The 57,671-nt window shown below is 51.4% G+C and carries 49 protein-coding genes (1 of these 49 only partly in view); 30 read left to right on the top strand and 19 right to left on the bottom strand.

Annotation, left to right across the window (positions count from 1 at the left end; translation table 11 throughout):
- Nucleotides 1-554, bottom strand: the beginning of a protein-coding gene (gene xseA / locus A1SC_RS12715; protein ID WP_016249069.1) for an exodeoxyribonuclease VII large subunit. 823 nt of this gene lie to the left of the window's left edge; only the first 554 of its 1,377 coding nucleotides appear in the window; it begins with the start codon at nucleotides 552-554; its stop codon lies off the left edge, out of view.
- Nucleotides 555-715: 161 nt separating this feature from the next.
- Here xseA and guaB point away from each other — a divergent pair, with 161 nt between their 5' ends.
- A complete protein-coding gene (gene guaB, locus A1SC_RS12720) occupies nucleotides 716-2,182 on the top strand; it encodes an IMP dehydrogenase (RefSeq protein ID WP_001516870.1) in 1,467 nt (488 codons plus the stop codon).
- A 68-nt stretch (nucleotides 2,183-2,250) separates the two neighbouring features.
- The gene (gene guaA / locus A1SC_RS12725) at nucleotides 2,251-3,828 is read left to right on the top strand and encodes a glutamine-hydrolyzing GMP synthase (RefSeq protein WP_000138266.1); all 1,578 of its coding nucleotides are present in this window, start codon (nucleotides 2,251-2,253) and stop codon (nucleotides 3,826-3,828) included.
- A gap of 149 nt (nucleotides 3,829-3,977) precedes the next feature.
- On the opposite strand, the gene A1SC_RS12730 is transcribed toward guaA, so the two are convergent.
- From A1SC_RS12730 to A1SC_RS0121625, 3 genes are all read right to left on the bottom strand, one after another.
- Nucleotides 3,978-4,520, bottom strand: a complete 543-nt coding sequence (locus A1SC_RS12730) for a DUF5384 family protein (RefSeq protein WP_000755156.1) — start codon at nucleotides 4,518-4,520, stop codon at nucleotides 3,978-3,980.
- 15 nt (nucleotides 4,521-4,535) lie between these two features.
- Nucleotides 4,536-5,054, bottom strand: coding sequence for an outer membrane lipoprotein (locus A1SC_RS12735; RefSeq protein WP_010378956.1), 519 nt, complete (start codon nucleotides 5,052-5,054; stop codon nucleotides 4,536-4,538).
- A 310-nt stretch (nucleotides 5,055-5,364) separates the two neighbouring features.
- Complete coding sequence (locus tag A1SC_RS0121625) at nucleotides 5,365-5,556, bottom strand: YfgG family protein (protein ID WP_000076002.1); 192 nt, start codon at nucleotides 5,554-5,556, stop codon at nucleotides 5,365-5,367.
- 17 nt (nucleotides 5,557-5,573) lie between these two features.
- Between A1SC_RS0121625 and A1SC_RS25440 the strand changes: the two genes are divergently transcribed.
- Together A1SC_RS25440 and A1SC_RS12740 are read left to right on the top strand one after the other, a co-directional pair.
- Nucleotides 5,574-5,726 (top strand): hypothetical protein, encoded by a 153-nt coding sequence (locus tag A1SC_RS25440; protein ID WP_000019728.1) that lies wholly within the window; start codon nucleotides 5,574-5,576, stop codon nucleotides 5,724-5,726.
- Between the two features lie 180 nt (nucleotides 5,727-5,906).
- Complete coding sequence (locus A1SC_RS12740) at nucleotides 5,907-8,150, top strand: bifunctional diguanylate cyclase/phosphodiesterase (RefSeq protein WP_016262253.1); 2,244 nt, start codon at nucleotides 5,907-5,909, stop codon at nucleotides 8,148-8,150.
- Nucleotides 8,151-8,194: 44 nt separating this feature from the next.
- Here the strand turns inward: A1SC_RS12740 and ppx are convergent, their stop codons facing one another.
- From ppx to purM, 4 genes are all read right to left on the bottom strand, one after another.
- The gene (gene ppx / locus A1SC_RS12745; RefSeq protein ID WP_016249066.1) at nucleotides 8,195-9,736 is read right to left on the bottom strand and encodes an exopolyphosphatase; all 1,542 of its coding nucleotides are present in this window, start codon (nucleotides 9,734-9,736) and stop codon (nucleotides 8,195-8,197) included.
- A gap of 4 nt (nucleotides 9,737-9,740) precedes the next feature.
- Nucleotides 9,741-11,807 carry a polyphosphate kinase 1 gene (ppk1, locus tag A1SC_RS12750; protein ID WP_001516868.1) on the bottom strand — a complete coding sequence of 689 codons (2,067 nt, stop codon included), beginning with the start codon at nucleotides 11,805-11,807 and terminating at the stop codon, nucleotides 9,741-9,743.
- A 171-nt stretch (nucleotides 11,808-11,978) separates the two neighbouring features.
- Complete coding sequence (gene purN / locus A1SC_RS12755) at nucleotides 11,979-12,617, bottom strand: phosphoribosylglycinamide formyltransferase (RefSeq protein WP_016262252.1); 639 nt, start codon at nucleotides 12,615-12,617, stop codon at nucleotides 11,979-11,981.
- Nucleotides 12,617-13,654: a phosphoribosylformylglycinamidine cyclo-ligase gene (gene purM, locus A1SC_RS12760; RefSeq protein ID WP_001516867.1), complete on the bottom strand. Its 1,038-nt coding sequence runs from the start codon at nucleotides 13,652-13,654 to the stop codon at nucleotides 12,617-12,619. Before purM ends, purN begins: the two co-directional genes overlap by 1 nt.
- Nucleotides 13,655-13,979: 325 nt before the next feature.
- Between purM and upp the strand changes: the two genes are divergently transcribed.
- The 3 genes from upp to A1SC_RS12775 all read left to right on the top strand — a co-directional run bounded on the left by upp (nucleotide 13,980) and on the right by A1SC_RS12775 (nucleotide 16,778).
- The gene (upp, locus tag A1SC_RS12765) at nucleotides 13,980-14,606 is read left to right on the top strand and encodes a uracil phosphoribosyltransferase (RefSeq protein WP_001295473.1); all 627 of its coding nucleotides are present in this window, start codon (nucleotides 13,980-13,982) and stop codon (nucleotides 14,604-14,606) included.
- An 85-nt stretch (nucleotides 14,607-14,691) separates the two neighbouring features.
- Nucleotides 14,692-15,981 carry a uracil permease gene (gene uraA / locus A1SC_RS12770; protein WP_010378964.1) on the top strand — a complete coding sequence of 430 codons (1,290 nt, stop codon included), beginning with the start codon at nucleotides 14,692-14,694 and terminating at the stop codon, nucleotides 15,979-15,981.
- 95 nt (nucleotides 15,982-16,076) lie between these two features.
- Nucleotides 16,077-16,778, top strand: coding sequence for a DnaA inactivator Hda (locus tag A1SC_RS12775; protein WP_001307333.1), 702 nt, complete (start codon nucleotides 16,077-16,079; stop codon nucleotides 16,776-16,778).
- A 137-nt stretch (nucleotides 16,779-16,915) separates the two neighbouring features.
- Here the strand turns inward: A1SC_RS12775 and arsC are convergent, their stop codons facing one another.
- Nucleotides 16,916-17,275, bottom strand: coding sequence for an arsenate reductase (glutaredoxin) (gene arsC / locus A1SC_RS12780; RefSeq protein ID WP_000166463.1), 360 nt, complete (start codon nucleotides 17,273-17,275; stop codon nucleotides 16,916-16,918).
- A 20-nt stretch (nucleotides 17,276-17,295) separates the two neighbouring features.
- Entirely contained in the window at nucleotides 17,296-18,759 is a 1,464-nt protein-coding gene (gene bepA / locus A1SC_RS12785) for a beta-barrel assembly-enhancing protease (RefSeq protein ID WP_000489687.1), read from the bottom strand.
- A gap of 213 nt (nucleotides 18,760-18,972) precedes the next feature.
- On the opposite strand from bepA, the gene A1SC_RS12790 reads away from it, so the two are divergent.
- Nucleotides 18,973-20,034: an AI-2E family transporter gene (locus A1SC_RS12790; protein ID WP_016262251.1), complete on the top strand. Its 1,062-nt coding sequence runs from the start codon at nucleotides 18,973-18,975 to the stop codon at nucleotides 20,032-20,034.
- 65 nt (nucleotides 20,035-20,099) lie between these two features.
- Here the strand turns inward: A1SC_RS12790 and bcp are convergent, their stop codons facing one another.
- Both bcp and A1SC_RS12800 read right to left on the bottom strand, forming a co-directional pair.
- Nucleotides 20,100-20,570, bottom strand: coding sequence for a thioredoxin-dependent thiol peroxidase (bcp, locus tag A1SC_RS12795; RefSeq protein ID WP_001068673.1), 471 nt, complete (start codon nucleotides 20,568-20,570; stop codon nucleotides 20,100-20,102).
- Complete coding sequence (locus A1SC_RS12800) at nucleotides 20,570-21,142, bottom strand: glycine cleavage system transcriptional repressor (protein WP_024214600.1); 573 nt, start codon at nucleotides 21,140-21,142, stop codon at nucleotides 20,570-20,572. Before A1SC_RS12800 ends, bcp begins: the two co-directional genes overlap by 1 nt.
- Before the next feature lie 146 nt (nucleotides 21,143-21,288).
- Between A1SC_RS12800 and dapA the strand changes: the two genes are divergently transcribed.
- The 6 genes from dapA (at nucleotide 21,289) to ypfH (ending at nucleotide 27,977) form a co-directional block, all read left to right on the top strand.
- A complete protein-coding gene (gene dapA, locus A1SC_RS12805) occupies nucleotides 21,289-22,167 on the top strand; it encodes a 4-hydroxy-tetrahydrodipicolinate synthase (protein WP_001516863.1) in 879 nt (292 codons plus the stop codon).
- 16 nt (nucleotides 22,168-22,183) lie between these two features.
- On the top strand, nucleotides 22,184-23,218 hold the full coding sequence (gene bamC, locus A1SC_RS12810) for an outer membrane protein assembly factor BamC (RefSeq protein ID WP_001516862.1): 1,035 nt from the start codon (nucleotides 22,184-22,186) through the stop codon (nucleotides 23,216-23,218).
- A gap of 212 nt (nucleotides 23,219-23,430) precedes the next feature.
- Nucleotides 23,431-24,144, top strand: coding sequence for a phosphoribosylaminoimidazolesuccinocarboxamide synthase (gene purC, locus A1SC_RS12815; protein ID WP_001516861.1), 714 nt, complete (start codon nucleotides 23,431-23,433; stop codon nucleotides 24,142-24,144).
- A gap of 167 nt (nucleotides 24,145-24,311) precedes the next feature.
- Nucleotides 24,312-25,175 (top strand): KPN_02809 family neutral zinc metallopeptidase, encoded by an 864-nt coding sequence (locus tag A1SC_RS12820; RefSeq protein ID WP_001267513.1) that lies wholly within the window; start codon nucleotides 24,312-24,314, stop codon nucleotides 25,173-25,175.
- 14 nt (nucleotides 25,176-25,189) lie between these two features.
- Nucleotides 25,190-27,205, top strand: a complete 2,016-nt coding sequence (gene tmcA / locus A1SC_RS12825; protein WP_016262249.1) for a tRNA cytosine(34) acetyltransferase TmcA — start codon at nucleotides 25,190-25,192, stop codon at nucleotides 27,203-27,205.
- A 73-nt stretch (nucleotides 27,206-27,278) separates the two neighbouring features.
- Entirely contained in the window at nucleotides 27,279-27,977 is a 699-nt protein-coding gene (gene ypfH, locus A1SC_RS12830; protein WP_000679835.1) for an esterase, read from the top strand.
- A gap of 128 nt (nucleotides 27,978-28,105) precedes the next feature.
- On the opposite strand, the gene A1SC_RS12835 is transcribed toward ypfH, so the two are convergent.
- Genes A1SC_RS12835 through A1SC_RS12845 form a run of 3 tightly spaced genes read right to left on the bottom strand, consistent with a single transcriptional unit; the run spans nucleotide 28,106 to nucleotide 29,821 of the window.
- Nucleotides 28,106-28,306 carry a YpfN family protein gene (locus A1SC_RS12835; protein ID WP_000383836.1) on the bottom strand — a complete coding sequence of 67 codons (201 nt, stop codon included), beginning with the start codon at nucleotides 28,304-28,306 and terminating at the stop codon, nucleotides 28,106-28,108.
- 27 nt (nucleotides 28,307-28,333) lie between these two features.
- Entirely contained in the window at nucleotides 28,334-29,461 is a 1,128-nt protein-coding gene (gene dapE / locus A1SC_RS12840) for a succinyl-diaminopimelate desuccinylase (protein WP_016262248.1), read from the bottom strand.
- A gap of 3 nt (nucleotides 29,462-29,464) precedes the next feature.
- Nucleotides 29,465-29,821: an ArsC family reductase gene (locus A1SC_RS12845; protein WP_000258263.1), complete on the bottom strand. Its 357-nt coding sequence runs from the start codon at nucleotides 29,819-29,821 to the stop codon at nucleotides 29,465-29,467.
- A gap of 378 nt (nucleotides 29,822-30,199) precedes the next feature.
- Between A1SC_RS12845 and ypfM the strand changes: the two genes are divergently transcribed.
- A complete protein-coding gene (gene ypfM / locus A1SC_RS24540; RefSeq protein WP_001386977.1) occupies nucleotides 30,200-30,259 on the top strand; it encodes a protein YpfM in 60 nt (19 codons plus the stop codon).
- A 98-nt stretch (nucleotides 30,260-30,357) separates the two neighbouring features.
- Here the strand turns inward: ypfM and acrD are convergent, their stop codons facing one another.
- Nucleotides 30,358-33,471 (bottom strand): multidrug efflux RND transporter permease AcrD, encoded by a 3,114-nt coding sequence (gene acrD / locus A1SC_RS12850; RefSeq protein ID WP_016262247.1) that lies wholly within the window; start codon nucleotides 33,469-33,471, stop codon nucleotides 30,358-30,360.
- 1,408 nt (nucleotides 33,472-34,879) lie between these two features.
- On the opposite strand from acrD, the gene A1SC_RS12855 reads away from it, so the two are divergent.
- Nucleotides 34,880-38,353: an autotransporter outer membrane beta-barrel domain-containing protein gene (locus A1SC_RS12855; RefSeq protein ID WP_016262246.1), complete on the top strand. Its 3,474-nt coding sequence runs from the start codon at nucleotides 34,880-34,882 to the stop codon at nucleotides 38,351-38,353.
- Between the two features lie 108 nt (nucleotides 38,354-38,461).
- Here the strand turns inward: A1SC_RS12855 and narQ are convergent, their stop codons facing one another.
- The gene (gene narQ, locus A1SC_RS12860) at nucleotides 38,462-40,162 is read right to left on the bottom strand and encodes a nitrate/nitrite two-component system sensor histidine kinase NarQ (RefSeq protein WP_016262245.1); all 1,701 of its coding nucleotides are present in this window, start codon (nucleotides 40,160-40,162) and stop codon (nucleotides 38,462-38,464) included.
- Between the two features lie 205 nt (nucleotides 40,163-40,367).
- Here narQ and aegA point away from each other — a divergent pair, with 205 nt between their 5' ends.
- From aegA to A1SC_RS12875, 3 genes are all read left to right on the top strand, one after another.
- Entirely contained in the window at nucleotides 40,368-42,347 is a 1,980-nt protein-coding gene (aegA, locus tag A1SC_RS12865; RefSeq protein ID WP_016262244.1) for a formate-dependent uric acid utilization protein AegA, read from the top strand.
- A 67-nt stretch (nucleotides 42,348-42,414) separates the two neighbouring features.
- Nucleotides 42,415-42,990 (top strand): GDP-mannose pyrophosphatase NudK, encoded by a 576-nt coding sequence (gene nudK, locus A1SC_RS12870; RefSeq protein WP_016262243.1) that lies wholly within the window; start codon nucleotides 42,415-42,417, stop codon nucleotides 42,988-42,990.
- Nucleotides 42,991-43,115: 125 nt separating this feature from the next.
- Nucleotides 43,116-44,159, top strand: a complete 1,044-nt coding sequence (locus A1SC_RS12875) for a DUF1176 domain-containing protein (protein WP_016262242.1) — start codon at nucleotides 43,116-43,118, stop codon at nucleotides 44,157-44,159.
- Nucleotides 44,160-44,301: 142 nt separating this feature from the next.
- On the opposite strand, the gene tkt is transcribed toward A1SC_RS12875, so the two are convergent.
- Together tkt and tal are read right to left on the bottom strand one after the other, a co-directional pair.
- A complete protein-coding gene (tkt, locus tag A1SC_RS12880) occupies nucleotides 44,302-46,305 on the bottom strand; it encodes a transketolase (RefSeq protein WP_000087315.1) in 2,004 nt (667 codons plus the stop codon).
- A gap of 19 nt (nucleotides 46,306-46,324) precedes the next feature.
- Complete coding sequence (tal, locus tag A1SC_RS12885; protein WP_001003730.1) at nucleotides 46,325-47,275, bottom strand: transaldolase; 951 nt, start codon at nucleotides 47,273-47,275, stop codon at nucleotides 46,325-46,327.
- A gap of 285 nt (nucleotides 47,276-47,560) precedes the next feature.
- Here tal and maeB point away from each other — a divergent pair, with 285 nt between their 5' ends.
- From maeB to eutG, 11 genes are all read left to right on the top strand, one after another.
- The gene (gene maeB / locus A1SC_RS12890; protein WP_000342663.1) at nucleotides 47,561-49,840 is read left to right on the top strand and encodes an NADP-dependent oxaloacetate-decarboxylating malate dehydrogenase; all 2,280 of its coding nucleotides are present in this window, start codon (nucleotides 47,561-47,563) and stop codon (nucleotides 49,838-49,840) included.
- A 292-nt stretch (nucleotides 49,841-50,132) separates the two neighbouring features.
- On the top strand, nucleotides 50,133-50,468 hold the full coding sequence (gene eutS, locus A1SC_RS12895) for an ethanolamine utilization microcompartment protein EutS (RefSeq protein ID WP_000356954.1): 336 nt from the start codon (nucleotides 50,133-50,135) through the stop codon (nucleotides 50,466-50,468).
- A 12-nt stretch (nucleotides 50,469-50,480) separates the two neighbouring features.
- Nucleotides 50,481-50,960, top strand: coding sequence for an ethanolamine utilization acetate kinase EutP (eutP, locus tag A1SC_RS12900; protein ID WP_016262241.1), 480 nt, complete (start codon nucleotides 50,481-50,483; stop codon nucleotides 50,958-50,960).
- Nucleotides 50,935-51,636, top strand: coding sequence for an ethanolamine utilization acetate kinase EutQ (gene eutQ / locus A1SC_RS12905; RefSeq protein WP_000733938.1), 702 nt, complete (start codon nucleotides 50,935-50,937; stop codon nucleotides 51,634-51,636). The genes eutP and eutQ overlap by 26 nt, the downstream gene beginning before the upstream one ends.
- On the top strand, nucleotides 51,633-52,436 hold the full coding sequence (eutT, locus tag A1SC_RS12910) for an ethanolamine utilization cob(I)yrinic acid a,c-diamide adenosyltransferase EutT (RefSeq protein WP_016262240.1): 804 nt from the start codon (nucleotides 51,633-51,635) through the stop codon (nucleotides 52,434-52,436). The genes eutQ and eutT overlap by 4 nt, the downstream gene beginning before the upstream one ends.
- Complete coding sequence (gene pta / locus A1SC_RS12915) at nucleotides 52,433-53,449, top strand: phosphate acetyltransferase (RefSeq protein WP_016262239.1); 1,017 nt, start codon at nucleotides 52,433-52,435, stop codon at nucleotides 53,447-53,449. The genes eutT and pta overlap by 4 nt, the downstream gene beginning before the upstream one ends.
- Before the next feature lie 38 nt (nucleotides 53,450-53,487).
- A complete protein-coding gene (gene eutM, locus A1SC_RS12920; protein ID WP_000387719.1) occupies nucleotides 53,488-53,781 on the top strand; it encodes an ethanolamine utilization microcompartment protein EutM in 294 nt (97 codons plus the stop codon).
- A 106-nt stretch (nucleotides 53,782-53,887) separates the two neighbouring features.
- Nucleotides 53,888-54,175, top strand: coding sequence for an ethanolamine utilization microcompartment protein EutN (eutN, locus tag A1SC_RS12925; RefSeq protein WP_000762196.1), 288 nt, complete (start codon nucleotides 53,888-53,890; stop codon nucleotides 54,173-54,175).
- 11 nt (nucleotides 54,176-54,186) lie between these two features.
- Nucleotides 54,187-55,590: an aldehyde dehydrogenase family protein gene (locus A1SC_RS12930; RefSeq protein WP_016262238.1), complete on the top strand. Its 1,404-nt coding sequence runs from the start codon at nucleotides 54,187-54,189 to the stop codon at nucleotides 55,588-55,590.
- 10 nt (nucleotides 55,591-55,600) lie between these two features.
- Nucleotides 55,601-56,437 (top strand): ethanolamine utilization protein EutJ, encoded by an 837-nt coding sequence (eutJ, locus tag A1SC_RS12935; protein WP_016262237.1) that lies wholly within the window; start codon nucleotides 55,601-55,603, stop codon nucleotides 56,435-56,437.
- The gene (eutG, locus tag A1SC_RS12940; protein WP_001516845.1) at nucleotides 56,427-57,614 is read left to right on the top strand and encodes an ethanolamine utilization ethanol dehydrogenase EutG; all 1,188 of its coding nucleotides are present in this window, start codon (nucleotides 56,427-56,429) and stop codon (nucleotides 57,612-57,614) included. Before eutJ ends, eutG begins: the two co-directional genes overlap by 11 nt.
- Nucleotides 57,615-57,671 lie beyond the last annotated feature (57 nt).

Here is a 57,671-nt window from a genome sequence, read left to right as displayed (position 1 = left end):
ATTTGCCCAGGCGCATCATCACCCTGTACGGCGGTAGGATAGATGATCACGGGTAGAGACGGATCGCGGCGTTTAAGCACATGCAAAATATCGTGCAACGCGGCACCGGTTTTTGAGGTGATGACACCTACACAGTGCGCGGGGGAGGGGAGTGGCTTCTTAAACTGTTGATCGAACAAACCTTCAGCCTGCAATTTCGCTTTTAGCTGTTCATACTTCTGTTGCAACAAGCCTTCACCGGCGGGCTGCATACTTTCAACGATTATCTGATAGTCACCACGCGGCTCATACAGCGTAATATTGGCGCGAACCAGCACCTGTTGCCCGTGCTGTGGGCGAAAGGCTACCCGGCGGTTGCTGTTACGGAACATTGCGCAGCGCACCTGGGCGGTATCGTCTTTGAGCGTAAAATACCAGTGACCGGAAGCCGGTTGCGTGAAGTTAGATATTTCACCGCTGATCCATACCTGTCCCATCTCATGCTCAAGCAGCAGACGAACCGTTTGATTCAGGCGACTAACGGTAAAAATTGCAGGGGATTGAGAAGGTAACATGTGAGCGAGATCAAATTCTAAATCAGCAAGTTATTCAGTCGATAGTAACCCGCCAGCAGGGGATAGCAAGCATTTTTTGCAAAAAGGGGTAGATGCAATCGGTTACGCTCTGTATAATGCCGCGGCAATATTTATTAACCACTCTGGTCGAGATATTGCCCATGCTACGTATCGCTAAAGAAGCTCTGACGTTTGACGACGTTCTCCTCGTTCCTGCTCATTCTACCGTCCTGCCGAATACCGCTGACCTCAGCACTCAACTGACGAAAACTATTCGTCTGAACATCCCTATGCTTTCCGCAGCAATGGATACCGTAACGGAAGCGCGCCTGGCTATTGCCCTGGCTCAGGAAGGCGGTATTGGCTTTATCCACAAAAACATGTCCATTGAACGCCAGGCGGAAGAAGTTCGCCGCGTGAAAAAACACGAGTCTGGCGTGGTGACTGACCCGCAGACTGTTCTGCCAACCACGACCCTGCGCGAGGTGAAAGAACTGACCGAGCGTAACGGTTTTGCTGGCTACCCGGTAGTAACCGAAGAAAACGAACTGGTTGGTATCATCACCGGTCGTGACGTGCGTTTTGTGACCGACCTGAATCAGCCGGTTAGCGTTTACATGACGCCGAAAGAGCGTTTGGTGACCGTGCGTGAAGGCGAAGCCCGTGAAGTTGTGCTGACCAAAATGCACGAAAAACGCGTTGAGAAAGCGCTGGTGGTTGATGATGAATTCCACCTGATTGGCATGATCACCGTGAAAGATTTCCAGAAAGCGGAGCGTAAACCGAACGCCTGTAAAGACGAGCAAGGCCGTCTGCGTGTTGGTGCGGCGGTTGGTGCTGGCGCAGGTAACGAAGAGCGTGTTGATGCGCTGGTGGCCGCTGGTGTTGACGTTCTGCTGATCGACTCCTCTCACGGTCACTCTGAAGGTGTTCTGCAACGTATTCGCGAAACCCGAGCCAAATACCCGGATCTGCAAATCATCGGCGGTAACGTCGCCACTGCTGCAGGCGCTCGTGCGCTGGCGGAAGCCGGTTGTAGCGCGGTTAAAGTTGGTATCGGCCCTGGTTCTATTTGTACCACCCGTATCGTCACTGGCGTAGGTGTTCCGCAGATCACCGCCGTTGCTGACGCAGTAGAAGCCCTGGAAGGCACCGGTATTCCAGTTATCGCTGACGGTGGTATTCGCTTCTCCGGCGATATCGCTAAAGCTATCGCTGCTGGCGCAAGCGCGGTGATGGTAGGCTCCATGCTGGCAGGTACGGAAGAATCTCCGGGTGAAATCGAACTCTACCAGGGCCGTTCTTATAAATCTTACCGTGGTATGGGCTCTCTGGGCGCGATGTCCAAAGGTTCTTCTGACCGTTACTTCCAGAGCGACAACGCCGCTGACAAACTGGTGCCAGAAGGCATCGAAGGCCGTGTGGCTTACAAAGGTCGCCTGAAAGAGATCATCCACCAGCAGATGGGCGGTCTGCGCTCCTGTATGGGCCTGACCGGCTGTGGTACTATCGACGAACTGCGTACTAAAGCGGAGTTTGTACGTATCAGCGGTGCTGGCATTCAGGAAAGCCACGTTCATGACGTGACCATCACCAAAGAGTCCCCGAACTACCGTATGGGCTCCTGATTCTCTTCGCCCGACTTCATGTCGGGCGATTTATATTATCTGTTTCACTTGCCTCGGAATAAGCGTCAATGACGGAAAACATTCATAAGCATCGCATCCTCATTCTGGACTTCGGTTCACAGTACACCCAACTGGTTGCGCGCCGCGTGCGTGAGCTGGGCGTTTACTGTGAACTGTGGGCATGGGATGTGACAGAAGCACAAATTCGTGACTTCAACCCAAGCGGCATTATTCTTTCCGGCGGCCCGGAAAGCACCACCGAAGAAAACAGCCCGCGAGCGCCGCAGTATGTCTTTGAAGCAGGCGTACCGGTATTCGGCGTTTGCTATGGTATGCAGACCATGGCGATGCAGTTAGGTGGTCATGTTGAAGCCTCTAACGAGCGTGAGTTTGGTTATGCACAGGTTGAAGTACAAACTGATAGCGCGCTCATTCGTGGTATCGAAGATGCGTTAAGTGCAGACGGCAAACCGCTGCTTGACGTGTGGATGAGCCACGGCGATAAGGTAACTGCAATTCCTGAGGGTTTCGTTACCGTAGCCAGCACCGAAAGTTGCCCGTTTGCCATAATGGCTAACGAAGAAAAACGTTTCTATGGCGTACAGTTCCACCCGGAAGTGACTCACACCCGTCAGGGGATGCGTATGCTGGAGCGTTTTGTGCGCGATATCTGCCAGTGTGAAGCACTGTGGACACCAGCAAAAATTATCGATGACGCCGTAGCCCGCATTCGCGAGCAGGTGGGCGATGATAAAGTGATCCTTGGCCTCTCTGGTGGCGTGGACTCTTCTGTTACTGCGATGCTTCTGCACCGTGCTATCGGTAAAAACCTGACCTGCGTATTCGTCGACAACGGCCTGCTGCGTCTGAATGAAGCTGAACAGGTAATGGATATGTTTGGTGATCGCTTCGGCCTGAACATCATTCACGTTCCGGCAGAAGAGCGTTTCCTGGCTGCGCTGGCGGGTGAAAACGATCCGGAAGCTAAACGTAAAATCATCGGTCGCGTCTTCGTTGAAGTATTCGATGAAGAAGCGCTGAAACTGGAAGATGTAAAGTGGCTGGCGCAGGGGACTATCTACCCTGACGTTATTGAATCCGCCGCTTCTGCGACGGGTAAAGCGCACGTTATCAAATCTCACCACAACGTAGGCGGCCTGCCGAAAGAGATGAAGATGGGCCTGGTTGAACCGCTGAAAGAGCTGTTCAAAGACGAAGTGCGTAAGATTGGTCTGGAGCTGGGTCTGCCGTACGACATGCTGTACCGCCACCCGTTCCCGGGGCCTGGCCTTGGCGTTCGCGTGCTGGGTGAAGTGAAGAAAGAGTACTGCGACCTGCTGCGCCGTGCGGATGCCATCTTCATTGAAGAACTGCGTAAAGCTGATCTGTACGACAAAGTCAGCCAGGCATTCACTGTCTTCCTGCCAGTACGCTCCGTAGGCGTAATGGGCGATGGTCGTAAATATGACTGGGTTGTCTCTCTGCGTGCTGTCGAAACCATCGACTTTATGACCGCACACTGGGCGCACCTGCCGTATGATTTCTTAGGGCGCGTTTCCAACCGTATTATCAATGAAGTGAATGGTATTTCCCGCGTGGTGTATGACATCAGCGGTAAGCCGCCAGCTACTATTGAGTGGGAATAAACCCGAACACTAAATGCTGAGGTTTTCTATTCGTACGAGGCTTCAGCATATTTTGGTAACAAAACCCTCTGTTCATCCACTGGAGGGTTTTTTATGCAATTAAAAGCCCATAATCCTCACGAATTACAGGCCTGGTAGTGGAAAGACGATTAATTAAACCAACTGTCTGATTTATTCTCTTCTGCTTTACCCACGCTTTTCATCAAATCACGACCACCTTCAGTCATATTCCTGTTAGCGTCAGCTTCAGATTGTACAACATCGGTTTGCGCTGCTTTGTGTTTCAGTTCCTGATCGATAAATTCGTTCTCACGCTTAACGCGCGCTTCTTCTTTTGCCAGCGCCAGTTTTTGCTTCTGAATCTCTAAGTTGCGCAGCTCATCTTCATAACTTTGATCGCGCTTTTTATCCGCAGTGAATTCGGCGTCCCGTTTATCCTGGCGAGCTTTTTTATCCGCTGCTGCTGCTGCCGCTCTTTTATTCGCTGCGGCCTGAGCGTTTGCGCGCCGTTGCTTCTCTTGCTGGATTTCCCTGTTGCGCTCCGCAACCCATTCGTCATGCTGCCTTTGTTCTTCATTTTTGCCTTGCTGTTCAGCTTCTGCGACCGCAGAGAGTTGATCCTGTAATGAAGAGGCGAAAGCCGGGCTACTAACAGCAGCTAATATGGCGGCGCAAAGAAAAACTTTCTTCATGAGTCCTCCTGATAGTTAGCTCTTTTCAGGACATTTTGTATTTGGCTGAATACGCGTTTCGTTATAAGTGGTGGTAATAACAACGGCTAAACCCGTTGTGAACTGGCATTCTTTACCCACTTGGGTGGAGGTGTACACTTTGGTGCCTTCCTTATAAGTTAAAGAGACACCTTCCACTAAGGTTTTATCATTCACCATAGTACCCGCTGCCGCGCCTACAGCTCCGCCACCAACTGCACCAGCAGTTGTTCCGGAGTTACTACCAGATCCAACGTTATGGCCGATAACGCCGCCTGCGACAGCGCCAATAAGTGCGCCAAAGGCTTGCGCATTCCGTTTATTTTGTGAGTTATCTACGGCAACTTTTGCGGGAAGAATGGAGATAATATTAACGGTTTTAGTTTCTTGCTTTGTATTCAGTTGATCGGTTTGATAGACATCGGCGGCATGGTCGTCAGCATTTGACTGGCATCCTGCCAGGGTGAATGACGCTAAAATTGCCACAGGCAGAAAACATTTTTTAAATTTCATCACTATTCCTTGTTGTACACATTACGAAAAATAAGACATTTAAGATCATCAAAAGAAGAAAGTAAATGTATTGCGGATAAAGGAATAGATTTAATTTATTAAAATTCACCAGGATAATAAATTAATAAAAAATATAATTGAAATATATATATTAATTTAATGTTTATTCCGTCCTTAGGCAAGATGATCGTCAGTCAGGGCAAAGAGGCGAGATTTAAGGTGAAAGAATGCTTGCCGCTTTGATAACAACAAAGAGCAACAGCATCTGACAACATTGAGCCGTCTTGTTCAGGAAGGATGACGAAGGTAACCGCTAACGTTGTACCGATGATTCGATAGAGAGTGTGGATTGTTGAGCTTCTTTTTTGCTCTGATGATGCTGCCAGGCACTGACGGACGAGTAGATAAAGCGGCCAAAGAAGAAGATAAAGCTAATGAGTAGTACGATACGGGTCATACGACTGTTAAATCGGTGTCGTTTTCGCATACTGGTTGCCTGACTCACAAAAGGTTCCTTGAAGTATGTCCCACTCAGGAGACGGTACTTACATTAAGGCACATCAGGAAAAAATGGTCAATTCTTCGTTATGTAAAAAAGCGTCAGTGGATACATATTTTAATGTTATGGAAATTAATTTAATTATTTACAGTGCTGATGTAATAATGATGAATTAACATAATAAACGTAATAATTCATTAATCAGGGTTATTTTGTTTGATATATATCAATTGGAACTTTCATATGACACTTAGAATCAATGTCCTCTATAGCGATGAGTAATCATCTTTCGAAGTCAGGTGGGATGCCTGTCTGAATACACCCCTTCAGGATGTGGGGGATTCTGCTGAGCATCTATGAAACTGAATGCAACTTATATAAAAATACGTGATAAATGGTGGGGGCTTCCGCTGATCCTGCCTTCTTTAATTTTACCTGTTTTCGCACAAATAAATACTTTCGCGCATATTTCCTCTGGTGAAGTATTTCTCTTTTATCTGCCCCTGGCTCTGATGATCAGCATGATGATGTTTTTTGGCTGGGCAGCATTACCGGGTATAGCATTAGGCATTTTTGTTCGTAAGTATGCGGAGCTTGGCCTTTACGAAACGCTTTCGTTAACGGCTAATTTTATTATCATTATTATTATTTGTTGGGGCGGTTACAGGGTCTTTACTCCCCGGCGTAACAACGTTTCACATGGCGATACCCGCTTAATTTCCCAGCGAATTTTTTGGCAGATTTTTTTTCCTGCAACGTTGTTCCTGGTGCTTTTCCAGTTTGCGGCGTTTGTAGGATTACTGGCGAGCAAAGAAAATCTGGTAGGCGTCATGCCTTTTAACCTTGGAACCTTAATCAATTATCAGGCCCTGCTGGTCGGTAATCTTATCGGTGTCCCGCTGTGCTATTTCATCATTCGGGTGGTGCGAAATCCACTTTATTTACGTAGCTATTATTCGCAGTTAAAACAGCAGGTTGACAGAAAAGTGACCAAAAAAGAATTTGCGATCTGGTTACTGGCTTTAGGTACGTTGCTGTTGCTGTTATGTATGCCGTTAAATGAAAAAAGCACAATTTTTAGCACCAACTATACGTTATCGTTATTGTTGCCGCTGATGATGTGGGGAGCAATGCGCTACGGCTATAAGTTTATATCGCTGCTCTGGGCGGTAGTGCTGATGATCAGTATTCACAGCTATCAGAATTACATTCCCCTTTATCCAGGATATACCACGCAACTGACCATAACTTCCTCCAGTTATTTAGTTTTTTCTTTTATTGTCAATTATATGGCTGTACTGGCAACCCGTCAGCGAGCGGTGGTCAGACGCATTCAACGGCTTGCCTATGTGGACCCGGTTGTTCATCTGCCAAATATTCGCGCCCTGAACCGCGCGCTGCGCGATGCACCCTGGTCCGTGCTATGTTATTTACGCATCCCAGGCATGGAAATGCTGGTAAAGAACTATGGCATCATGCTACGCATTCAATATAAACAAAAAATTTCACACTGGCTGACATCATTGTTGGAGCCGGGCGAATCTGTTTATCAGCTTTCCGGCAACGACCTTGCGTTACGACTGAATACAGAATCACACCAGGAGCGCATTACCGCGCTGGATAACCATCTGAAGCAGTTTCGTTTCTTTTGGGATGGAATACCGTTACAACCTCAGATTGGCGTTAGTTATTGCTATGTCCGCTCACCGGTTAATCATATATACCTGCTGCTCGGGGAGTTAAATACGGTTGCCGAACTTTCCATCGTGACCAATACCCCGGAAAATATGCAACGTCGTGGGGCAATGTATTTACAACGGGAATTAAAAGACAAAGTGGCGATGATGAATCGGCTACAGCAGGCGCTTGAGCATAACCAGTTTTGCCTGATGGCCCAGCCGATTACTGGGGTGCGTGGTGATGTCTATCATGAAATTCTGCTGCGCATGAAAGGAGAGAACGATGAACTCATCAATCCTGACAATTTCTTACCGGTTGCGCATGAATTTGGCTTATCGTCCAGCATCGACATGTGGGTCATCGAACATACACTGCAATTTATGGCGGAAAATAGAGAAAAAATGCCTGCCTGCCGATTTGCTATTAACCTGTCGCCAACTTCCGTTTGTCAGGCGCATTTTCCTTTGAACGTCAGTCATTTTTTAGCTAAATATCAAATAGAAGCGTGGCAGCTTATTTTTGAGGTAACAGAAAGTAATATCCTGACCAATGTTAAACAGGCACAGAATACGTTGCAGCATCTTCAGGAGTTAGGATGCCAAATTGCAATTGATGATTTTGGCACCGGCTATGCCAGTTATGCGCGGCTAAAAAATGTGAATGCCAATTTATTAAAAATTGATGGCAGCTTCATACGCAATATTGTCTCGAATAGTCTGGATTACCAGATAGTGGCGTCAATTTGTCATCTGGCGCGAATGAAGAAAATGCAAGTGGTTGCGGAATATGTTGAAAATGAAGAGATTCGCCAGGCGGTTCATTCTTTGGGTATTGATTACCTGCAAGGCTTTTTGATTGGTGAACCGCAACTGTTAGTGGATATGCTGGATGAAAGAGAACCTGTCCGGGAAAGCGCGTAATTTATTGGGGCCGACATAACATGTTGGCCCGTTTTCATTTCATCTTAAGCCGCGATTTCAGGCGTGCTTTCTTCTTCAATTTTTAACCGCCAGCCAGCCACGCCTTCCCAGTATTCTTGCTCTTTTTCCAGATCAAGCAGAACCAGCGCGTTCTGGCTAAACCAGTCATGCGGAAAACGCAGAGTCCAGTGGCTGTCATCGGTAATCAGCGTTAATGTCGGTGGGGTAGTGGTTGCCTGACGTTGGTTGTTTAGCAATACGCCAAGGCGCAATAGCTGGATTAAGGGCAGAAACTGCTTCTTCTTAAACAGCGTAAAGCGCGGCAGATCGTCGAGCTTAATCGCTTTACGGTGATAGCGTACCAGCGTCGCCATCATCAATTGTTGTTCCTGATTAAAACCCGGTAAGTCGCTGTTTTGCAGGATATAGGCCGAATGGCGATGCAATCCGCTATGGTTGATATTTAACCCGACCTCATGCAGCATGGCGGCCCAGCGTAGCAAGGCTTCCAGTTGCGGATGCGCCAGCTTCGGTTGTTGTTTCCGCCACTGTTCGTACATCTGCATGGTGGTTTCCAGCACCCGCCGTGCCTGTTCACTGTCAATGTGATACTGGTTGGCGAGGCTGCTGGCGGTACGACTACGTACATCCTGATGGCGAAAACGGCCTTCCATTTCATAAAGTACGCCTTCGCGTAGCGCACCGTCAGAAAGCCGCAGTTCACGGATAGCTAAGGCATCAAACACACCGCATAAAATTGCCAGTCCAGGGACAAATACGGTTTTCCGTTCTTCGGAAAGGCCCGGTAAACTAAGCGATGCAAAATTACGATGGCGTAAAACTTCTTTCACCAGTTTTTCGAGACGTTCCGGGGTAATAATCCCGTCTTTCTCGCCCATTTCCATCAACACTTCATGGGCGGCTTTAATGGTGCCGGAAGCGCCCATTGCCACGTTCCAGCCCTGAATCCGGAATTGCCAGGTTAAGGTTTCCAGTTTTTGCGCCGCTGCCATGCGTGCGCGCTGAAAATTCTCTTTATTGATGACGCCACCCTGGAAATAAAGCTGGGCAAAGCTGACGCAACCCATTCGGCGGCTTTCCACGAGAATGGGTTCAAAATTTTCGCCAATCACCAGTTCCGTTGAGCCGCCGCCAATATCAATAACCAGCTTGCGGCCTTTTTCCGGTTGGGTATGCTCCACGCCCATAAAAATCAGACGTGCTTCTTCATTACCGGAGATAATTTCAATCGGGTAGGGGATAACCTTTTCTGCTCGCTTCAGAAAGTCAGTGGCATTCAGCGCCTGACGTAGCGTATGGGTCCCAACAATACAGACGCTGGAAGGAGAAAATCCTTGCAGGCGTTCGGCAAACAGCGACAGGCAGTTTAAGCCGCGCGTCATTGCTTCTTCACTCAACATATTATCTGGCCCCAGACCGTCCGCCAGATGCACACGCTGTTTCAGGCGACCAATAATCTGCATTGCGCCATCCACCACACGGGCAATGACCATGTGGAAACTGTTTGAACCAAGGTCGACCGCAGCAAACTCCTGTGGACGAGGGGATTTGTCGTGTATTGGCATAGGGTTATTCAGATTGTTCGAGTGATTTGATGTAGTCGTAAATCGCCAACTGCGCCCGTACTTTGCGGCGGTTACCGCGGGGAACGTAGCGATTACTGAGTTCTTTATCGATATAACGCGCTTTGACTGTATCGCTGAACAGAATTTCGATGATGTCCAGTACCCGCTGCTTCAGCCGTGGGTCGAGCAGTGGCGTTGCCACTTCAATACGATAATCAATATTGCGTGTCATCCAGTCGGCGGAGGACAGGTAAACCTTTTTATCGCCGCCATTTTCAAAAATATAAACCCGGTCATGTTCCAGGTAACGATCGACAATGCTGATAGCACGGATGTTATCGCTAATGCCTTCCAGATTAGGGATCAGTGAACACATCCCACGCACCAGCAGATTCACCGGCACGCCGGAGCTGGAGGCCGCATACAGACGATCAACCAGACCTTTATCGACCAGGTTATTCAATTTCAGGGTAATACCGCTGGGTAGCCCTTGTTGAGCATTGGCGATCTCGCGGTCTACCATTTCATACAGCAGGCGACGAGAGTTTTGCGGTGACACCATTAAATAATCGAATGTTACGGGACGGTATGGATTTTCAATAAAATTGAACACTCGCCGTACTTCGTTGGTGATACGCGCATCGGCAGTCAGCAGCGAGTAGTCGGTATAAAGGCGCGCCGTTTTTTCGTTAAAGTTCCCGGTTCCGATATGCGCATAACGCACAACTTCGCCGTTTTCTTTACGCGAAATCAGGAATAATTTGGCGTGAATCTTCAGCCCCGGGGCAGAGAAGATCACATGTACTCCCGCTTCGGTAAGCCGCTTCGCCCAATGAATGTTAGCTTCTTCGTCGAAACGTGCCTGTAACTCAACCACCACGGTGACTTTCTTACCGTTGTGCGCGGCGTGGATCATCGAGTCGATGATGCGCGAATCTTTCGCCACGCGGTAAATGTTAATTTTAATCGCCAGTACGCTTGGGTCGAACGAGGCCTGGCGTAGCAGTTCCAGCACGTGCTCAAAAGTGTGATAAGGATAATAGAGCAGCACATCGTGTTCGCGAATGGCGTCAAAACCGTTGCGGAACTGGGCTTTATCAAACCATATATGACGTAAACGCGGCAGTGGTTTGTTCACCAGATTGGCTTTGCCGACATTGGGGAAATTAATAAAGTCTTTAAAATTGTGATAACGGCCGCCGGGTACGATGGAGTCGTAGCGGGAGATGGTCAGTTTCTCACGCAACACTTCAACCAGCGCACTGGGCATATCGCGTTGATAAACAAAACGTACCGGTTCTGCGGTTAAGCGCTGCTTCAGGCTGGAAGACATCAACTCCATCAGGCTGGCTTCCATCTCGTGCACTAAATCGTATTCGGCATCGCGGGTCATCTTCATCGAATAGGCATTCAGCGCGTCGTAATCAAAGAAGCCTTTGAAAATATCATCAAGGCAGTAACGCAGAATGTTATCCAACAGAATCATTGGCTTGCGTCGACGCGGTGCTTCCGGCGGTAAATTCACAAAGCGCGGCACTTTATCTGATGGGATCTCCAGCAGCGCGTAACGGATGGTATCGCCACGGATAATTTCCACCGCCAGATAGGTGTAATCATCTTTCAGGAACTGCACTAAATCAGTGTCAGCATTGATTAAAATCGGCGTAATGTGCTGACGCAGATACTGCTTAAAGTAATGACGCAGCCAGTTTTGTTGATTGACGGAGAGCTGGCGTTCATTAATCAGGAAGATCTGGTTACGCGCCATCTCCAGCAGCAGTTCGTTGTAGAGACCGTCGAATTCCTGATCGGCTTTCAGCACGCGGGACTGAATTTTGCCCAGTAAATGGCGGGAATGAGAGTTGGAACCTTGTTCTTCGCTAATAATGATGCGTCGCTTCAGTTCAGCGAAGCGGACTTTATAGAACTCATCAAGGTTATTGGAATAGATCCCAAGGAAACGCATCCTTTCAATCAGCGGGTTAGATTTGTCCGCCGCTTCCTGAAGCACGCGTTCATTGAACGATAACCAACTGAGCTCTTTTTCGATGTATAGCTTTTCCTGACCCATTACCACTTTTACTCCGTTTTATTCACGGGACACTGCCTGGATATTATGGCGAGCAATATTGGCAGATGTCCAACTATGCCAGAAAAGGGGGAAAAAAACTGCTGGAGCTTGCGATTTACAAGGGAATTGAAAAGCGCCAACGGTAGAGCTGACGCTTTAACTACGGGGGCATTACTCGTCGGCGGCGTAACCCTGCGGCGGCAGGCGTTGACCATCCAGCCACGCGGCGTTTTCGTGCATCTTCAGACGCCCATCGGCAAACCAGCTAATTACCAGTGGGTAAATAGCGTGTTCCTGGGTTTGCACGCGGGCGATGATTTCATCTTCCGTATCACCTGCAAATACCGGGACTTTTGCCTGTAAAACAATCGGTCCGCCGTCCAGTTCATCGGTGACGAAATGCACCGATGTGCCGTGTTCCTCATCACCATTTTCCAGCGCCTGGCGATGGGTATGCAAACCGGGATATTTTGGTAGTAGGGAAGGGTGGATGTTCAACAAACGCCCGGTGTAGTGAGAAACAAACGTCGGGCTGAGAATGCGCATAAAACCGGCCAGCACGACCACGTCGGGTGCGTACATGTCGATTTCGTGAATCAACTCCCGGTCATAGGCTTCACGACTGTCAAACGCGCTGGCGATGAGCGTATGTGTTGCAATACCGGCTTTGCGGGCGCGTTCAAGGCCGAACGCGTCGGCCTTATTGCTGAAAACTGCCCGTAGGGTGCCTTTAATTTTGTTGGTTTTGCAGGCGTCAATAATTGCCTGCAAATTACTTCCGTTGCCGGAAATAAGCACCACAATATTCATTATTCTATAACCACGCGTTGTTCGGAATCAGAGGCTTTGATGATACCGATTTTCCACGCGTTTTCACCGTTGTCATTGAGCAGGGCGAGAGCTTTGTCCACTTCCGGAGCCGGCAGGGCGATAATCATCCCGACGCCGCAGTTGAAGGTGCGATACATTTCATGGCGGCTGACATTGCCTGCCGTTTGCAGCCAGTTGAATACTTCCGGCCATTGCCAGGAGGATTCATCAATCACTGCCTGGGTATTTTCCGGCAATACGCGCGGAATATTTTCCCAAAAGCCGCCACCGGTCAGATGCGCAATGGCGTGCACATCCACTTTTTCGATCAACTCCAGTACCGATTTCACATAAATACGGGTTGGGGCCAGCAGATGATCGGCTAATGGTTTGCCGTCGAGTTCAGTGGTTTGCGGATCGCAGCCACTGACTTCAAGAATTTTGCGTACCAGCGAATAGCCGTTCGAGTGCGGGCCGCTGGAGCCGAGAGCAATCAGCACATCGCCGTCGCTGACTTTCGAACCGTCGATGATTTCTGATTTTTCTACCACCCCAACACAGAAACCAGCTACGTCATAATCTTCGCCGTGATACATCCCCGGCATCTCTGCCGTTTCGCCACCCACTAGCGAGCAGCCCGATTGCAGACACCCTTCCGCGATGCCGCTGATCACCGATGAGGCAGTATCAACATCCAGTTTTCCGGTTGCGTAATAGTCGAGGAAAAACAGCGGTTCAGCGCCTTGCACCACCAGGTCGTTAACGCACATGGCGACCAGATCGATACCGATAGTGTCGTGACGTTTTAAGTCCATCGCCAGACGCAGCTTGGTGCCTACGCCGTCAGTGCCGGAAACCAACACGGGTTCGCGATATTTTTGCGGCAGCGCACACAACGCACCGAAGCCGCCCAGACCGCCCATCACTTCCGGGCGACGCGTTTTCTTCACTACGCCTTTGATTCTTCCAACCAGAGCATTACCCGCGTCAATATCAACACCGGCATCTTTGTAGCTAAGAGAGGTTTTATCGGTCACTGCTTGGGTCCCCACGCGTTACTTGCGGTAGAAAAATAAAATTCGGCGCAATTCTAACAGGGAAAGCAAACGTTTGCGAGACTGCTTTACACAACCTTTTTTACCCCCCTTTTTGCTGAGCGAGAGGTGAAAAAATGCGCGTGCAGAGGCAACGAATGATTTATTGCCAGGATAATTATCTTTTTTAACTATTTGAATGTTAAATGTATTTATCTAAATTTTCTATGGGTTTGACTAAAATCAACGAAAATAATATTGCCGCCTTGAAGAAAGGCGGTATAATCCGTCGATTTTTTTTGTGGCTGCCCCTCAAAGGAGAAAGAGTATGAAGATCGTGGAAGTCAAACACCCACTCGTCAAACACAAGCTGGGACTGATGCGTGAGCAAGATATCAGCACCAAGCGCTTTCGCGAACTCGCTTCCGAAGTGGGTAGCCTGCTGACTTACGAAGCGACCGCTGACCTCGAAACTGAAAAAGTAACCATCGAAGGCTGGAACGGCCCGGTGGAAATCGACCAAATTAAAGGTAAAAAAATTACCGTAGTGCCGATTCTGCGTGCCGGTCTGGGGATGATGGACGGCGTTCTGGAAAACGTTCCGAGTGCGCGTATCAGCGTAGTCGGTATGTACCGTAATGAAGAAACACTGGAGCCGGTGCCGTACTTCCAGAAACTGGTGTCTAACATCGATGAGCGTATGGCGCTGATCGTTGACCCAATGCTGGCAACCGGTGGTTCAGTTATCGCCACCATTGACCTACTGAAAAAAGCAGGTTGCAGCAGCATTAAAGTGTTGGTGCTGGTGGCAGCTCCAGAAGGCATCGCTGCGCTGGAAAAAGCGCACCCGGACGTTGAGCTTTATACCGCATCGATTGACCAGGGGCTGAATGAGCACGGATACATTATTCCGGGTCTCGGTGATGCCGGTGACAAAATCTTTGGTACAAAATAAAGAATAAAAATAATTAAAGCCGACTTTAAGAGTCGGCTTTTTTTTGAGTAAAGCGCCTATAACACATAATACAGAGGAATATACTATGACGCGCCGTGCTATCGGGGTGAGTGAAAGACCGCCACTTTTACAGACAATCCCGCTTAGTTTGCAACATTTGTTCGCCATGTTTGGTGCAACCGTCCTGGTGCCCGTCTTATTTCATATTAACCCGGCGACCGTACTGCTATTTAACGGTATCGGAACGCTACTGTATCTCTTCATTTGTAAAGGCAAAATCCCGGCTTATCTCGGTTCCAGCTTTGCCTTTATTTCTCCAGTATTGTTACTGTTGCCGTTGGGTTATGAAGTCGCGTTGGGCGGCTTTATTATGTGCGGCGTGCTGTTCTGCCTGGTTTCTTTTATTGTGAAGAAAGCGGGAACCGGCTGGCTGGACGTCCTGTTTCCGCCCGCAGCAATGGGCGCGATCGTTGCCGTCATCGGTCTGGAGCTGGCAGGCGTAGCTGCCGGTATGGCTGGCTTACTCCCGACTGAAGGGCAAACGCCAGATTCCAAAACCGTCATCATTTCTATTACCACCCTGGCAGTCACGGTTTTAGGTTCCGTGCTGTTCCGTGGTTTCCTGGCGATTATCCCGATTTTGATTGGCGTGCTGGTGGGTTATGCGCTCTCCTTTGCGATGGGGATCGTCGATACCACGCCGATTATTAACGCTCACTGGTTTGCACTGCCAACCCTTTATACACCGCGCTTCGAGTGGTTTGCTATTCTGACTATTCTGCCAGCGGCGCTGGTGGTGATTGCCGAACACGTGGGGCATCTGGTCGTAACGGCTAACATTGTGAAGAAAGATCTGCTGCGCGATCCGGGCCTGCATCGTTCGATGTTCGCTAACGGTCTGTCGACCGTGATCTCCGGTTTCTTTGGTTCCACACCAAACACCACCTACGGGGAAAACATCGGTGTTATGGCGATCACCCGCGTATACAGTACATGGGTAATCGGCGGCGCGGCGATTTTCGCCATCCTGCTTTCCTGCGTTGGTAAACTGGCTGCCGCTATCCAGATGATCCCTCTGCCGGTGATGGGCGGCGTTTCACTGCTGCTTTACGGCGTGATTGGTGCTTCTGGTATTCGTGTGCTGATTGAATCGAAAGTGGATTACAACAAAGCTCAGAACCTGATCCTGACTTCTGTTATTTTGATCATCGGCGTCAGTGGCGCGAAGGTAAACATCGGCGCGGCGGAGCTGAAAGGCATGGCGCTGGCGACTATCGTCGGTATCGGCTTAAGCTTGATCTTCAAACTGATTAGCGTGCTGCGCCCTGAAGAAGTGGTGCTGGACGCAGAAGACGCGGATATAACAGATAAATAATGTACAGACCGGGCAGTGTTGCTGCCCGGTTCAAACATAATGGAATTCTGTGGTAAACTTCTCGCGATTTTGTGGAATCCCTGGTTGAGGTATCTCTGAACACACCGGCACAGCTCTCTTTGCCACTTTATCTTCCTGACGACGAAACCTTTGCAAGTTTCTGGCCGGGGGATAACTCCTCTCTACTGGCCGCGCTGCAAAATGTGCTGCGTCAGGAACATAGCGGTTACATTTATCTCTGGGCACGCGAAGGCGCGGGGCGCAGCCATCTGCTGCACGCGGCTTGCGCGGAATTGTCGCAGCGTGGCGATGCGGTGGGTTATGTCCCGCTGGATAAACGCACCTGGTTTGTCCCGGAAGTGCTCGACGGTATGGAGCATTTGTCGCTGGTCTGCATCGACAATATTGAGTGTATTGCTGGCGATGAGTTGTGGGAGATGGCGATTTTCGATCTCTACAATCGGATTCTGGAGTCGGGCAAAACGCGGTTGTTGATCACCGGCGATCGCCCTCCGCGCCAGTTGAATCTGGGATTACCTGATCTCGCGTCTCGTCTCGACTGGGGGCAGATCTACAAATTGCAGCCGCTTTCTGATGAAGATAAGTTGCAGGCGCTACAGTTACGTGCTCGTTTGCGTGGTTTTGAACTGCCGGAAGATGTGGGACGTTTCTTGCTGAAGCGACTCGACAGAGAGATGCGCACGCTATTTATGACGTTGGATCAGTTGGATCGCGCGTCTATTACCGCGCAACGTAAGTTGACCATTCCGTTTGTGAAAGAGATTTTGAAGCTGTAAACGGGACGTTTATTGTCGGATGCGGCGCGAGCGCCTTATCCGACCTACTCGAATCAAGTTCATTGTATTTGTAGGCCGGATAAGACTCGTCAAGCGTCGCATCCGGCAATATGCCTTAGCTACCGAAGGGGTACATCTTAACCCACGATTTCCAGCACCTGCTCCGGCGGACGACCAATGCGCGCTTTGCCATTCGCGACCACAATCGGGCGTTCCATCAGCTTCGGATTCTCTACCATCGCCTGAATCAGCGCCTCTTCGCTAAGCGAACTGTCAGCCAGATTCAGCTCTTTATAAAGATCCTCTTTCTGGCGCATTAATTCACGGGCGCTGTTCATCCCCAGCATGTTCAGCAAATCACGCAGCGTTGCCGCATCAGCGGGGGTTTCAAGGTAGAGCACTACTTCAGGCTCTACGCCGTTTTCTTTCAGCAAGTTCAGCGTTTCACGGCTCTTTGAACAGCGCGGGTTATGGTAGATTTTTACCTGTTTGGTCATTGTTCTTCCTTTAATGCGAATTACATCTTGGTATAAGGCTTAAAGCGTTCCTGCAACTGGCGCAACTGGTCAATACGCGCATCATAGCGGGCCTGTTGCAGACTGCCTAATTTCACCTGCGAACTGGCGCTACTCAATAAGGAAATGGCCTGATCGAGTCGCCCGGCGAGCGCATAACCTTCTGCTCGCGCAGCCAGTTCCTGATCGCGGTTATTTAGCGCGGCCTCCGCCTGTGCCAGTAAATCCCAGCCATTAATGTCATCTTTATTATTAAAGGTGTAGCGATTCAGAATATTGGCCGCTTCCTGTGGTTGACCACCTTGCAAATAAGCATTCGCCAGGTTGAGCTGCAACACCGGATTGGTGCGTAAATCTCGAGCATTTTTCAGCCGATTGATCGCGTCATTGGCTTTGTTTTGCCCAAGGTCGATATCGGTTGCCAGATCGAGAAACCATGCATTCGTTGGTTCTGCCGTCAGTAATGGCTGAAGCGTTTTCCGCGCCTCGTCGTATTTATTGGCTTCCATCGCCTGCAAAGCACGACCATACTGCGCCGCGCGCTGCTGGCGGACGTTACCTTTCGCCCATTCATCCAGTAAATCGCTGGTGAGCTGGTTACGCCCGGAATTGTACATCCCCAGTGTGCGAGCTTTCGCCAGATAGAAATCTTCTGACGATTGCACCACCATCGGGCGCATCTGATTAGCACGGTTACGGGCATCTGCCAGACGGCTTTCCGGTAACGGGTGCGTCAGCAAAATTTCTGGCGGACGCGAAGAGTAGCGCGCCTGATCGAGCAATTTTTCGAGGAAAGTCGGCATCGCCTGCGGATCGAACCCCGAGCGTTGCAGCACCTGGATACCAATACGGTCTGCTTCCTGTTCGTTTTGCTGAGTGAAACTGATCATCCCCTGGCGTGTTCCCGCCAGCGTACCGGTCAGCGCCGCCATCCCCGCCTGCGGGCTGGCCATCGCCAGTAAAATAGAACCTAGCGCGCCAACCCAGGTCAGTGGTGCGCTACGCTGCTGATCTTCCATTGCTCGCGCCAGGTGACGTTGGGTGACGTGGGAGATTTCGTGCGCCATAACCGAAGCCAACTGGCTTTCGTTATCGGAATAACGGAACAGGGCAGAGTGCAGCACCACGTTGCCGCCAAAGAAAGCAAAGGCGTTAATTTCGTCGTTATTGATCAGAAAGAAATGGAACGGCGTCTTCACTGAGTTGGCATGTGAAACCAGGCGCATCCCCAACGAATTAATATATTGTGTTAACAGTGGGTCATTAATTAATGGTGCGCTACCGCGTAGCTGGCGAACGTAATAGTCGCCCATCTGCATTTCCTGACCAATGGAAAGCGTGCTTCCCGCGGAGGTTCCCATATCCGGCAAGGTGTCTGTGCTGTCGGCAAACGCCGGGGCTACCTGACCGATGGTCATGGCAGCAATGAGGGTAGCAACCAGGTTTTTTTTCAACTGCCTGAACATAACCTCTGTCCTGTATTTCTGGAGAGTAGTCATTTGACCGATACTGTGAAATATCGTTCCCACCGCACTGCCTTTGAGTGTAACGACGAAGATTAGCCCACTCAAATGGCTTTTCAGTTTCCTTAATCCGTCATAAAAAGCGAAGTCTTTTTTGTGACATTTCGATACAATTGCGGATCGCAATCCCGCTCTTGAGGTTCAGGGAAGGTCTTTATGCTCGAAATGTTGATGCAATGGTATCGCCGCCGTTTTAGCGACCCGGAAGCGATTGCCTTGCTGGTTATTTTAGTTGCCGGTTTTGGCATTATCTTTTTCTTTAGTGGCCTACTCGCGCCGTTGCTGGTGGCTATTGTGCTGGCCTATTTGCTGGAATGGCCGACCGTCCGCCTACAATCTATTGGCTGTTCCCGCCGTTGGGCGACGTCGATTGTGCTGGTTCTGTTTGTTGGCATCCTGCTACTGATGGCATTCGTGGTACTGCCTATTGCCTGGCAGCAGGGTATTTACTTAATCCGCGATATGCCGGGGATGCTCAATAAACTTTCCGATTTTGCCGCCACGTTGCCGCGACGTTATCCGGCGTTGATGGATGCGGGCATCATTGATGCGATGGCCGACAACATGCGCAGTCGGATGATCACAATGGGCGATTCGGTGGTGAAAATCTCTCTCGCCTCGCTGGTGGGATTGCTGACCATTGCCGTCTATCTGGTGCTGGTGCCGCTGATGGTCTTCTTCCTGCTAAAAGACAAAGAGCAAATGCTGAATGCCGTTCGTCGGGTGCTACCACGTAACCGTGGGCTGGCAGGTCAGGTCTGGAAGGAAATGAACCAGCAAATCACCAACTACATTCGCGGTAAAGTGCTAGAGATGATCGTGGTGGGGATAGCCACCTGGCTGGGTTTTTTACTCTTCGGGCTGAACTATTCACTACTGTTGGCGGTACTGGTCGGCTTCTCGGTGCTTATCCCGTACATCGGTGCTTTTGTGGTGACTATTCCCGTAGTGGGGGTGGCGCTATTCCAGTTTGGAGCAGGCACTGAATTCTGGAGTTGCTTTGCGGTGTATCTGATTATCCAGGCGCTGGACGGTAACCTGTTAGTTCCCGTGTTGTTCTCCGAGGCGGTCAACCTGCATCCGCTGGTGATTATTTTATCGGTGGTGATCTTCGGTGGGCTGTGGGGATTCTGGGGCGTATTCTTCGCCATTCCTCTGGCGACACTAATTAAAGCGGTGATTCATGCCTGGCCCGATGGCCAAATCGCACAAGATTAACCTTCATTCCGGAATGTGAGATGTGCTGGCCGCAAGCGCAGCCAGCACGGAATGGAGCAAAGTAATCAGGCGTGTTCTTTCAGCCAGTTAATCACTACGTCGTGGTGATTGCTGGTTTTGAAATCGTCAAATACATGTTCGATTTTGCCGTCAGCGTCGATCAGGAAGCTGATGCGGTGAATACCATCGTAGGTTTTGCCCATGAAGGACTTCTCTCCCCAGACGCCGAATTGCTCGCACACCTGGTGATCCTCATCAGACAGAAGCGTAAAGTTGAGCAGCTCTTTTTCCGCGAAACGGAAGAGTTTTTCGGGTTTATCAGTGCTGATACCCAGCACATCAACACCGGCTTTTTTCAACTCATCCATGTTATCGCGTAAGCCGCAGGCCTGTACGGTACAGCCGGGGGTCATGGCTTTCGGGTAGAAATAAACCAGAACACGCTGTCCCTGGAAGTCGGCCAAATTAACTTGCTCTCCGTCTTGATCCGGCAAGCTAAATTTCGGTGCGATGTCACCGGCTTTCAGTGGATTCATTACTTAACTCCATCCTGTTCATCATGTTGGGAATAATTGACGACGCTAATACTGCCTTGCGCATTGAGTTCTGTACATAGTGCTTTGAAGGCTTGTTCAATATTTGCTGAATCCGCAGACGCCGGGCTGTGGGCTGTGATCTGAATATGTAGTTGTGCAGCGCGTTCATTTTCAGCAGGTTGCGTGCGAGACACCAGCTCCGCAATGTTCATATGGTGCGCGTCAAAAAGTGCGGTAAAGCGTTCAATTAAATGTGGTGAGTCTGCTACATCGACCTGAACCCAGACAGATGCTGGCATCGGCGGACGCGGACGAGCCGTCGTTCGCTTCATCACGATTAACAGATCCAGCTCGGCACCTTTCAACGGTAACGTTGATTCGATCAAGGTGATTGCGTTCCATGAACCGGAAAGCAGCATGATAAAAGTGAACTCTTCTCCCAGCATCGCCAGGCGACTGTCTTCAATATTACAGCCGCAACTACTGACATGACGGGTGATAGTGTTCACAATTCCGTGGCGATCGGCACCCAGAGCAGTAATCACCAGATAATGTTGCGATGACAGTGTCAAACCGGTTATTCCTTCAAGGGGGAGAGTAGCTCTTAAGGAAAGCATAAAAAAAACATGCATACAACAATCAGAACGGTTCTGTCTGCTTGCTTTTAATGCCATACCAAACGTACCATTGAGACACTTGTTTGCACAGAGGATGGCCCATGTTCACGGGAAGTATTGTCGCGATTGTTACTCCGATGGATGAAAAAGGTAATGTCTGTCGGGCTAGCTTAAAAAAACTGATTGATTATCATGTCGCCAGCGGTACTTCGGCGATTGTTTCTGTTGGCACCACTGGCGAGTCCGCTACCCTGAATCATGACGAACATGTTGATGTGGTGATGATGACGCTGGAACTGGCTGACGGGCGTATTCCGGTGATTGCCGGAACCGGCGCTAATGCTACTGCGGAAGCCATTAACCTGACACAGCGTTTCAATGACACTGGCATCGTTGGCTGCCTGACGGTAACCCCTTATTACAACCGCCCATCGCAGGAAGGTCTGTATCAGCATTTCAAAGCCATCGCTGAACATACTGACCTGCCGCAAATTCTGTATAATGTGCCGTCCCGCACTGGCTGCGATCTGCTACCAGAAACGGTCGGCCGCCTGGCGAAAGTAAAAAATATTATCGGAATCAAAGAGGCAACAGGGAACTTAACACGTGTTAACCAGATCAAAGAGCTGGTTTCAGACGATTTTGTTCTGCTGAGCGGTGATGATGCGAGCGCGCTGGACTTCATGCAATTAGGTGGTCATGGCGTTATTTCCGTTACGGCTAACGTTGCTGCGCGTGATATGGCTCAGATGTGCAAACTGGCGGCAGAAGGGTATTTTGCCGAGGCACGCCTTATTAATCAGCGTCTGATGCCATTACACAACAAACTATTTGTCGAACCCAATCCAATCCCGGTGAAATGGGCATGTAAGGAACTGGGTCTTGTGGCGACCGATACGCTGCGCCTGCCAATGACGCCAATCACCGACAATGGTCGTGAGACGGTCAGAGCGGCGCTTAAGCATGCCGGTTTGCTGTAAAGTTTAGGGAGATTTGATGGCTTACTCTGTTCAAAAGTCGCGCCTGGCGAAGGTTGCGGGTGTTTCGCTTGTTTTATTACTCGCTGCCTGTAGTTCTGACTCACGCTATAAGCGTCAGGTAAGTGGTGATGAAGCCTACCTGGAAGCAGCACCGCTTGCGGAGCTTCATGCCCCGGCAGGCATGATTTTGCCGGTGACCTCCGGTGATTATGCAATCCCGGTGACCAACGGTAGCGGTGCTGTCGGTAAGGCACTGGATATTCGTCCACCAGCCCAGCCGCTGGCGCTGGTATCTGGCGCACGTACCCAGTTCACGGGCGATACCGCTTCACTGCTGGTAGAAAATGGTCGTGGCAATACTCTGTGGCCGCAGGTGGTTAGCGTGCTGCAGGCGAAAAACTACACCATAACCCAACGCGATGATGCCGGTCAGACGCTGACCACCGATTGGGTGCAATGGAACCGTCTGGACGAAGACGAGCAGTATCGCGGCCGTTATCAAATCTCTGTTAAACCGCAGGGTTATCAGCAGGCGGTAACGGTGAAACTGCTGAACCTGGAGCAGGCGGGCAAACCGGTTGCAGACGCGGCTTCCATGCAGCGTTACAGCGCGGAGATGATGAACGTCATTTCCGCTGGCCTGGATAAATCCGTTACTGACGCGGCGAATGCAGCGCAAAATCGTGCTTCCACCACCATGGACGTACAAAGTGCTGCTGACGACACCGGTTTACCAATGCTGGTTGTTCGCGGGCCGTTCAACGTGGTTTGGCAACGTCTGCCAGCGGCGCTGGAAAAAGTGGGCATGAAAGTGACCGACAGCACCCGTTCGCAGGGCAGCATGGCCGTGACCTATAAGCCGCTGTCTGACAGCGACTGGCAGGAACTGGGCGCTCGCGATCCTGGCCTGGCATCCGGCGACTATAAACTGCAGGTCGGTGATTTAGATAACCGCAGCAGCTTACAGTTCATCGATCCGAAAGGTCATACGCTGACTCAAAGCCAAAACGACGCACTGGTATCTGTCTTCCAGGCAGCGTTTAGCAAGTAAAAATACAGGGCTGGAATCATCCGGCCCTTTTTTCTGATATGATACGCAAACGTGTGCGTCGACAGAAAAACGCAATTTTAGCGTTAATTCGCACGAAATTTGTTTGTCGGACACAGGTCGGATAAGGCGTTCACACCGCATCCGACAAAACATCTGGCACACCAGACAGCAAAAGATTTTAAAACGTTAATTCACACCCAGGAGTGATAAAGATGCAAAAGCAAGCTGAGTTGTATCGTGGTAAAGCGAAAACCGTATACAGCACGGAAAACCCGGATCTGTTGGTGCTCGAATTCCGCAATGATACGTCAGCAGGTGATGGCGCGCGCATTGAGCAGTTTGATCGCAAAGGTATGGTGAACAACAAGTTCAACTACTTCATTATGAGCAAACTGGCTGAAGCGGGTATCCCGACTCAAATGGAGCGTCTGCTCTCTGATACTGAATGTCTGGTGAAAAAGCTGGATATGGTGCCGGTTGAGTGTGTCGTACGTAACCGCGCCGCTGGCTCTCTGGTGAAACGTCTTGGAATCGAAGAAGGTATTGAGCTTAACCCGCCGCTGTTCGATCTGTTCCTGAAAAACGATGCAATGCACGACCCGATGGTTAACGAATCTTACTGCGAAACCTTTGGCTGGGTAAGCAAAGAGAACCTGGCGCGTATGAAAGAGTTGACCTACAAAGCGAACGACGTGCTGAAAAAACTGTTCGACGATGCCGGTCTGATTCTGGTCGATTTCAAGCTGGAGTTTGGTCTGTACAAAGGTGAAGTGGTACTGGGCGATGAGTTCTCCCCGGATGGCAGCCGCCTGTGGGACAAAGAAACGCTGGAGAAAATGGACAAAGACCGTTTCCGCCAGAGCCTCGGTGGCGTGATCGAAGCCTATGAAGCCGTCGCCCGCCGCCTGGGTGTAGAGCTGGACTGATTTTTTCGCTCATCATCTTGCCGTGCTGTTGGCACGGCAAGACAACCGCTTTTGTAAGACGTGAATTGAACGCTCATTCCTCCATCATTTCCTCCTGTTTTCCTGTGGTAATCTTCCTCTGAACCACCTACGATCATCACTATAATGAATATATTGTTGAGGTATCTATGCGCTGGCAAGGGCGTCGTGAAAGTGACAATGTTGAAGACAGGCGAAACAGTTCTGGTGGTCCGTCAATGGGCGGTCCCGGTTTTCGCCTGCCAAGCGGTAAAGGTGGGCTGATTTTACTGGTAGTGGTGCTGGTCGCTGGCTACTATGGTGTTGATTTAACCGGGCTGATGACTGGACAACCTGTTTCTCAGCAGCAATCAACGCGTTCAATTAGCCCAAATGAAGACGAAGCGGCAAAATTTACCTCGGTGATTCTGGCTACCACAGAAGATACCTGGGGGCAGCAATTTGAGAAGATGGGGAAGACTTATCAGCAACCGAAGCTGGTGATGTATCGCGGGATGACGCGCACCGGTTGCGGAGCCGGGCAGTCCATTATGGGGCCGTTCTATTGCCCGGCGGATGGCACGGTCTATATCGATCTCTCCTTCTATGATGACATGAAAGACAAGCTGGGCGCGGATGGCGATTTTGCCCAAGGGTATGTTATCGCCCATGAAGTCGGTCATCATGTACAGAAACTGTTAGGTATCGAGCCGAAAGTCCGTCAACTGCAACAAAATGCGACGCAGGCGGAAGTGAACCGCTTATCTGTGCGTATGGAACTTCAAGCCGACTGCTTTGCCGGTGTCTGGGGACATAGTATGCAGCAGCAAGGCGTTCTGGAAACTGGCGATCTGGAAGAGGCTCTGAATGCGGCGCAAGCTATTGGCGATGACCGCTTACAACAGCAAAGTCAGGGGCAGGTGGTGCCGGACAGCTTTACTCATGGTACTTCTCAACAACGCTATAGCTGGTTTAAACGTGGTTTCGATAGTGGCGATCCGGCACAATGCAATACTTTCGGTAAAAGTATTTAACTCTCGGGGCAGGGATGGCTGAACTGACTGCGCTACACACATTAACAGCGCAAATGAAACGCGAAGGGATTCGCCGCTTGTTGGTGTTGAGCGGGGAAGAGGGCTGGTGCTGTGAACATGCACTGAAATTGCGTGACATATTACCCGGTGACTGGTTGTGGGTTTCGCCGCAGCCAACTACTGAAAACCACTGTACGCCATCGGCGCTACAAACTTTGCTGGGGCGCGAGTTCTGTCATGCCGTATTTGACGCCCACCAGGGTTTTGATGCTGCAGCATTTGCGGCGCTTAGTGGGACACTGAAAGCGGGAAGTTGGTTGGTTTTGTTGCTTCCTGTATGGGAAGAATGGGAAAACCATCCCGATGCCGATTCTCTGCGCTGGAGTGATTGCTCCAGTCCCATTGCTACTCCACATTTTGTCCAACATCTCAAATGCGTCCTTACGACGGAGAACGATGCTATTCTCTGGCGACAAAACCAGCCGCTAACGTTGGCTGACTTTGTTCCCCGTACTGACTGGCAACCCGCTACTGGCGCACCACAGCCGGAACAGCAACAGATACTACAGCAGCTTCTGACCATGCCGCCTGGCGTGGCCGCGGTAACTGCTGCGCGCGGGCGCGGTAAGTCGGCACTGGCGGGGCAACTCATTTCCCGTATCGCAGGTCGTGCGATTGTTACTGCGCCTGCGAAAGCCGCAACGGATGTGCTGGCACAGTTTGCGGGCGAGAAGTATCGCTTTGTGGCACCAGATGTATTATTAGCCAGCAATGAGAAAGCCGACTGGCTGGTTGTCGATGAAGCCGCAGCCATTCCCGCACCGTTACTGCATCAACTGGTATCGCGTTTTCCGCGTACTTTGTTAACCACTACGGTGCAGGGCTATGAAGGCACCGGGCGCGGATTTTTGCTGAAATTTTGCGCTCGTTTTCCGCATCTGCAACGTTTTGAATTGCAACAACCGATCCGTTGGGCGCAGGGATGTCCACTGGAAAAAGTGGTCAGCGAGGCACTGGTTTTTGACGATGAAAATTTCACGCACGCACCACAAGGCGAGATCACCATTTCTCCATTTGAACAGATATTATGGCGCAGTGAGCCGGAAACACCGTTAAAGGTTTATCAATTATTGTCTGGTGCGCACTACCGGACGTCGCCACTGGATTTACGGCGGATGATGGACGCACCCGGGCAACATTTCCTACAGGCGACTTGCGAAAACGAGATCGCCGGGGCGCTATGGTTGGTGGATGAAGGCGGATTATCTGAACAACTCAGTCAGGCGGTCTGGGCCGGTTTTCGTCGTCCGCGGGGAAATCTGGTGGCTCAATCGCTGGCAGCGCACGGCAGCAATCCACTGGCGGCGACATTACGCGGGCGGCGTGTCAGTCGGATAGCCGTTCATCCGGCGCGTCAACGGGAAGGCATAGGACAACAGCTTATTGTCAGCGCCCTGAAATATACGTATGACCTCGATTATCTTTCTGTGAGTTTTGGTTACACCGATGAATTATGGCGCTTCTGGCAACGATGTGGTTTTGTGCTGGTGCGGATAGGTAACCATCGCGAAGCCAGCAGCGGCTGTTATACGGCGATAGCGCTGTTACCTGTTAGCGAAGCGGGGAAACAACTGGCGGAGCGTGAGCATGACCGTTTACGCCGCGATGCGCAAATTCTCGTGCAGTGGAATGGCGAAACTATTCCGGTTGATCGGCTAAACGACACCGTGCTTTCTGACGACGACTGGCTTGAACTGGCTGGTTTTGCTTTCGCTCATCGTCCGCTTTTAACGTCGTTAGGTTGTTTAACGCGTCTGCTACAAACCAGTGAACTGGCGTTACCGGCGCTGCGTGGACGCTTGCAGAAAAGCGTCAGCGACGCGCGGTTATGTACCACACTTAAACTTTCAGGCCGTAAGGCATTGCTGGCCCGCCAACGCGAAGAAGCCGTGCAGGCGCTATTGGCACTTGATGATGTTCGCACTGAACGCCTGCGCGATGGCATAACGCAATGGCAATTTTTTCACTGACTCCTTCAATTTTCTCTCATGGTCATTGTGAGTCAGCGGCGTAAAATTACTGACATCAGTTAAGGAGTTCGCCATGAAACATGACCATTTTGTTGTTCAAAGTCCGGACAAACCAGCGCAACAGTTGTTACTGCTTTTCCACGGTGTTGGGGATAATCCAGTGGCGATGGGGGAAATCGGCAGTTGGTTTGCGCCGCTGTTTCCGGATGCGCTGGTGGTGAGTGTCGGCGGCGCGGAGCCGAGTGGTAATCCGGCAGGGCGTCAATGGTTTTCGGTGCAGGGTATAACGGAAGAAAATCGCCAGGCGCGGGTAGATGCCATCATGCCGACGTTTATTGAGACGGTACGCTACTGGCAGAAACAGAGCGGAGTAGGGGCTAACGCCACGGCGCTGATCGGTTTCTCACAAGGGGCGATTATGGCGCTGGAGAGCATTAAGGCCGAACCGGGTCTTGCCTCACGCGTAATAGCCTTTAACGGGCGTTATGCCAGCCTGCCGGAAAGCGCATCTACTGCCACGACAATTCACTTGATTCACGGTGGTGAAGATCCGGTTATCGATCTGGCACATGCGGTTGCGGCACAAGAAGCGTTAATTAACGCTGGTGGTGATGTCACGCTGGATATCGTGGAAGATTTGGGGCATGCGATCGATAATCGCAGTATGCAATTTGCCCTGGATCACTTGCGTTATACCATTCCGAAACATTACTTCGACGAAGCGTTAAGCGGCGGTAAGCCCGGTGATAATGATGTGATTGAAATGATGTGAAAAACAGGTGCCAGGTGCGTAGGCCGGATAAGGCGTTTACGCCGCATCCGGCTATGGTGCCTGATGCGACGCTGAGGCGTCTTATCAGGCCTACGGTTGAAGGCCAGACATTGTCCGGCTCCTCCAGCTTACTTCTTCGGTTGATCCTTCTTCGGCCAGTCGTCGTCATCGTCCCACTTATCGTTGAAATCACGATGCGGGGGAAGCTCCGGCTTGTTGGCGAGAAATTTCTTATGGTCGACGCGCTTGAGATCTTTGATCACATTCAGCAGAACGCCCACCAAAAAGACAATCACCAGAATCCACCAATATTTAGCCAGCCAGTCCATGCTTATTTCCTCTTGCAGAACTACTCATCAGGCGACGAGCTGTTCCATGATACGTTGATACATACGGGCAAGTAGCTGCAGGTCGGCAGCATTGACGCATTCATTAATTTTATGAATGGTGGCATTGACCGGCCCGAGTTCCACCACCTGCGCCCCCATGCGGGCAATAAAGCGCCCATCGGACGTTCCGCCTGTGGTCAGTAGCTGCGGTTTAATTTCATTATAGTGCTCAACAGCGTTGACTACCGCATCGACCAGTTTACCGCGCGCGGTCAAAAATGGCTGTCCGGAAAGCCACCAGTCAACGGTGTAGCGTAGCTGATATTTTTCCAGTAACGCATGAACTTGCGCTTTGATCATTTCGTCTGTCAGTTCAGTACTGAAACGAAAGTTAAACTGTATAAACAGCTCACCCGGAATGACGTTATTACTGCCAGTACCCGCCTGAATATTGGCTACCTGCATACTGGTTGCCGGGAAAAATTCATTACCCTTATCCCACTCGATAGCCACTAACTCATTGAGGAAAGGTGCTGCGCGATGCACGGGGTTATCTGCAAGGTGTGGGTAGGCTACGTGTCCCTGCACGCCATGAATAGTAAGGTTACAGGTCAACGAGCCGCGACGGCCATTTTTCACTACATCACCGACAACTTCGATACTCGACGGTTCGCCAACCAGGCAGTAATCCAGCCGTTCACGACGCGCCATTAAGGTTTCAACCACTTTGACCGTGCCGTTGTGGGCGCTGGCCTCTTCGTCTGAGGTGATAAGAAACGCCAGTCGACCTTTATGGTTGGGATGTTGCGCGGCAAAGCGTTCTGCCGCCACGACCATCGCCGCCAACGACCCTTTCATATCTGCCGCGCCGCGCCCGAATAACATACCATCACGAATGGTCGGTTCAAATGGTGGGTTGATCCAACGGTCGGCATCGCCAGGCGGTACAACGTCGGTATGTCCGGCAAAGGCTAACGTTTCTCCCTGTCCGCGCCACGCCCAGAAATTCTGCGTATCCGCAAAGTCCATGCGTTCGACGGTAAAACCGATCGCCTGTAAACGTTCGATCATAATTGCCTGACACCCTGCGTCATCAGGACTTAAGGATGGGCGGCGAATAAGCTGCTGTGTCAGCTCAATAACCGGACACGACATAGACTACACCTCATGGAAAAATTGCTGATAACTGGATTCACTGAAACCCAGCAGCATAGGCTTCCCGGGCGCGCAGAGCAATGGGCGTTTGATAATTGCAGGCATTTCAGTCATTAATGCCGCAGCAGACGCCGCATCGGTGATTTTATTGCGAGTGATTTCGTCCAGTTTACGCCAGGTGGTGCCACGGGTGTTGAGTAACGCTTCCCAGCCTAATTCGTTGATAAATGAGTTCAGCAATTCACTGTCCAGACCATCAACACGGTAATCGTGAAAGCGAAAGTCAATGCTATTGGTTTCCAGCCAACGGCGGGCTTTTTTAATGGTGTCACAGTTTTTGATGCCGTAAAGGGTAACCATAATGAATCCTTTTGCGATTATTAAGAATAAATAATCATTTAACGGGCAATACATTTCCCCTGCAAATGATTGTCAGAGAATATAACATTATTAAGGTATTTCACTTAACAACTATTAAATAATTGTGAGCAGTTTGAACGCAATTATTAAGAATATTCCCCTAGGTATCTGTCTGTATTTCAAGCAGAATTGATTCAGTATTAGAATCCGTATGAATATGTTGAAATGTTGCTTTGCATCACATAAAAATCCCTGTCTCAGGGCCATAGTATTTACATAGGTTTTGCCCCGGAGGTAGTAATCACAGCAATCGAATAAATTAGCTTCACCACGGTATATTGTTTCCGTAGAATACCCATAATTATAAGAGAGGTTGTTATGATTGAACGTGAACTGGGGAACTGGAAAGACTTTATCGAAGTTATGCTTCGTAAGTAATTACCAGGACAAAAGGTAAAATGAAAGAACCTGATGAACAGGTTCTTTATCAGAAAGTTGAAAAAGGCGACACGTTGGCATGTCGCCTTTTTTATTGTTTATTCCGGCCGGGGTTTCAGCGGGAAGCGGCGACGTACCAGCACAAAGAATAGCGGTACGAAGTAAATTGCCAGAATGGTAGCGGAAATCATCCCCCCCATTACGCCAGTACCAACCGCATGTTGTCCGCCGGAGCCAGCACCGCTGCTGACTGCCATCGGCAGTACGCCGAAGACAAACGCCAGCGAGGTCATTAAAATCGGGCGTAAACGCTGGCGGCAGGCATAAAGCGTTGCTTCAAAAAGGTCGTGGCCTTTTTGATTCATCTCGTTAGCGAACTCGACAATCAGAATGGCGTTTTTCGCTGATAAACCAATGACCGTTAACAGTCCCACCTGGAAATAAACATCGTTTTCCAGCCCACGCATCCAGGTTGCCAGCAGCGCGCCGATAACCCCCAATGGCACGACCAGCATCACCGAGAACGGCACCGACCAGCTTTCGTACAGTGCTGCCAGACACAGGAACACGACCAGCAATGAAATCGCATACAGCGCCGGAGCCTGCGCGCCGGAAAGCCGTTCCTGATACGACATTGCCGTCCACTCCAGACCGAAGCCGTTCGGCAATTGCTGAACTAACGATTCCATAATATCCATTGCAGTACCGGTACTGACGCCCGGCGCAGCTTCCCCGACAATCTCTACCGCGGAATAACCGTTATAGCGTTCCAGACGCGGCGAACCTGTTTCCCAGCGGGAGGTCGCGAAGGCAGAGAAAGGCACCATGCTGCCGTCTTTGTTACGCACATACCACAGATTGATGTCATCTGGCAGCATGCGATACGGCGCGGCAGCCTGCACATAGACTTTCTTCACGCGACCGCGATCCATAAAGTCATTTACATAGCTCGAACCCCACGCGGTTTGCAGCGTGTCGTTAATATCGTCAATGGCAACGCCCAGCGCCTGGGCTTTACGTTGGTCGATATCAATCTGCAACTGCGGACTGTCATCAAGACCATTATGGCGCACACGGGTTAATTCCGGGTTTTCTGCCGCCAGCGCCAGTAACTGGTTACGTGCTGCCATTAGCGCATCGTGACCCGCCCCGGCGTGGTCCTGCAACTCCATATCAAAACCCGCAGAACTGCCAAGACCGCTAATTGCTGGCGGGCTGCTGGCAATAACTCGGGCTTCTTTAATCTTATTAAATTCTTTCGTTGCACGTTCGATAATGGCAAACGAGGTGCCGGTTTTACTGTCGCGTTCGCTCCAGTCTTTCAGGCGGATAAACATCCGCGCCACGTTTTGCCCGTTGCCGCCAGGGCCAGAACCGACCGTGGCAAACACCGACGTGATGTTGTCTTTCTCATGAGTGAAGTAATACTTCTCGATCTGTTCCACCACTTTCAGGGTTTGTTGCTGGGTCGAGCCGCTGGGCAACTGCACCGAGGTGGTGAACATGCCACGGTCTTCCAGTGGCAGGAACGACGTTGGCAGACGCAGGAACAGAAACACCATGCCGCCAAGTAGCAGGACATAAATCACAATCCAGCGCAGGCTGCGGTGGAGAATTTTCGCCACCCCTTTTTCGTAGCGTTCGGCGTTGCGGTTGAACATCTGGTTAAACCAGGCAAAAAAGCCTTTCTGCCCGTGATGCTCACCTTTTTTCAGTGGCTTAAGTAGCGTGGCGCACAGTGCCGGAGTGAGAATCATCGCCACCAGTACCGACAGCACCATCGCCGCAACAATAGTGATGGAGAACTGGCGATAGATAGCCCCGGTGGTGCCGCCGAAGAAGGCCATTGGCACAAAAACAGCCGAAAGCACCATCGCAATCCCGACCAGCGCGCCCTGGATCTGACTCATCGATTTCCGCGTCGCCTCGCGGGGCGAAAGTCCGTCTTCGCTCATAATACGTTCGACGTTTTCCACCACCACGATGGCGTCATCCACCAGCAGGCCGATCGCCAGCACCATCGCGAACATGGTTAAGGTGTTGACGCTGTAACCGAAGGCGTAAAGCACGGAGAAGGTTCCCATCAACACTACCGGTACGGCGATAGTCGGAATCAGCGTGGCACGGAAGTTTTGCAGGAACAGGTACATGACGAGGAAAACCAGTGCGATAGCTTCCAGCAGAGTTTTCACCACGTCTTCAATGGAGGCCTTAACAAACGAGGTGGTTTCATATGCCACCTTGTACTCCAGTCCGGGGGGGAAATACTGCGCCAGTTCATCCAGACGGTTGAGCACCAGCTCCGCCGTTGCCATTTCGTTCGCGCCGGAGGCCAGTTTTACTCCCAGACCCGAGGCTGGCTTACCATTAAAGCGGCTAAGATAATCATATTTCTCCGCTCCCATTTCGACGGTGGCGACATCGCCCAGCCTTACTTCTGAACCGTCCTGATTCACCCGCAAGGTGATATCACGGAACTGTTCAGGCGTTTGCAACAGCGACTGAGCGTTAATGGTGGCATTTAGCGCCTGTTTATCAACAGAAGGTGTTCCGCCAAGTTGCCCAACCGCAATCTGCGCATTCTGCGACTCAATGGCATCAGTGACATCTTTGGCGGTCATCTGGAAACTGTTCAGTTTTGCCGGATCAAGCCAGATACGCATCGAATACTGCGAACCGTAAGCGTCAATATCACCAACGCCATTAACACGGCTTAACGGATCCTGAATATTACTGGCAACATAATCGGCAATATCCTGTTTATCCATTGAACCATCAGTAGAGACGAAGGCAATGGTCAGAATGTTGGTATCGCCGGTTTTACGTACCGTTACGCCCTGATTTTGCACCGCCTGGGGGAGTTTACGCATGGCTGATTGCAACTGGTTTTGCACCTGTTGCACTGCTTCGTCCGGGTCTGTGCCTGCTTTAAAACTGAGCGTCACCGACGCCTGGCCGGTGCCGCTGCTTTGTGACGACATATACATCAGGTTATCGAGGCCAGTCATATTCTGCTCAATAACCTGGGTCACGGTGTTTTCCAGCGTCTGGGCCGACGCGCCAGGATAGTTAGCCGTTACTCGCACATTAGGGGGGGCGAGATCCGGGTATTGTTCAACAGGCAATGAAAAAATCGCCAGGGTTCCTGTCAGACACAACAGGATTGCCAGTACCCAGGCAAAAATGGGGCGATCAATAAAGAAATTCGCCATTAAAAGAGGACCTCGTGTTTCTGCGTATCGTTATGGGCATACCTTGCTTCACTGTAGCGGCAAGGTACGAGCCAATCGTGGAGAAAAAAAGGAGATAATGTAAATTATCAGCACTCGGTAGCAAAGTTTGCATAAGCGTAAAGTAACGGCAGCTATCTCTTTCCATTGCGGTGCATGAACGGAATGTTTTTCTAATTTGTTGAATTTTTAATAAAAAATACAGCGATTTTTTATTTTGATATCGCAAGGAAGAGCATCATTCGAACCCTGTCAGCGAAAACTCACCTTTACAAATGTAAAGCCGCAGCAGGATGTTAACAAAATTTCTTCTTAACGGAATCGTTGCCCGGCATCGTTTTTCCCGGAGAGCTTGCAAAAAGCGGATATTTCGTTTGTCTGGTTCCATATCAATAAGCGAGGAAACTGCTCGTTTTTGCTGACGCTCATCAACATACTAAACACTATTTTATGACTTCTGCTAATAATCATATGAATATATAGAGATATTAAATCGATGTCATGTATGATTCTTGTATTTTGTTTGTGTGGAATTATTTTTGATATCTATTGTTTTATACGAATATGACTTGCTCTCTATCTTATTAATTAACGTCGGGTATCTTTTTCCTCTATGGTTCTTAAAATGAGAAGACCATTTTTTTGGTTGAAAATCATATGCTAAGTGATGTGGTAAATATTCTTAGCTTTCTGAGAAAGTATTTTAATCATCTTGGTAGGTACACCATGAACTATTCTTCATATGGATCGATCTGTTTTATAGATCGATTTTCATTTATCGATCTATAAAAACTATATGACTTTATTTAAATAAACTGTCACTATTTTCAATATCTATTTCATGGAGGGGTGTCGCTCCGGATGAACTATTGCCAATAAAATATATTGGCATGGTTTGCAATGGTTTTTTATTAACTTTTGCATTACATGTGTTTATGTTTATTTGGTATAATTAATTGATTTTATTGATATTTTTTTATTGATGCGAAACGTTTTAAAGACTGTTTGGGCACCTTGTTTCAGGCAGGCTAACAGTAGTCCACTATTAACTAGTGAGCGGTAGATGAAGATGTAATATGGAAGTGATTAATCACTAACTTGTCGATAATAATGATTTTACGTTGTTGGTTAAATATCAGCAACGGTGGCGTGTTAGCGCCAAAAATAAAAAAACTTTACTCTGATGAATGTTTTTGGATGTTTTTCAATACTTGTTATGGGTAAGGGGGATATTGCGCCAAATTTTATTAAATTATATTGCGCGCAATATGTGTTTATTACCAGAGCATTGGGATAAAAAGTTCTCTGTTATGAAAATCATAATCGGTGAGTTTGTTTCTTTCCTCAAAATAAGGCGCTTTATTGAACTTTAATTAAAAAGGAATAATACGTGCTGGCGAACCTGACGACATTTAGCGGTGGCACCACCATGCTGGCGGCGGGTTCAACGCTTAACACCGGCGTATTCACCCAGCAGGATGGCAGCGTTCTGAATATCAACCTTGGGGAAGACGCCAGTAGCCCAATCATCACCGCCGACAGCGCCTCGCTGGATGGTACGTTGAATATTACTGGGGTGGGTAATATTCAGGAGCCGCTCAGCCATGATCCCTACACCTTCACGCTGATCGACACCGATGGCACCATCAACGGCGACTTTGACGACCTGACCATCGCCGGAATGAAGACGAGAGCGCTCGACTTCCTGACGGTCGCGGGTCGTATTAACCCCACGGATAACTCGCAGTACGAGCTCGCCACCTCGCTGTCCTGGTACGCAGATGAAAACAGTGCGGTCACAGATGCTCACGGAACCTTCACCCTGAGCGATCCCGATGGCAGCTTTACGCTGAACACCATACTGGCCGATGTTGCCCCGAACGACGCCACTCGCTGGGATGGTTCAACGCTGACCAAAGCGGGTGACGGCACGCTTATCCTGAAGGCGGCGAATACTTACAGCGGCAACACGCTCGTTAACGGTGGCACCCTGATTGCCGGAGTCGATAACTCGCTGGGTGAAGAGGGGGGGCTGGAGCTGGAATCTGGCTCCACCTTTGACCTGGATGGCATGAGCCAGAACCTTGAGTACGTATATGGCGATGTCGGGAGCACGCTGGATCTGGACGGAGGTAAATTGACTCTGGGAGGCGACAGCTATATGACCTCCTGGTTTAACGGCATCGTGACCGGCGGCGGCCTGCTGGATGTGTACGGCGATCTTATTATCGGGCAGACGAGCGATCTCAGCGGACTGAGTGCGACTATCGACATTGAGCAGTATGCCGTGGTGGAGGCTCAAACCCTGGAACTTGGCAGTGGGCGTATTGTGGCTGATGGCCTGCTGCTCATTGAATCCGCATCCGGTACTCTGGATAACAACATCAGCGGCAGCGGCGATGTCTGGAGCACAGGCGATACCACCCTCAGCGGTGACAATAGCGGGTTTAGCGGCTCCTGGACCCTCCGTAATTATGCCAGTTTCCGGGTGGCTGATGCTTCCGCGCTTGGCACGGGTAATGTCGTTGATGGCGGAACCCTGTATCTCGGCGGCACTGAAGACTGGGCGCTGAACAGCGGCAACGTGATTAGCGACTACTACAACTACGACGGCGAGCAACTCGTCGAGATGAACGCGGGTAAAGTGGTGAAACAGGGCGCTAACGCCATCACCATTGCGCATGCCAACACTTACAGCGGCGGCACGCTGATTGCCGAAGGCACGCTGAATGCCAGTGACGTTGGTGCGCTGGGGATGGGCGACGTAGATAACTACGCCATGCTGAATCTGAATGCGGCGGGAGAATATGTACTGGCGAACCTGACGACGTTTAGCGGCGGCACCACCTCGCTGGCGGCGAGCGCAACGCTCAGTACGACCGTGCTTGACCAGCAGGAGGGCAGCGTGCTGAGCATTGATTTAGGCGCGGATGCCAGTAGCCCAATCATTACCGCCGACAGCGTCAGCCTGAACGGCACGCTGAATATCACCGGGATTGGCAATATTCAGGATCCGCTTACCCATGCCCCTTACGCCTTCACGCTGATCGATGCCGACAGCGCTATTAGTGGGGACTTTGACGACCTGACCGTCGCCGGAATCGAAGCCAAAGAAACGGATTTCCTGACGGTTGACAGTCGTGTAGTACCCGCCGATAACTCGCAATACGAACTGACGGCGTCACTCTCCTGGTATGCGGATGAAAATAATGCGGCGACGGATGCGCACGGCATCTTTACCCTCAGCGATCCCGATGGCAGCTTTACGCTGAATACGGTGCTGGCGGATGTCGACCCGAACAGCGTGACTGGCTGGGATGGCAAAACGCTGACCAAAGCGGGTGACGGCACGTTGATCCTGAACACTGCCAACACTTACAGCGGTGAAACTCGCGTCACCGAAGGCACATTGTGGCTGACGGATACCGGAGTAATTGGCGTGCCGGATGCGTCTGGCCAGGGGGCTGTAAATGTTGACTCTGGTGCCACTTTCGGCGGCAGCGGTGTAGTGAACGGCGATGTCTACAACAGTGGCAAGATTGCTATGAGCCATGAAGGCGAAACGGGCAACACACTAACCATCAACGGTAACTACACTGGCGACAACGGTAATCTGTATTTCAACACGCAACTGGGCGACGACAGTTCACCAACCGATAAACTGGTCATCTCCGGTGATACTTCGGGTAACACGACGGTCTATGTTGCTAACGTCAATGGTAAAGGCGCACAGACGAAAAATGGTATTGAAGTGATCGATGTCGGCGGCCAGTCAGAAGGTGCCTTTACCCAGGGTAACCAGGTGCAGATTGGGCTGTATGAATACCGTCTGTATGAAGATGAAGGCGACTGGTATTTACGCTCACAATCCACCGTTCCACCGGAACCGGATGATAGTGGCGATGTCCCGGTAACGCCGCAATATCGCCCTGATATCGGCGCTTACCTCGGTAACCAGTGGATGGTGCGTAACCTGCAAATGCAGACGTTGTACGATCGCGAAGGTAGTCAGTACCATAATGAAGATGGCAGTGTCTGGATGCGTTTCAAGGCGGGTAATGCCGGGTCGCAGGCGGCTGACGGCAATGTTGATATCAACAACAACTATTCGCAGTTTCAGTTGGGCGGCGATATCCTGGCGTGGGATAACGACAGGCAGAGTCTGAAAGTCGGCGTGATGGCCAGTTACATCAACGCAGACACCGACAGCGAGGGTAATCGTGGCGCGGACGGCAGTCGGTTCAGCGCGACAGGTAATGTTGATGGCTACAATCTCGGAGTATATGCGACCTGGTTTGCTGATGCGCAAAACCATCAAGGGTTTTATGTCGATAGCTGGTATCAGTATGGCTTCTACAACAACAGCGTGAGTAACGGTGACGTAGGTTCTGAGGGTTATGACTCCACGACACATGCCATCTCGCTGGAGACGGGCTACCGCCACGATATTGCGCTGAGTAACCAGAATACAGTGAGCCTGATACCACAGGCGCAGGCGACCTGGCAGAAGTATGATGCTGACAGCGTTATCGACAATAACGGCACTCGTATTGACGATCAGGATAGTGATAGCTGGACCACCCGTCTGGGGCTGCGTGTGGATGGTAAATTGCACAGGAACGCAACATCCATGATCCAGCCATTTGCCGAAGTGAACTGGTTGTACACTAGCGGTGATGTTTCAGTTTCGTTCGATGGCGCGGAGATGAAACAGGATAGCCCGACTAACCGGGCGCAGGCGAAAGTAGGGATTCAGGCGAACCAGGACTGCCAGTGGAGTATTACTGGCCAGGTTGTTGGTGAGACAGGAAGCCATAACTATAACGATCTTAATGGCAGTCTGAACCTGCGTTACAGTTGGTAAAATACAGAGGGCTTACCCGGTGTTGTTTCGCCGCCGGGTAAGTAAATGTATCAGGCTTATATCAGTCGTAGAGCCTTATTTAAAGTCGGCTTATTTCGAGCATGGATGTCAAATAAGCTGGCTTTCCTCACCCTCCGCAGAGCGAAAGCTAATACTCACTAACGTGCCACCGCCAGAAGGTTGCGAAAAAGTCAGCGTACCACCCAGCCGTTCTGCACGCTCGCGCATGATATTCAGACCATAATGACCTTCGGGTTCTTTCGGTTCACCGATGCCGATACCGTTATCACGGATATAGACCGTGTGATTGCCGTCCGGCGCGGTGACGCAACTGACGGCAATTTCGCTGGCGTTGGCGTGCTTCATCGCATTCAGCACCGCCTCGCGAATAATTTGCAACAAATGCACTTGCATTTGTGCATCCAGCGCCAGGGTTGGCAGACGGCAGTCGAGCGTCAGTCTGGCACTGGTTTGGTTTTGCAACGCATCCAGCATTTCACGCAGCGCAGAGGGGAGATCCGCCTGCTGGAGTGTCAGACGGAAAGTGGTCAACAGCTCGCGCAACTGCCGATAAGCATCATTCAACGCCTGGGAAAAATCGGCCATGATACTTTGTGCGGTGGCGTTATCTTCCGGTATCGAACGCTTCAGTAATGTCAACTGGATACGTAAGTAAGAAAGCACCTGTGCCAGCGAGTCGTGCAACTCGCGGGCGATGGTTGCGCGTTCTTCCATCAACAGCAACTGCTGAAAATGCTTCTGCGCCTGATTAAAGTACAAACCACGGCCCAGCATCGACGAAACGCTGTTAAGCAGCGGTTCTGACGCTGACACGTTACTATTTTGCCAGTGTAGTTCGCCATACACTGTCTCTTGCATGGTCACCGGCAAAATTTGCATCGGCAGTTCAGGGTTTGGCTTTCCTTCGCTAATCCGCCAGTTTTCACCAACGTTAAGCTCCAGGTAATCAGCCGCTTCATTGTCGCGAACAATCTGCAAAATATGACGGAAACAATGTACATCAATCTGGCTGGTATTTAGCGCCTGCGAGCATTGGTACAGCACTTCCAGACGGCGCTTCGCTTCGTGGAGATCGCGGGTTTTTTCTTCTACTGACGCCTCCAGCGAGCGGTACAACTTATGCAGCTCGCTCGACATCTGGTTAAAGGTTTTTGCAAGCAGCCCCAGTTCATTCGGCAGGCTGGTATCCAGTTGCGGTGAGTCGAACTGCCCGTGTTCAATACGCTGACTGGCGGTCACCAGATGATTCAGCGGAGCAACCACCTGATGGCGTATGCGGCGCAGAGTAAAAAAGACCAGCGTGAAAATACCGATGCCGCCAGCCAGAGAAATCGCCACCACCAGCAGCATTTTGCGTTCAGCGTAGTGCTGCAAAGCCAGCACGAACAGGTCTATCTGATTGACATAACTATTGATATTAGCCTGATACCACGGCAAATCGCCGTTAATGAGCCGGTTATTCATCTCCAGCCAGTTGGCATTTAAATGCGCATAGCGAGTTTTTACCGCTTCTGGCACATACCAGACGTTGAGATTGGTTAATACCGGTGAATGCAGTGCCTGCTGGAACAGTTGGCGATGCGCATTGAGCTGCGGGCTGCCGCGTTGCAGATCGTAACCCAAACGATAACTTTGCATACGTAGCGATCCGGCAATATTGATCGCTTCGGCATCGCGCAAACTGCTCGCCAAAGTTAGCAGAGCAATACCAGTGGAAAGGATCGACAGCAGCACAATGTAAAAAAAGGCCCGGGCCAGACTGGCCGAGACGGGTCGTTTGACAATCACACGCGTCTTCTCCACATAAAATAATTAATGTTTCAGGTCGCTGAAACGCAATTTAATAAGCGATGAGATTATTTGATCTGCCACAGTTTATAGCGAAATAGTTACTTGTCCTGGGCAAATGAATATTGCCGATTCCCCTGTAAGTCGGGTAATAACAACACTCATATAAAGAATAAGGTTTTTACAACCAAAAAAGAAGGTCGTTATGAATCGTTTTATTATGGCCAACAGTCAGCAATGTCTGGGTTGTCATGCTTGTGAAATCGCCTGTGTCATGGCTCACAATGATGAACAACATGTCTTGAGCCAACACCATTTTCACCCCCGAATTACGGTTATTAAACATCAGCAACAGCGTAGTGCGGTAACCTGCCATCACTGCGAAGATGCGCCCTGTGCCCGTAGCTGCCCCAATGGCGCGATCAGCCATGTTGATGACAGTATTCAGGTCAATCAACAAAAGTGCATTGGCTGTAAATCCTGCGTGGTGGCCTGTCCGTTTGGCACCATGCAAATCGTCCTGACCCCCGTTGCTGCGGGTAAAGTGAAAGCTACAGCGCATAAATGCGACCTGTGCGCAGGGCGAGAAAACGGCCCCGCCTGTGTCGAAAACTGCCCGGCGGATGCGTTGCAACTGGTCACCGACTCCACATTATCCGGCATGGCGAAATCCCGCCGCTTACGCACCGCTCGTCAGGAACATCAACCCTGGCATGCCAGTACAACGGCACAAGAAATGCCGGTGATGAGTAAAGTTGAGCAAATGCAGGCAACGCCCGCGCGCGGCGAGCCGGATAAACTGGCAATTGAAGCGCGTAAAACTGGCTTTGATGAGATTTATCTACCGTTTCGTGCCGATCAGGCGCAGCGAGAAGCCTCGCGCTGCCTGAAGTGCGGTGAACACAGCGTCTGTGAATGGACTTGCCCGCTGCATAACCATATTCCACAGTGGATTGAACTGGTGAAAGCCGGAAACATCGACGCAGCGGTCGAGCTTTCTCACCAGACCAACACCCTGCCAGAAATTACCGGGCGTGTCTGCCCGCAAGACCGCCTGTGTGAAGGTGCCTGCACCATTCGCGATGAACACGGCGCGGTAACCATCGGCAACATTGAACGCTACATTTCGGATCAGGCGCTGGCGAAAGGCTGGCGGCCTGACTTAAGCCACGTCACCAAAGTCGACAAGCGGGTGGCGATTATCGGCGCGGGGCCGGCGGGGCTGGCTTGTGCGGATGTCCTGACGCGTAACGGTGTTGAGGTGACGGTGTACGATCGCCATCCGGAAATCGGCGGCCTGCTCACCTTTGGCATTCCTTCTTTTAAACTGGATAAATCTCTGCTGGCGCGTCGTCGGGAAATCTTCAGCGCGATGGGAATTCACTTCGAACTCAATTGTGAAGTGGGCAAAGATGTCTCTTTGGATGCGTTGCTGGAACAGTATGATGCGGTCTTCGTTGGCGTAGGTACTTACCGTTCCATGAAAGCGGGCTTACCCAATGAAGATGCGCCGGGCGTTTATGACGCTCTGCCGTTCCTCATTGCTAACACCAAACAGGTGATGGGGCTTGAAGAATTACCGGAAGAGCTGTTTATCAATACCGCCGGACTAAATGTCGTGGTACTGGGCGGTGGCGACACCGCAATGGACTGTGTGCGCACCGCGTTGCGTCACGGCGCGAGTAACGTCACCTGTGCCTATCGTCGTGACGAAGCTAACATGCCTGGCTCGAAAAAAGAGGTGAAAAACGCCCGCGAAGAGGGAGCGAACTTCGAATTTAACGTCCAGCCGGTGGCGCTTGAGCTGAATGAACAAGGTCACGTTTGCGGAATTCGTTTCCTGCGCACGCGTCTTGGTGAAGCGGATGCACAAGGACGTCGACGTCCGGTGCCGGTTGAAGGCAGTGAATTTGTCATGCCAGCCGACGCGGTGATTATGGCGTTTGGTTTTAACCCGCACGGGATGCCGTGGCTGGAGTCGCACGGTGTCACTGTGGATAAATGGGGCCGTATTGTGGCGGACGTTGAAAGCCAGTACCGTTACCAGACGACGAACCCGAAAATCTTCGCCGGTGGCGACGCCGTGCGTGGTGCGGATCTGGTGGTTACTGCAATGGCGGAAGGGCGTCATGCGGCGCAGGGAATTATTGACTGGCTGGGGGTAAAATCAGTCAAATCTCACTAATTTCATACACAGACAAACCCGACTTCACAGCGTAAGATAACAGTTCATTTCGCGCTGTGGAGTCGGTATGACGCAACAAATCACCCTCATCAAAGACAAAGTTCTCTCCGATAACTATTTCACCCTGCACAACATTACTTATGATCTTACGCGCAAAGATGGCGAAGTGATCCGCCATAAACGTGAGGTTTATGATCGCGGTAATGGCGCGACGATCCTTCTGTACAACGCGAAGAAAAAGACCGTGGTGCTGATTCGTCAGTTCCGCGTTGCCACCTGGGTTAATGGCAATGAAAGTGGGCAGTTGATTGAAACCTGCGCCGGGCTGTTGGATAACGATGAACCGGAAGTCTGTATTCGCAAAGAAGCGATTGAAGAGACGGGTTATGAAGTTGGTGAAGTACGCAAATTATTTGAACTGTATATGTCGCCTGGCGGTGTGACCGAGTTAATCCACTTTTTTATCGCGGAATACAGTGACAGTCAGCGCGCTAACGCGGGTGGCGGCGTAGAAGATGAAGATATTGAAGTGCTCGAGCTGCCGTTCAGCCAGGCGCTGGAGATGATCAAAACTGGCGAGATACGTGACGGTAAGACAGTGTTATTGCTTAACTATTTGCAAGCGTCACATTTAATGGACTGAAAAGTAACAATAATATTTCGCTGATTATTATTGGCTCAATCCGATAAATCCGATTGAGCCGCGCTATCTGCGCAACGAAGATACGACTTGTGCTGTTTGTTTGAACTTCTGGGGTCGTACCGTCCATGCGCTATCGCATTTTCCTTCTCATGTTTATCGCTTTGTTGCCGACGTCTTTAGCGTGGGCAGCACCAGCGCAACGGACGTTTTCCGACTGGCAGGTCACTTGTAATAATCAAAATTTCTGCGTAGCGCGCAACACAGGCGATCACAATGGGTTGGTGATGACTCTTAGCCGCAGTGCCGGGGCGCATACCGACGCCGTTTTACGTATTGAGCGTGGTGGTTTGAAATCACCGGATGCGTTGGAAGAGGAGATAGGGCCACGACTACTATTAGATGGCAAGCCGCTGGCATTAATAGGAGATAAGTGGCGAATTTCGCCGTGGTTATTAGTGACCGATGATACGGCGACCATCACCGCGTTTTTAAAGAGGGTTCAGGATGGGAAGGCAATCACCTTACGTGACGGCGAGCAGACCATTTCTTTGAGCGGTTTAAAAGCGGCGTTGATATTTATTGATGCCCAACAAAAGCGCATTGGTAGTGAAACCGCGTGGATCAAGAAAGGGGATGAGCCGCCGCTTAGCGTGCCGCCTGCGCCTGCACTGAAAGAGGTCGCAGTAGTGAATCCAACGCCAACGCCACTCTCACTTGAAGAACGTAACGATTTGCTGGATTACGGTAACTGGCGGATGAAGGGGCTGCGTTGTTCGCTTGACCCGTTGCGTCGTGAAGTGAGCGTCACGGCGCTGACCGACGACAAGGCATTAATGATGATTGGCTGTGAGGCTGGCGCGTATAACACCATTGATCTGGCGTGGATCGTTTCGCGTAAAAAACCGCTGGCATCGCGCCCGGTAAGGTTGCGCTTACCGTTCAACAACGGTCAGGAGACGAATGAACTGGAGTTGATGAACGCGACATTTGATGAAAAGTCGCGTGAACTGGTGACGTTAGCGAAAGGGCGTGGGTTAAGCGATTGTGGTATCCAGACTCGCTGGCGTTTTGACGGCCAGCGCTTTCGTCTGGTGCGTTACGCCGCAGAGCCAACCTGCGATAACTGGCATGGACCAGACGCCTGGCCCACGTTGTGGATCACCCGTTAAACATCATGGCGGGAACATGTAAGCCTGATAAGACGCGCCAGGCCGGATAAGACGCGGTAGGCCGGATAAGACGCGTCAGCGTCGCATCCGGCAATCAGCATCCGGCAATCAGCATCCGGCAATCAGCATCCGGCAATCAGCATCAGACGCCTTTTACCCCAAGCACCTTATGCGCTTTTGCCACAATATTCTCGGCAGTAAAGCCAAAGAACGGGAACAGTTTATCCGCCGGAGCAGATTCGCCATAACCCGTCATTCCGACAATCGCCCCTTTCAGACCGACATATTTGTACCAGTAATCGGCAATACCTGCTTCTACCGCTACGCGGGCAGAAACGTTTGAGGGCAGCACCGACTCACGATATTCCTCATCCTGGGCGTCAAAAATATCCGTCGAGGGTAAGGAAACCACGCGCACATTGCGTCCTTCGCCCGCCAGTTTCTCTGCCGCTTGCAGGGTAATCTCCATCTCTGAACCGGTAGCAATCAAGATAATATCCGGCTTGCCGCCGCTGTCTTTCAACACATAACCGCCACGAGCAATCTCTTTCACCTGCTCCGGAGTGCGTTCCACCTGGGCCAGATTTTGTCTGGAGAGGATCAGCGCCGTCGGTCCGTTATGGCGCTCAACCGCCAGTTTCCAGCCCACCGCCGCTTCTACCTGATCGCACGGTCGCCAGGTGCTGAAATTCGGCGTTAAGCGCAAACTGGCCAGTTGCTCAACCGCCTGGTGCGTCGGGCCATCTTCCCCCAGACCAATCGAGTCATGGGTATAAACCATAATCTGCCGCGCTTTCATCAGTGCCGCCATACGCGCGGCATTGCGGGCATATTCAACAAACATCAGGAACGTTGCGGTATACGGTACAAATCCACCGTGGTGCGCGATGCCGTTGGCGATAGCGGTCATACCAAATTCACGCACCCCGTAGTGAATATAATTCCCTGCTGGATCTTCCTTCAGCGACACAGAACCTTTCCAGATGGTGAGGTTGCTGGGAGCCAGATCCGCTGAACCGCCAAGCAGCTCCGGCAGCATTGGGCCGTAAGCGTTAAGCGTATTTTGCGAGGCTTTGCGGGTCGCGATTTTCGCCGGATTCGCCTGCAACTCATTGATATATTTCTGAGTCGTTTTCTCCCAGTCTTTCGGCAAACCGCCACTCATCCGGCGGGTAAACTCTTCTGCCAGTTGTGGATGGGCTTTTTTATACGCGGCAAACTTCTCATTCCAGCTCTGCTGCGCTTTTTCGCCTTTTTCGCGGCCATCCCAGGCGTGGTAAATCTCTTTGGGGATCTCAAAGGGTGGATGATGCCAGCCCAGTTTTTGCCGTGCCAGCGCCACTTCTTCTTCACCCAGTGGGGCGCCGTGCGCCTCTTCTTTACCCGCTTTATTAGGCGAGCCAAAGCCAATCACCGTGCGGCAGATAATCAGCGACGGCTTATCTTTCACGCTTTGTGCTTCGAGAATAGCTTCCTTCACCGCTTGCGGATCGTGACCGTCGATTTCGTGGACAACATGCCAGTGATAGGCTTCAAAGCGTTTTGCCGTATCGTCGGTAAACCAGCCTTCAGTTTCACCATCAATCGAAATCCCGTTGTGATCGTAAAAACCAATCAGCTTACCGAGTCCCAGCGTTCCCGCCAGTGAACAGACCTCATGGGAGATACCTTCCATCAGGCAACCATCACCCATAAACACATAAGTGAAGTGATCGACAATCTCATGATCCGGCTGGTTAAACTGCGCCGCCAGCGTGCGTTCTGCTATCGCCAGTCCGACTGCGTTCGCCAGCCCCTGACCCAGCGGCCCCGTGGTGGTTTCTACGCCCGGCGTATAGCCAATCTCCGGGTGACCTGGTGTTTTTGAATGTAGCTGACGGAAGTTCTTCAGCTCTTCCAGCGGCAGGTCGTAACCGGTCAGATGCAGCAAACTGTAGAGCAGCATCGATGCGTGACCGTTAGAGAGAATAAAGCGGTCGCGATCATACCAGGTCGGGTCGGTGGGGTTATGTTTAAGAAAATCGTTCCACAACACTTCGGCAATATCGGCCATGCCCATCGGCGCGCCGGGATGACCAGAATTGGCTTTTTGCACCGCATCCATACTGAGCGCGCGAATCGCATTGGCAAGGTCTTTTCGGGACATAGAACACTCCGTGGCTGGTTTACAGTTTGGCGGCAAGAAGATCTTCCAGTTTGCGTTGATCGACAGCGAACAGGCGGATGCCTTCAGACAGTTTTTCTACCGCCATCGCATCCTGATTGTGTTCCCAACGAAATTCCGCTTCGCTCATAGGGGTAGGGCGCGGGAAATGCTGAGAAGGCGGGATTAATTTACGTACCACCGGCGAGACTTTTTCCTGCAACTCTTTCAGCAAGTTCGGCGCGATGGTCAGACGGTCACAACCGGTTAAAGCGAGGATTTGCTCGGTACGGCGGAAACTTGCGCCCATCACGATGGTTTCGTAACGGTGCTGTTTATAGTAGTCGTAGATATTGCGTACTGATTTGACGCCCGGATCTTCTTCTACCACATATGGGTCCATTGGTTTGCGCGCCTGATACCAGTCATAAATACGGCCCACAAACGGTGAAATCAGAAAAACGCCTGCTTCTGCGCAGGCTCGTGCCTGAGCAAAGGAAAACAGCAGCGTCAGATTGCAATTAATACCTTCTTTTTCCAGCTCTTCTGCCGCGCGAATTCCTTCCCATGTCGAAGCCAACTTGATCAGAATGCGTGACTTCTCAACGCCTTGCTGCTGGTACAAATCCACCAGATGGCGCGCTTTCTCAATACTCTTTTCTTTATCAAAAGAGAGGCGTGCATCAACTTCTGTCGACACACGACCGGGTACGATTTTGAGAATTTCTGTACCGAAATTGACCGCCAGTTTGTCACAGGCCGCGACGACTTGTTGTTCCTGGGTTTGACCGTTTTTTTTACCCCAGGCAATAGCATCGTCTATTAAATGCTCATATTGTGATAATCCGGCAGCCTTGAGTAACAGCGAAGGATTGGTGGTGGCATCCTGAGGATGGTAGTGACGAATGGACTCAATATCGCCACTGTCTGCCACGACCGTGGTGAACTGTTTGATGCCGTCTAACTCGTTCATAGGAAATACTCCTTGAAAAGTAAAGTGTTAGATGAGTGCGTTAATTCACACTTCTGACAAATTTCGCGAAACGCATCAAAAAAGCATAGCAGACAGGCATGGTATTGCTGGATTAAGCAGGTAACATCAGTGTTATAGGATTATTACCGAAACATTATTTTGATGTGGAGAGTTTGGACTTGCTCAAAGTCTGAAAGCTCCGGCAAGGTGATAATGTGCGCCACGTTGTGGGCGAAGGCAGCAACCCACACATTTTTGTGAACGTTACGTGAAAGGAACAACCAAATGGATGACCAGTTAAAACAAAGTGCACTTGATTTCCATGAATTTCCAGTCCCAGGGAAAATCCAGGTTTCTCCGACCAAACCTCTGGCAACGCAGCGCGATCTGGCGCTGGCCTATTCGCCTGGCGTCGCCGCGCCTTGTCTTGAAATCGAAAAAGATCCGTTAAAAGCCTACAAATATACAGCGCGCGGTAACCTGGTGGCGGTGATCTCTAACGGTACGGCAGTGCTGGGGCTCGGTAACATTGGAGCACTGGCAGGCAAACCGGTAATGGAAGGCAAGGGCGTTCTGTTTAAGAAATTCGCCGGGATAGATGTGTTTGACATCGAAGTTGATGAGCTGGACCCGGATAAATTTATTGAAGTGGTCGCCGCACTCGAACCGACGTTCGGTGGTATCAACCTTGAAGACATTAAAGCGCCAGAATGTTTCTACATTGAGCAGAAACTGCGCCAGCGAATGAACATTCCGGTATTCCATGACGACCAGCACGGTACGGCAATCATCAGCACCGCCGCCATCCTCAACGGCTTGCGCGTGGTGGAGAAAAATATCTCCGACGTAAGGATGGTGGTTTCTGGCGCAGGTGCAGCGGCAATCGCCTGTATGAACCTGCTGGTGGCGCTGGGTCTGCAAAAACACAACATCGTAGTTTGCGACTCAAAAGGCGTTATCTATCAGGGGCGCGAGCCGAACATGGCGGAAACCAAAGCGGCATATGCAGTTGTGGATGACGGCAAACGTACCCTCGACGATGTGATTGAAGGCGCGGATATTTTCCTCGGCTGTTCCGGCCCGAAAGTGCTGACCCAGGAGATGGTGAAGAAAATGGCTCGCGCGCCGATGATTCTGGCGCTGGCGAACCCGGAACCGGAAATTCTGCCGCCGCTGGCGAAAGAAGTGCGTCCGGACGCCATCATCTGTACCGGTCGTTCCGACTATCCGAACCAGGTCAACAACGTGCTTTGCTTCCCGTTCATCTTCCGTGGCGCGCTGGACGTTGGCGCAACGGCCATCAACGAAGAGATGAAACTGGCAGCGGTACGCGCAATTGCTGAACTGGCTCATGCGGAACAGAGCGAAGTGGTTGCTTCTGCCTATGGCGATCAGGATCTGAGCTTTGGCCCGGAATACATTATTCCTAAACCGTTCGATCCACGTCTGATCGTCAAGATCGCGCCAGCGGTGGCAAAAGCGGCAATGGAGTCCGGTGTGGCGACGCGCCCGATTGCCGACTTTGACGCCTACATCGACAAGTTGACCGAGTTCGTTTACAAAACCAACCTGTTTATGAAGCCGATTTTCTCCCAGGCTCGCAAAGCGCCGAAGCGCGTTGTCCTGCCTGAAGGGGAAGAGGCGCGCGTTCTGCACGCGACTCAGGAACTGGTAACGCTGGGACTGGCAAAACCAATTCTTATTGGTCGTCCAAATGTGATCGAAATGCGCATTCAGAAACTGGGTTTGCAGATCAAAGCGGGCGTTGATTTTGAGATCGTCAATAACGAATCCGATCCGCGCTTTAAAGAGTACTGGAGCGAATACTTCCAGATCATGAAGCGTCGTGGTGTAACTCAGGAACAGGCGCAGCGTGCTCTGATCAGCAACCCGACTGTGATCGGCGCGATCATGGTTCAGCGTGGCGAAGCCGATGCAATGATCTGCGGTACGGTGGGCGAATATCACGAACACTTCAGCGTGGTGAAAAATGTGTTTGGCTATCGCGATGGTGTTCACACCGCTGGCGCAATGAACGCGCTGCTGCTGCCGAGTGGTAACACCTTTATTGCTGATACTTACGTCAATAATGAGCCAGATGCAGAAGAGCTGGCGGAGATCACCTTGATGGCGGCAGAAACGGTCCGTCGTTTCGGTATTGAGCCGCGCGTTGCTCTGCTGTCGCATTCCAACTTCGGCTCTTCTGACTGCCCGTCGTCAAGCAAGATGCGTAAAGCGCTGGAGCTGGTGAGAGAACGTGCTCCTGAACTGATGATTGATGGTGAAATGCATGGTGACGCGGCGCTGGTAGAAGCGATTCGCAACGACCGTATGCCGGACAGCCCTTTGAAAGGTTCCGCCAATATTCTGGTGATGCCGAACATGGAAGCCGCCCGCATTAGTTACAACTTGTTGCGCGTTTCCAGCTCGGAAGGTGTGACGGTCGGCCCGGTGCTGATGGGCGTGGCAAAACCGGTTCACGTATTAACGCCAATCGCGTCAGTGCGTCGTATCGTTAACATGGTGGCGCTGGCCGTGGTTGAAGCGCAAACTCAACCGCTGTAATTCTTAATGTTAAATCACGCTTACCCTGAATTATTCGGGGTAAGCGATTTACCGCAATATATCAGAAGGGATTATTACTGGTTTTTCGAATAATAAAGTACGCCATATAAAAATAAATCAATTATCAATTTAATTATATTCATGTGCTGCACGTGAAAATTTATGCATTACATAAAATATCTCCCCATTCTTAGTGATCTACCTCACCTTTCAAACTCGCTTGCCGAATTTTGTTATTTACTCTGACGAAAAATTGTCACGATAGCCGCAAGTTTTTCACAGGCGGCGACTCATGGATAAAGAACGCATCATTCAGGAATTTGTGCCCGGGAAACAGGTCACGCTGGCACATCTCATTGCGCACCCTGGCGAGGAACTGGCGAAGAAAATCGGTGTTCCGGATGCAGGTGCAATCGGCATTATGACGCTAACTCCCGGCGAAACGGCGATGATTGCCGGTGATTTAGCATTGAAAGCCGCCGACGTACACATTGGTTTTCTCGACCGCTTCAGTGGTGCTCTGGTGATTTATGGCTCGGTGGGCGCAGTGGAAGAAGCTTTATTACAAACCGTTAGCGGTTTAGGGCGCTTATTAAATTATACGCTGTGTGAAATGACGAAAAGTTAATACGAGGCATTCATGAAACGAATCGCGTTTGTGGGGGCCGTCGGGGCAGGAAAAACAACGCTTTTTAATGCTTTGCAGGGGAATTACGCTCTCGCCAGAAAAACGCAGGCTGTGGAATTTAATGATAAGGGTGATATTGATACTCCAGGTGAATATTTTAGCCATCCCCGCCTGTATCACGCCTTAATTACCACGCTACAGGATGTGGACATGCTGATCTATGTCCACGGCGCGAATGACCCGGAAAGCCGATTACCTGCCTGGTTGCTGGATATTGGCGTTATTAAACGGCAAATCGCCGTCATCAGTAAAACGGACATGCCAGATGCTGACATCGCCGCTACGCGACAGCTATTGCTTGAGACGGGCTTCGAAGAACCGATTTTCGCGCTAAACAGCCACGACCCGCAAAGCGTGCAGCAACTGGTGGATTATCTGGCATCTCTCACCGAACAGGAGGAAGCAGGTGAAAAAACTCATCACAGCGAATGATATTCGTGAAGCACATTCACGCGGCGAACAGGCAATGTCCGTGGTTCTGCGTGCCAGCATTATTACCCCGGAAGCGCGAGAAGTGGCGGCCCTGCTGGGGGTTACCATCATCGAGTGCGATGAATCGACGCCGGTAACGGCATCCGTTCCCGCCAGCGCGCCAGCCGATAAAACCGAAAACCAGCGCATCCGCGAAACCATCATCGCCCAGTTACCGGAAGGCCAGTTTACCGAAAGCCTGGTCGCGCAACTGATGGAAAAAGTGATGAAGGAAAAACAGTCGCTGGAGCAGGGCGCAATGCAGCCGAGCTTTAAATCGGTGACCGGCAAAGGCGGCATCAAAGTGATTGATGGCGGCAGCGTGAAATTTGGTCGTTTCGATGGCGCACAACCGCACTGCGTGGGCTTGACTGATCTCGTGACCGGAGACGACGGTAGCAGCATGGCCGCCGGTTTTATGCAGTGGGAGAACGCCTTCTTCCCGTGGACCCTGAACTACGACGAAATCGACATGGTACTGGAAGGGGAACTGCATGTTCGCCACGAAGGCGAAACCATGATCGCCAAAGCGGGCGATGTGATGTTTATCCCGAAAGGTTCCAGCATCGAATTTGGTACGACATCCAGCGTGAAGTTCCTGTATGTCGCCTGGCCGGCGAACTGGCAATCCCTATGAAAGATTTCATCACCGAAGCATGGCTAAGAGCAAACCATACGCTCAGCGAAGGCGCAGAGATCCATCTCCCTGCGGACAGTCGCCTGATGCCCTCTGCCCGGGAGTTGCTGGAAAGCCGCCATCTGCGCATCAAGTTTATTGATGAGCAGGGGAGTTTGTTTGTTGACGATGAACTGCAGCAGCCGCAGCGTGTTCACGGGTTGACCAGTAGTGATGAATATCCGCAAGCGTGCTGCGAACTGTGTCGCCAGCCGGTGGCAAAAAAGCCTGACACGCTGACTCACCTGTCGGCGGAAAAAATGGTCGCTAAAAGCGATCCGCGCCTGGGTTTTCGCGCTGTCCTCGACAGCACCATTGCGCTGACAGTGTGGCTGCAAATTGAACTGGCGGAACCGTGGCAGCCGTGGCTGGCGGATATCCGTTCGCGTCTTGGCAACATTATGCGTGCCGATGCGTTGGGGGAACCGCTGGCCGATCAGGCGATTGTCGGGTTTTCTGACGAAGAGCTGCATCGGCTTTCTCACCAGCCGCTGCGTTATCTCGACCACGATCATCTGGTGCCGGAAGCCAGCCACGGACGCGATGCGGCGTTGCTGAACCTGCTGCGAACCAAAGTGCGGGAAACCGAAACCGTCGCGGCGCAGGTGTTTATTACCCGCAGTTTTAACGTACTGCGTCCGGACATCTTGCAGGCGCTGAACCGCCTTTCCAGCACGGTTTACGTGATGATGATTTTGAGCGTAACGAAGCAGCCGCTAACGGTGAAACAGATCCAACAACGACTGGGGGAAACGCAATGATTATTGAACGTTGTCGTGAACTGGCGTTGCGAGCGCCCGCCAGAGTGGTTTTTCCGGATGCGTTAGACCAGCGTGTGCTGAAAGCTGCGCAATATCTGCATCAGCAAGGCCTGGCGACGCCCATTCTGGTCGCCAGTCCGTTTGAACTTCGCCAGTTTGCGTTCACTCATGGTGTGGCGATGGATGGACTACAGGCCATTGATCCGCATGGCAACCTCGCAATGCGGGAAGAATTTGCCCAGCGCTGGCTGACCCGTGCGGGAGAAAAAACGCCGCCGGATGCGCTGGAAAAACTCACCGACCCGTTGATGTTCGCCGCCGCGATGGTTAGCGCCGGTAAAGCGGATGTCTGTATCGCGGGCAATCTCTCTTCCACGGCGAATGTGTTGCGTGCCGGATTACGCATTATTGGTTTGCAACCTAACTGTAAAACGCTCTCCTCCATTTTCCTGATGTTGCCGCAGTACAGCGGCCCGGTGTTGGGTTTTGCCGATTGCAGCGTAGTGCCGCAACCAACGGCGACGCAACTGGCTGATATCGCGCTTGCCAGCGCCGAAACATGGCGGGCTATCACCGGAGAAGAGCCGCGCGTGGCGATGCTGTCATTTTCCAGCAACGGCAGCGCCCGCCACCCCTGCGTTGCTAACGTTCAGCAGGCGACAGAAATAATCCGTGAACGCGCGCCACAACTGGTAGTGGATGGCGAGTTGCAGTTTGACGCCGCCTTTGTGCCGGAAGTGGCAGCGCAAAAAGCGCCTGCCAGCCCGCTTCAGGGCAACGCCAATGTGATGGTTTTTCCGTCGCTAGAGGCGGGAAATATTGGCTACAAAATCGCACAACGACTTGGCGGATATCGTGCCGTCGGGCCATTGATACAAGGACTTGCCGCGCCGATGCACGATCTCTCGCGTGGTTGTAGCGTGCAGGAAATTATCGAGCTGGCGCTGGTGGCCGCCGTACCGCGTCAGACAAAAGTGAACCGCGAAAGCAGTTTATCCACACTGGTTGAATGAACGGTCCCGTTCTGGACCCCTATAAAGAGGAAAACACAATGGAAGCATTAGGAATGATCGAAACCCGGGGCCTGGTTGCACTGATTGAGGCTTCTGATGCGATGGTGAAAGCCGCGCGCGTCAAACTGGTTGGTGTTAAGCAGATTGGTGGCGGTCTGGTGACTGCAATGGTTCGCGGTGATGTTGCTGCCTGTAAAGCCGCGACCGATGCCGGTGCCGCAGCGGCACAGCGTATTGGCGAGCTGGTATCCGTACACGTTATCCCGCGTCCGCACGGCGACCTGGAAGAAGTCTTTCCGATCGGCCTGAAAGGCGACAGCAGCAACCTGTAATCACCCTGTGTGACGTCGATTCGGGCGTCACGCTCTCTCCTTGTTCATTTTACCTTCTGCGGAGGGTAGGGGGAGCTTTTACCTGAAATACGCCATGGAGGCGGGTATGAAACTGGCAGTCGTCACAGGACAAATTGTTTGTACCGTACGCCATCACGGACTGGCGCATGACAAATTGCTGATGGTGGAAATGATTGATCCACAGGGAAATCCCGATGGGCAGTGTGCCGTCGCTATCGACAATATTGGCGCAGGAACCGGAGAGTGGGTGTTGCTGGTGAGTGGCAGTTCCGCCCGCCAGGCGCATAAAAGCGAAACATCGCCGGTCGACTTGTGCGTGATTGGCATTGTCGATGAGGTGGTGTCTGGCGGTCAGGTCATTTTCCACAAATAAGGCAGAACATCATGAATCAACAGGATATTGAACAGGTGGTGAAAGCGGTGCTGCTGAAAATGCAAAGCAGTGATACACCGCCCGCCGCCGTTCATGAGATGGGCGTTTTTGCTTCCCTGGATGACGCCGTTGCGGCTGCTAAAGTGGCGCAACCTGAGTTAAAAAGTGTGGCGATGCGCCAGTTAGCCATTGCTGCTATTCGTGAAGCAGGCGAAAAGCACGCCAGAGATTTAGCAGAACTTGCCGTTAGTGAAACCGGCATGGGTCGCGTTGACGATAAATTTGCCAAAAACGTCGCTCAGGCGCGCGGTACGCCGGGTGTTGAATGCCTTTCTCCGCAGGTGCTGACCGGTGATAACGGCCTGACCTTGATTGAAAACGCACCCTGGGGCGTGGTGGCTTCGGTGACACCGTCAACCAATCCGGCGGCAACTGTAATTAATAACGCCATCAGCCTGATCGCCGCGGGTAACAGCGTCATTTTCGCCCCACATCCGGCGGCGAAAAAAGTCTCTCAGCGGGCGATTACGTTACTCAACCAGGCGATTGTCGCCGCAGGCGGGCCAGAAAATTTACTGGTTACCGTGGCAAATCCGGATATCGAAACCGCGCAACGCTTGTTCAGGTTTCCGGGCATTGGCCTTTTGGTGGTGACAGGTGGCGAAGCGGTAGTGGAAGCGGCGCGCAAACACACCAATAAACGCCTGATTGCCGCAGGTGCCGGTAATCCGCCGGTGGTGGTGGATGAAACCGCCGACCTCGCCCGTGCCGCGCAGTCCATCGTCAAAGGCGCTTCTTTCGATAACAACATCATTTGTGCCGATGAAAAGGTACTGATTGTCGTTGATAGCGTAGCCGATGAACTGATGCGCCTGATGGAAGGCCAGCACGCGGTGAAACTGACCGCAGAGCAGGCACAGCAACTGCAATCTGTGTTGCTGAAAAATATCGACGAGCGCGGAAAAGGCACCGTCAGCCGTGACTGGGTAGGTCGTGACGCGGCGAAAATCGCGGCAGCAATTGGCCTGAACGTCCCGCAAGAAACGCGTTTGCTGTTTGTGGAAACCACAGCAGAACATCCCTTTGCCGTTACCGAGCTGATGATGCCGGTGTTGCCTGTCGTGCGCGTCACCAACGTGGCTGATGCCATTGCGCTGGCGGTGAAACTGGAAGGTGGTTGCCACCACACGGCGGCAATGCACTCGCGCAATATCGACAACATGAACCAGATGGCAAACGCCATTGATACCAGCATTTTCGTCAAGAACGGGTCGTGCATTGCCGGGCTGGGGCTGGGCGGAGAAGGCTGGACCACGATGACCATCACCACGCCAACCGGTGAAGGGGTAACCAGCGCGCGGACGTTTGTTCGTCTGCGCCGCTGTGTATTAGTCGATGCGTTTCGCATTGTTTAAGGAGTAACAGATGGCGCACGACGAACAATGGCTCACCCCACGTCTGCAAACAGCAGCAACGTTGTGTAACCAGACGCCAGCGGCGACGGAATCTCCGCTGTGGTTGGGGGTGGATCTGGGCACCTGCGATGTGGTGTCAATGGTCGTCGACCGCGACGGTCAGCCGGTGGCGGTATGCCTCGACTGGGCCGATGTGGTCCGTGACGGCATCGTCTGGGATTTCTTCGGCGCAGTCACCATTGTTCGTCGCCATCTTGACACCCTTGAGCAGCAATTGGGTCGCCGTTTTAGTCATGCGGCGACGTCATTTCCCCCGGGGACGGATGCGCGTATTTCCATCAACGTGCTGGAATCTGCCGGACTGGAAGTGAGTCATGTGCTGGATGAGCCAACGGCGGTGGCAGACCTGCTGCAACTGGACAACGCTGGCGTAGTGGATATCGGCGGTGGCACCACCGGTATTGCCATTGTGAAACAGGGCAAAGTGACTTACTCGGCAGATGAAGCGACTGGCGGACATCATATCTCTCTGACCCTCGCCGGAAATCGTCGCATTCCGCTGGAAGAGGCGGAGCATTACAAGCGCGGTCACGGCAAAGAAATTTGGCCTGCGGTGAAGCCGGTATACGAAAAAATGGCGGACATTGTCGCCCGACATATCGCAGGGCAGAGCATTACTGATTTATGGCTGGCAGGTGGTTCCTGTATGCAACCGGGCGTGGCGGAACTGTTTCGCAAACAATTCCCGGCATTACAGGTGCATTTACCGCAGCACAGTTTGTTTATGACCCCGCTGGCGATAGCCAGTAGCGGGCGAGAGAAAGCGGAGGGGATCTATGCAAAATGAATTGCAAACGGCGCTCTTTCAGGCATTCGATACCCTGAATCTGCAACGGGTAAAAACATTTAGCGTTCCGCCAGTGACGCTCAGCGGTCTGGGCGCGGTGAGCGGTTGTGGACAACAAGCGCAAACCCGTGGCCTGAAACATCTGTTTGTAATGGCAGACAGCTTTTTACATCAGGCGGGGATGACCGCTGGCCTTATGCGTAGTCTGGCCGTCAAAGGAATTGCCATCACGCTCTGGCCGTGTCCGGTGGGCGAACCGTGTATTACTGATGTTTGTGCGGCTGTGGCGCAACTGCGTGAATCGGGTTGCGATGGGGTGATCGCGTTTGGCGGTGGCTCGGTGCTGGATGCGGCGAAAGCCGTTGCGTTGCTGGTGACGAACCCCGATAGCACACTGGCTGGGATGTCAGAAAACAGCGTTCTGCAATCACGCCTGCCGCTGATTGCCATTCCAACGACTGCCGGAACCGGCTCTGAAACCACTAACGTGACGGTGATTATCGACGCAGTGAGCGGGCGCAAGCAGGTATTAGCACATGCTTCGCTGATGCCGGATGTTGCCATTCTCGACGCCGCGCTGACCGAAGGCGTGCCGTCGCATGTCACGGCGATGACCGGTATCGACGCGTTAACTCATGCCATTGAAGCGTACAGCGCGCTGAACGCCACACCGTTTACCGACAGTCTGGCGATTGGCGCAATCGCGATGATCGGTAAATCGTTGCCGAAAGCGGTGGGCTACGGGCATGACCTTGCTGCGCGCGAGAGCATGTTGCTGGCTTCATGTATGGCCGGAATGGCGTTTTCCAGCGCGGGGCTTGGGTTGTGTCACGCGATGGCGCATCAGTCGGGTGCGGCGCTGCATATTCCACACGGTCTGGCGAACGCCATGTTGCTGCCAACGGTGATGGAGTTTAACCGAATGGTTTGTCGTGAACGCTTTAGCCAGGTTGGTCGGGCGCTGCGAACTAAAAAATCGGACGATCGTGACGCTATTAACGCGGTAAGTGAGCTGATTGTGGAAGTTGGGATTGGTAAACGGCTGGGCGATGTTGGTGCGACATCTGCGCATTACGATGCATGGGCGCAGGCCGCGCAGGAAGATATTTGTCTGCGTAGCAACCCGCGTACCGCCAGCCTGGAGCAGATTGTCAGCCTGTACGCAGCGGCGCAATAAACGCCGGATGCGACGCTTGTCGCGTCTTATCCGGCCTACAGGATTGCACATGCAGGG

It is taken from the genome of Escherichia sp. KTE52, assembly GCF_000408325.1.
Lineage (GTDB): Bacteria > Pseudomonadota > Gammaproteobacteria > Enterobacterales > Enterobacteriaceae > Escherichia > Escherichia marmotae.
Note: the sequence above shows the minus strand (reverse complement) of the source record. Positions and strands in the feature narration are given on the sequence as shown.

What these genes read in the sequence shown, in the direction of transcription:
- guaB (WP_001516870.1), top strand. Translation starts at nt 716, where the DNA reads ATGCTACGTATCGCTAAAGAAGCTCTGACGTTTGACGACGTTCTCCTC.
- guaA (WP_000138266.1), top strand. Translation starts at nt 2,251, where the DNA reads ATGACGGAAAACATTCATAAGCATCGCATCCTCATTCTGGACTTCGGT.
- A1SC_RS12730 (WP_000755156.1), bottom strand. Translation starts at nt 4,520, where the DNA reads ATGAAGAAAGTTTTTCTTTGCGCCGCCATATTAGCTGCTGTTAGTAGC.
- A1SC_RS25440 (WP_000019728.1), top strand. Translation starts at nt 5,574, where the DNA reads ATGTCCCACTCAGGAGACGGTACTTACATTAAGGCACATCAGGAAAAA.
- A1SC_RS12740 (WP_016262253.1), top strand. Translation starts at nt 5,907, where the DNA reads ATGAAACTGAATGCAACTTATATAAAAATACGTGATAAATGGTGGGGG.
- ppx (WP_016249066.1), bottom strand. Translation starts at nt 9,736, where the DNA reads ATGCCAATACACGACAAATCCCCTCGTCCACAGGAGTTTGCTGCGGTC.
- ppk1 (WP_001516868.1), bottom strand. Translation starts at nt 11,807, where the DNA reads ATGGGTCAGGAAAAGCTATACATCGAAAAAGAGCTCAGTTGGTTATCG.
- purN (WP_016262252.1), bottom strand. Translation starts at nt 12,617, where the DNA reads ATGAATATTGTGGTGCTTATTTCCGGCAACGGAAGTAATTTGCAGGCA.
- upp (WP_001295473.1), top strand. Translation starts at nt 13,980, where the DNA reads ATGAAGATCGTGGAAGTCAAACACCCACTCGTCAAACACAAGCTGGGA.
- uraA (WP_010378964.1), top strand. Translation starts at nt 14,692, where the DNA reads ATGACGCGCCGTGCTATCGGGGTGAGTGAAAGACCGCCACTTTTACAG.
- arsC (WP_000166463.1), bottom strand. Translation starts at nt 17,275, where the DNA reads ATGACCAAACAGGTAAAAATCTACCATAACCCGCGCTGTTCAAAGAGC.
- bepA (WP_000489687.1), bottom strand. Translation starts at nt 18,759, where the DNA reads ATGTTCAGGCAGTTGAAAAAAAACCTGGTTGCTACCCTCATTGCTGCC.
- A1SC_RS12790 (WP_016262251.1), top strand. Translation starts at nt 18,973, where the DNA reads ATGCTCGAAATGTTGATGCAATGGTATCGCCGCCGTTTTAGCGACCCG.
- bcp (WP_001068673.1), bottom strand. Translation starts at nt 20,570, where the DNA reads ATGAATCCACTGAAAGCCGGTGACATCGCACCGAAATTTAGCTTGCCG.
- dapA (WP_001516863.1), top strand. Translation starts at nt 21,289, where the DNA reads ATGTTCACGGGAAGTATTGTCGCGATTGTTACTCCGATGGATGAAAAA.
- bamC (WP_001516862.1), top strand. Translation starts at nt 22,184, where the DNA reads ATGGCTTACTCTGTTCAAAAGTCGCGCCTGGCGAAGGTTGCGGGTGTT.
- purC (WP_001516861.1), top strand. Translation starts at nt 23,431, where the DNA reads ATGCAAAAGCAAGCTGAGTTGTATCGTGGTAAAGCGAAAACCGTATAC.
- A1SC_RS12820 (WP_001267513.1), top strand. Translation starts at nt 24,312, where the DNA reads ATGCGCTGGCAAGGGCGTCGTGAAAGTGACAATGTTGAAGACAGGCGA.
- tmcA (WP_016262249.1), top strand. Translation starts at nt 25,190, where the DNA reads ATGGCTGAACTGACTGCGCTACACACATTAACAGCGCAAATGAAACGC.
- ypfH (WP_000679835.1), top strand. Translation starts at nt 27,279, where the DNA reads ATGAAACATGACCATTTTGTTGTTCAAAGTCCGGACAAACCAGCGCAA.
- A1SC_RS12835 (WP_000383836.1), bottom strand. Translation starts at nt 28,306, where the DNA reads ATGGACTGGCTGGCTAAATATTGGTGGATTCTGGTGATTGTCTTTTTG.
- dapE (WP_016262248.1), bottom strand. Translation starts at nt 29,461, where the DNA reads ATGTCGTGTCCGGTTATTGAGCTGACACAGCAGCTTATTCGCCGCCCA.
- A1SC_RS12845 (WP_000258263.1), bottom strand. Translation starts at nt 29,821, where the DNA reads ATGGTTACCCTTTACGGCATCAAAAACTGTGACACCATTAAAAAAGCC.
- acrD (WP_016262247.1), bottom strand. Translation starts at nt 33,471, where the DNA reads ATGGCGAATTTCTTTATTGATCGCCCCATTTTTGCCTGGGTACTGGCA.
- aegA (WP_016262244.1), top strand. Translation starts at nt 40,368, where the DNA reads ATGAATCGTTTTATTATGGCCAACAGTCAGCAATGTCTGGGTTGTCAT.
- nudK (WP_016262243.1), top strand. Translation starts at nt 42,415, where the DNA reads ATGACGCAACAAATCACCCTCATCAAAGACAAAGTTCTCTCCGATAAC.
- A1SC_RS12875 (WP_016262242.1), top strand. Translation starts at nt 43,116, where the DNA reads ATGCGCTATCGCATTTTCCTTCTCATGTTTATCGCTTTGTTGCCGACG.
- tkt (WP_000087315.1), bottom strand. Translation starts at nt 46,305, where the DNA reads ATGTCCCGAAAAGACCTTGCCAATGCGATTCGCGCGCTCAGTATGGAT.
- tal (WP_001003730.1), bottom strand. Translation starts at nt 47,275, where the DNA reads ATGAACGAGTTAGACGGCATCAAACAGTTCACCACGGTCGTGGCAGAC.
- maeB (WP_000342663.1), top strand. Translation starts at nt 47,561, where the DNA reads ATGGATGACCAGTTAAAACAAAGTGCACTTGATTTCCATGAATTTCCA.
- eutS (WP_000356954.1), top strand. Translation starts at nt 50,133, where the DNA reads ATGGATAAAGAACGCATCATTCAGGAATTTGTGCCCGGGAAACAGGTC.
- eutP (WP_016262241.1), top strand. Translation starts at nt 50,481, where the DNA reads ATGAAACGAATCGCGTTTGTGGGGGCCGTCGGGGCAGGAAAAACAACG.
- eutT (WP_016262240.1), top strand. Translation starts at nt 51,633, where the DNA reads ATGAAAGATTTCATCACCGAAGCATGGCTAAGAGCAAACCATACGCTC.
- pta (WP_016262239.1), top strand. Translation starts at nt 52,433, where the DNA reads ATGATTATTGAACGTTGTCGTGAACTGGCGTTGCGAGCGCCCGCCAGA.
- eutM (WP_000387719.1), top strand. Translation starts at nt 53,488, where the DNA reads ATGGAAGCATTAGGAATGATCGAAACCCGGGGCCTGGTTGCACTGATT.
- eutN (WP_000762196.1), top strand. Translation starts at nt 53,888, where the DNA reads ATGAAACTGGCAGTCGTCACAGGACAAATTGTTTGTACCGTACGCCAT.
- A1SC_RS12930 (WP_016262238.1), top strand. Translation starts at nt 54,187, where the DNA reads ATGAATCAACAGGATATTGAACAGGTGGTGAAAGCGGTGCTGCTGAAA.
- eutJ (WP_016262237.1), top strand. Translation starts at nt 55,601, where the DNA reads ATGGCGCACGACGAACAATGGCTCACCCCACGTCTGCAAACAGCAGCA.
- eutG (WP_001516845.1), top strand. Translation starts at nt 56,427, where the DNA reads ATGCAAAATGAATTGCAAACGGCGCTCTTTCAGGCATTCGATACCCTG.